54 protein-coding genes, 1 other RNA gene and 1 pseudogene (1 of these 56 cut by a window edge) are annotated in these 55,507 nt (G+C 66.4%); 27 read left to right on the forward strand and 29 right to left on the reverse strand.

The genetic code is table 11. The features are described 5' to 3' along the window. Positions 1-252: 252 nt before the first annotated feature. Together M2299_RS09610 and upp are read right to left on the reverse strand one after the other, a co-directional pair. Positions 253-546 carry a PsiF family protein gene (locus M2299_RS09610; RefSeq protein WP_025878831.1) on the reverse strand — a complete coding sequence of 98 codons (294 nt, stop codon included), beginning with the start codon at positions 544-546 and terminating at the stop codon, positions 253-255. Positions 547-663: 117 nt separating this feature from the next. After that, positions 664-1,296 (reverse strand): uracil phosphoribosyltransferase, encoded by a 633-nt coding sequence (upp, locus tag M2299_RS09615; RefSeq protein ID WP_025878832.1) that lies wholly within the window; start codon positions 1,294-1,296, stop codon positions 664-666. A gap of 153 nt (positions 1,297-1,449) precedes the next feature. Here upp and M2299_RS09620 point away from each other — a divergent pair, with 153 nt between their 5' ends. The 4 genes and pseudogenes from M2299_RS09620 to M2299_RS09635 form a co-directional block, all read left to right on the forward strand. Continuing rightward, on the forward strand, positions 1,450-4,008 hold the full coding sequence (locus M2299_RS09620) for a TonB-dependent receptor (protein ID WP_099842283.1): 2,559 nt from the start codon (positions 1,450-1,452) through the stop codon (positions 4,006-4,008). Beyond that, positions 4,008-5,126 carry a phytase gene (locus tag M2299_RS09625; RefSeq protein ID WP_280884259.1) on the forward strand — a complete coding sequence of 373 codons (1,119 nt, stop codon included), beginning with the start codon at positions 4,008-4,010 and terminating at the stop codon, positions 5,124-5,126. Before M2299_RS09620 ends, M2299_RS09625 begins: the two co-directional genes overlap by 1 nt. Before the next feature lie 53 nt (positions 5,127-5,179). Next, positions 5,180-6,487, forward strand: coding sequence for a metallophosphoesterase family protein (locus tag M2299_RS09630; RefSeq protein WP_100436598.1), 1,308 nt, complete (start codon positions 5,180-5,182; stop codon positions 6,485-6,487). A 10-nt stretch (positions 6,488-6,497) separates the two neighbouring features. Next, a pseudogene (locus M2299_RS09635) lies at positions 6,498-6,632 on the forward strand (inorganic diphosphatase); the annotation flags it as partial. Positions 6,633-6,737: 105 nt separating this feature from the next. Here the strand turns inward: M2299_RS09635 and M2299_RS09640 are convergent. Beyond that, on the reverse strand, positions 6,738-7,319 hold the full coding sequence (locus M2299_RS09640) for a hypothetical protein (protein ID WP_080149124.1): 582 nt from the start codon (positions 7,317-7,319) through the stop codon (positions 6,738-6,740). Between the two features lie 112 nt (positions 7,320-7,431). Here M2299_RS09640 and M2299_RS09645 point away from each other — a divergent pair, with 112 nt between their 5' ends. Continuing rightward, positions 7,432-8,847, forward strand: coding sequence for a deoxyribodipyrimidine photo-lyase (locus tag M2299_RS09645; RefSeq protein WP_280884260.1), 1,416 nt, complete (start codon positions 7,432-7,434; stop codon positions 8,845-8,847). A gap of 141 nt (positions 8,848-8,988) precedes the next feature. After that, complete coding sequence (locus M2299_RS09650) at positions 8,989-9,684, forward strand: OmpA family protein (RefSeq protein WP_025878838.1); 696 nt, start codon at positions 8,989-8,991, stop codon at positions 9,682-9,684. A 181-nt stretch (positions 9,685-9,865) separates the two neighbouring features. On the opposite strand, the gene M2299_RS09655 is transcribed toward M2299_RS09650, so the two are convergent. Then, complete coding sequence (locus M2299_RS09655) at positions 9,866-10,897, reverse strand: LysR family transcriptional regulator (protein WP_025878839.1); 1,032 nt, start codon at positions 10,895-10,897, stop codon at positions 9,866-9,868. 147 nt (positions 10,898-11,044) lie between these two features. Here M2299_RS09655 and M2299_RS09660 point away from each other — a divergent pair, with 147 nt between their 5' ends. The 6 genes from M2299_RS09660 to M2299_RS09685 all read left to right on the forward strand — a co-directional run bounded on the left by M2299_RS09660 (position 11,045) and on the right by M2299_RS09685 (position 18,853). Then, positions 11,045-11,272 (forward strand): hypothetical protein, encoded by a 228-nt coding sequence (locus M2299_RS09660; RefSeq protein ID WP_025878840.1) that lies wholly within the window; start codon positions 11,045-11,047, stop codon positions 11,270-11,272. Continuing rightward, complete coding sequence (locus tag M2299_RS09665) at positions 11,269-12,039, forward strand: SDR family NAD(P)-dependent oxidoreductase (protein ID WP_025878841.1); 771 nt, start codon at positions 11,269-11,271, stop codon at positions 12,037-12,039. The genes M2299_RS09660 and M2299_RS09665 overlap by 4 nt, the downstream gene beginning before the upstream one ends. A gap of 91 nt (positions 12,040-12,130) precedes the next feature. Next, the gene (locus M2299_RS09670; RefSeq protein ID WP_025878842.1) at positions 12,131-13,354 is read left to right on the forward strand and encodes an efflux RND transporter periplasmic adaptor subunit; all 1,224 of its coding nucleotides are present in this window, start codon (positions 12,131-12,133) and stop codon (positions 13,352-13,354) included. Positions 13,355-13,466: 112 nt separating this feature from the next. Further along, complete coding sequence (locus tag M2299_RS09675; RefSeq protein ID WP_025878843.1) at positions 13,467-16,637, forward strand: multidrug efflux RND transporter permease subunit; 3,171 nt, start codon at positions 13,467-13,469, stop codon at positions 16,635-16,637. A gap of 63 nt (positions 16,638-16,700) precedes the next feature. Beyond that, entirely contained in the window at positions 16,701-17,438 is a 738-nt protein-coding gene (locus M2299_RS09680) for an SDR family oxidoreductase (protein WP_100436105.1), read from the forward strand. After that, positions 17,432-18,853 carry an efflux transporter outer membrane subunit gene (locus M2299_RS09685; protein WP_025878845.1) on the forward strand — a complete coding sequence of 474 codons (1,422 nt, stop codon included), beginning with the start codon at positions 17,432-17,434 and terminating at the stop codon, positions 18,851-18,853. The genes M2299_RS09680 and M2299_RS09685 overlap by 7 nt, the downstream gene beginning before the upstream one ends. A 41-nt stretch (positions 18,854-18,894) precedes the next feature. Here the strand turns inward: M2299_RS09685 and M2299_RS09690 are convergent, their stop codons facing one another. Then, positions 18,895-19,272, reverse strand: a complete 378-nt coding sequence (locus M2299_RS09690; RefSeq protein WP_033830848.1) for a VOC family protein — start codon at positions 19,270-19,272, stop codon at positions 18,895-18,897. A gap of 141 nt (positions 19,273-19,413) precedes the next feature. Between M2299_RS09690 and M2299_RS09695 the strand changes: the two genes are divergently transcribed. Next, complete coding sequence (locus M2299_RS09695) at positions 19,414-19,677, forward strand: hypothetical protein (protein WP_025878847.1); 264 nt, start codon at positions 19,414-19,416, stop codon at positions 19,675-19,677. Positions 19,678-19,695: 18 nt separating this feature from the next. Here the strand turns inward: M2299_RS09695 and M2299_RS09700 are convergent, their stop codons facing one another. The 11 genes from M2299_RS09700 to ssrA all read right to left on the reverse strand — a co-directional run bounded on the left by M2299_RS09700 (position 19,696) and on the right by ssrA (position 27,895). Beyond that, complete coding sequence (locus M2299_RS09700) at positions 19,696-20,550, reverse strand: endonuclease/exonuclease/phosphatase family protein (protein WP_280884261.1); 855 nt, start codon at positions 20,548-20,550, stop codon at positions 19,696-19,698. A gap of 135 nt (positions 20,551-20,685) precedes the next feature. Further along, positions 20,686-20,928 carry a hypothetical protein gene (locus M2299_RS09705; RefSeq protein ID WP_025878849.1) on the reverse strand — a complete coding sequence of 81 codons (243 nt, stop codon included), beginning with the start codon at positions 20,926-20,928 and terminating at the stop codon, positions 20,686-20,688. Between the two features lie 41 nt (positions 20,929-20,969). Then, a complete protein-coding gene (locus M2299_RS09710) occupies positions 20,970-21,206 on the reverse strand; it encodes a hypothetical protein (protein WP_100436600.1) in 237 nt (78 codons plus the stop codon). An 88-nt stretch (positions 21,207-21,294) separates the two neighbouring features. Next, positions 21,295-21,999, reverse strand: coding sequence for a PA1136 family autoinducer-binding transcriptional regulator (locus tag M2299_RS09715; RefSeq protein ID WP_280884262.1), 705 nt, complete (start codon positions 21,997-21,999; stop codon positions 21,295-21,297). A gap of 5 nt (positions 22,000-22,004) precedes the next feature. Then, positions 22,005-22,877, reverse strand: a complete 873-nt coding sequence (gene hchA / locus M2299_RS09720; RefSeq protein WP_100436107.1) for a glyoxalase III HchA — start codon at positions 22,875-22,877, stop codon at positions 22,005-22,007. 78 nt (positions 22,878-22,955) lie between these two features. Then, positions 22,956-23,936 (reverse strand): hypothetical protein, encoded by a 981-nt coding sequence (locus M2299_RS09725; RefSeq protein ID WP_280884263.1) that lies wholly within the window; start codon positions 23,934-23,936, stop codon positions 22,956-22,958. Between the two features lie 65 nt (positions 23,937-24,001). After that, positions 24,002-26,005 carry an alpha/beta hydrolase gene (locus M2299_RS09730; protein WP_280884264.1) on the reverse strand — a complete coding sequence of 668 codons (2,004 nt, stop codon included), beginning with the start codon at positions 26,003-26,005 and terminating at the stop codon, positions 24,002-24,004. Positions 26,006-26,121: 116 nt separating this feature from the next. After that, entirely contained in the window at positions 26,122-26,589 is a 468-nt protein-coding gene (locus M2299_RS09735) for a hypothetical protein (RefSeq protein WP_280884265.1), read from the reverse strand. 92 nt (positions 26,590-26,681) lie between these two features. Beyond that, positions 26,682-27,005 carry a hypothetical protein gene (locus tag M2299_RS09740; protein ID WP_099842293.1) on the reverse strand — a complete coding sequence of 108 codons (324 nt, stop codon included), beginning with the start codon at positions 27,003-27,005 and terminating at the stop codon, positions 26,682-26,684. Positions 27,006-27,029: 24 nt separating this feature from the next. Next, entirely contained in the window at positions 27,030-27,383 is a 354-nt protein-coding gene (locus M2299_RS09745) for a TM2 domain-containing protein (protein ID WP_100436110.1), read from the reverse strand. Between the two features lie 119 nt (positions 27,384-27,502). Next, positions 27,503-27,895, reverse strand: a transfer-messenger RNA (tmRNA) gene (gene ssrA / locus M2299_RS09750). A gap of 163 nt (positions 27,896-28,058) precedes the next feature. Between ssrA and M2299_RS09755 the strand changes: the two genes are divergently transcribed. After that, complete coding sequence (locus M2299_RS09755) at positions 28,059-28,490, forward strand: GNAT family N-acetyltransferase (protein WP_080149515.1); 432 nt, start codon at positions 28,059-28,061, stop codon at positions 28,488-28,490. A gap of 131 nt (positions 28,491-28,621) precedes the next feature. Then, positions 28,622-29,194, forward strand: coding sequence for a hypothetical protein (locus M2299_RS09760; RefSeq protein WP_025878859.1), 573 nt, complete (start codon positions 28,622-28,624; stop codon positions 29,192-29,194). Between the two features lie 82 nt (positions 29,195-29,276). Here the strand turns inward: M2299_RS09760 and M2299_RS09765 are convergent, their stop codons facing one another. Continuing rightward, entirely contained in the window at positions 29,277-29,705 is a 429-nt protein-coding gene (locus M2299_RS09765; RefSeq protein WP_280884266.1) for a GNAT family N-acetyltransferase, read from the reverse strand. After that, the gene (gene smpB / locus M2299_RS09770; protein ID WP_025878861.1) at positions 29,705-30,208 is read right to left on the reverse strand and encodes an SsrA-binding protein SmpB; all 504 of its coding nucleotides are present in this window, start codon (positions 30,206-30,208) and stop codon (positions 29,705-29,707) included. The genes M2299_RS09765 and smpB overlap by 1 nt, the downstream gene beginning before the upstream one ends. Positions 30,209-30,265: 57 nt before the next feature. Here smpB and M2299_RS09775 point away from each other — a divergent pair, with 57 nt between their 5' ends. Beyond that, positions 30,266-30,691, forward strand: coding sequence for a type II toxin-antitoxin system RatA family toxin (locus M2299_RS09775; protein WP_025878862.1), 426 nt, complete (start codon positions 30,266-30,268; stop codon positions 30,689-30,691). Positions 30,692-30,694: 3 nt separating this feature from the next. Next, on the forward strand, positions 30,695-30,952 hold the full coding sequence (locus M2299_RS09780; protein ID WP_032977653.1) for an RnfH family protein: 258 nt from the start codon (positions 30,695-30,697) through the stop codon (positions 30,950-30,952). A 35-nt stretch (positions 30,953-30,987) separates the two neighbouring features. On the opposite strand, the gene bamE is transcribed toward M2299_RS09780, so the two are convergent. After that, positions 30,988-31,383, reverse strand: a complete 396-nt coding sequence (gene bamE, locus M2299_RS09785; RefSeq protein ID WP_280884267.1) for an outer membrane protein assembly factor BamE — start codon at positions 31,381-31,383, stop codon at positions 30,988-30,990. A 103-nt stretch (positions 31,384-31,486) separates the two neighbouring features. Between bamE and fur the strand changes: the two genes are divergently transcribed. After that, positions 31,487-31,894: a ferric iron uptake transcriptional regulator gene (gene fur / locus M2299_RS09790; protein WP_025878865.1), complete on the forward strand. Its 408-nt coding sequence runs from the start codon at positions 31,487-31,489 to the stop codon at positions 31,892-31,894. A gap of 63 nt (positions 31,895-31,957) precedes the next feature. Here fur and M2299_RS09795 read toward each other — a convergent pair whose 3' ends face one another. Continuing rightward, positions 31,958-33,208 (reverse strand): SGNH/GDSL hydrolase family protein, encoded by a 1,251-nt coding sequence (locus M2299_RS09795; RefSeq protein WP_280884268.1) that lies wholly within the window; start codon positions 33,206-33,208, stop codon positions 31,958-31,960. Positions 33,209-33,305: 97 nt separating this feature from the next. On the opposite strand from M2299_RS09795, the gene M2299_RS09800 reads away from it, so the two are divergent. Next, complete coding sequence (locus M2299_RS09800; RefSeq protein WP_025878867.1) at positions 33,306-34,223, forward strand: LysR family transcriptional regulator; 918 nt, start codon at positions 33,306-33,308, stop codon at positions 34,221-34,223. A 154-nt stretch (positions 34,224-34,377) separates the two neighbouring features. Here the strand turns inward: M2299_RS09800 and recN are convergent, their stop codons facing one another. Next, positions 34,378-36,039, reverse strand: a complete 1,662-nt coding sequence (gene recN / locus M2299_RS09805; protein WP_280884269.1) for a DNA repair protein RecN — start codon at positions 36,037-36,039, stop codon at positions 34,378-34,380. Between the two features lie 115 nt (positions 36,040-36,154). Between recN and hrcA the strand changes: the two genes are divergently transcribed. The 4 genes from hrcA (at position 36,155) to dnaJ (ending at position 41,215) form a co-directional block, all read left to right on the forward strand. Continuing rightward, on the forward strand, positions 36,155-37,219 hold the full coding sequence (gene hrcA, locus M2299_RS09810) for a heat-inducible transcriptional repressor HrcA (protein ID WP_164280653.1): 1,065 nt from the start codon (positions 36,155-36,157) through the stop codon (positions 37,217-37,219). A 63-nt stretch (positions 37,220-37,282) separates the two neighbouring features. After that, positions 37,283-37,798 (forward strand): nucleotide exchange factor GrpE, encoded by a 516-nt coding sequence (grpE, locus tag M2299_RS09815; RefSeq protein WP_025878870.1) that lies wholly within the window; start codon positions 37,283-37,285, stop codon positions 37,796-37,798. A gap of 203 nt (positions 37,799-38,001) precedes the next feature. Next, positions 38,002-39,927: a molecular chaperone DnaK gene (dnaK, locus tag M2299_RS09820; protein WP_025878871.1), complete on the forward strand. Its 1,926-nt coding sequence runs from the start codon at positions 38,002-38,004 to the stop codon at positions 39,925-39,927. Positions 39,928-40,081: 154 nt separating this feature from the next. Next, positions 40,082-41,215 (forward strand): molecular chaperone DnaJ, encoded by a 1,134-nt coding sequence (gene dnaJ / locus M2299_RS09825; RefSeq protein ID WP_025878872.1) that lies wholly within the window; start codon positions 40,082-40,084, stop codon positions 41,213-41,215. Between the two features lie 99 nt (positions 41,216-41,314). Here dnaJ and M2299_RS09830 read toward each other — a convergent pair whose 3' ends face one another. Next, on the reverse strand, positions 41,315-42,112 hold the full coding sequence (locus M2299_RS09830) for a helix-turn-helix transcriptional regulator (RefSeq protein WP_280884270.1): 798 nt from the start codon (positions 42,110-42,112) through the stop codon (positions 41,315-41,317). A gap of 73 nt (positions 42,113-42,185) precedes the next feature. On the opposite strand from M2299_RS09830, the gene M2299_RS09835 reads away from it, so the two are divergent. The 3 genes from M2299_RS09835 (at position 42,186) to M2299_RS09845 (ending at position 46,001) form a co-directional block, all read left to right on the forward strand. After that, entirely contained in the window at positions 42,186-43,385 is a 1,200-nt protein-coding gene (locus M2299_RS09835; protein WP_218789118.1) for an MFS transporter, read from the forward strand. A gap of 586 nt (positions 43,386-43,971) precedes the next feature. Beyond that, on the forward strand, positions 43,972-44,880 hold the full coding sequence (gene pdxY / locus M2299_RS09840; protein ID WP_059063846.1) for a pyridoxal kinase: 909 nt from the start codon (positions 43,972-43,974) through the stop codon (positions 44,878-44,880). Continuing rightward, a complete protein-coding gene (locus M2299_RS09845; protein WP_280884271.1) occupies positions 44,877-46,001 on the forward strand; it encodes a prephenate dehydrogenase in 1,125 nt (374 codons plus the stop codon). Before pdxY ends, M2299_RS09845 begins: the two co-directional genes overlap by 4 nt. Positions 46,002-46,169: 168 nt before the next feature. Here the strand turns inward: M2299_RS09845 and M2299_RS09850 are convergent, their stop codons facing one another. From M2299_RS09850 to M2299_RS09870, 5 genes are all read right to left on the reverse strand, one after another. Beyond that, on the reverse strand, positions 46,170-46,364 hold the full coding sequence (locus M2299_RS09850) for a hypothetical protein (RefSeq protein WP_025875144.1): 195 nt from the start codon (positions 46,362-46,364) through the stop codon (positions 46,170-46,172). Between the two features lie 68 nt (positions 46,365-46,432). Next, positions 46,433-48,211 carry an ABC transporter transmembrane domain-containing protein gene (locus M2299_RS09855; RefSeq protein ID WP_099783653.1) on the reverse strand — a complete coding sequence of 593 codons (1,779 nt, stop codon included), beginning with the start codon at positions 48,209-48,211 and terminating at the stop codon, positions 46,433-46,435. Then, the gene (locus M2299_RS09860; protein WP_223485143.1) at positions 48,204-48,800 is read right to left on the reverse strand and encodes a YigZ family protein; all 597 of its coding nucleotides are present in this window, start codon (positions 48,798-48,800) and stop codon (positions 48,204-48,206) included. The genes M2299_RS09855 and M2299_RS09860 overlap by 8 nt, the downstream gene beginning before the upstream one ends. A gap of 34 nt (positions 48,801-48,834) precedes the next feature. Continuing rightward, positions 48,835-49,818 (reverse strand): hypothetical protein, encoded by a 984-nt coding sequence (locus tag M2299_RS09865; protein ID WP_280884272.1) that lies wholly within the window; start codon positions 49,816-49,818, stop codon positions 48,835-48,837. Next, positions 49,815-50,333, reverse strand: coding sequence for an RNA polymerase sigma factor (locus M2299_RS09870; protein ID WP_229291374.1), 519 nt, complete (start codon positions 50,331-50,333; stop codon positions 49,815-49,817). The genes M2299_RS09865 and M2299_RS09870 overlap by 4 nt, the downstream gene beginning before the upstream one ends. A gap of 247 nt (positions 50,334-50,580) precedes the next feature. Here M2299_RS09870 and M2299_RS09875 point away from each other — a divergent pair, with 247 nt between their 5' ends. Continuing rightward, positions 50,581-53,427 carry an EAL domain-containing protein gene (locus M2299_RS09875; protein ID WP_099783659.1) on the forward strand — a complete coding sequence of 949 codons (2,847 nt, stop codon included), beginning with the start codon at positions 50,581-50,583 and terminating at the stop codon, positions 53,425-53,427. Between the two features lie 19 nt (positions 53,428-53,446). On the opposite strand, the gene M2299_RS09880 is transcribed toward M2299_RS09875, so the two are convergent. Together M2299_RS09880 and M2299_RS09885 are read right to left on the reverse strand one after the other, a co-directional pair. Continuing rightward, a complete protein-coding gene (locus M2299_RS09880) occupies positions 53,447-54,040 on the reverse strand; it encodes a TIGR00730 family Rossman fold protein (RefSeq protein ID WP_025875132.1) in 594 nt (197 codons plus the stop codon). A 194-nt stretch (positions 54,041-54,234) separates the two neighbouring features. Next, positions 54,235-55,507, reverse strand: the 3' portion of a protein-coding gene (locus M2299_RS09885) for an aminotransferase class III-fold pyridoxal phosphate-dependent enzyme (protein ID WP_263929354.1). 224 nt of this gene lie beyond the right edge of the window; 1,273 of the gene's 1,497 nt are visible here — the last part of the coding sequence; the start codon falls outside the window, past its right edge; its stop codon occupies positions 54,235-54,237.

The following is a 55,507-nucleotide window of genomic DNA, read 5'->3' on the forward strand; positions in this document are numbered from 1 at the left end:
CGGTGTCGGATTGCGGGGACGCCGCAAGTACGTCCTTGTAGGCTTGGCAGCCGCATCCATGCGGCTGACACCCCGCAATCCGACACCGCCCCGCCTTCGACAGTTTTCCGGTGACGGATGGGACGCCCGTTGGATCTTTCGGGGTCCGATCCCGTTGCTGCGCAATGGGCTCTGCCCCCATTCGACGGACAGGTTCCAAGTGACGGTCAGTAGATCCACGCCATGCGTGGATGGGGCCTTTCTTCGCTGTTTTTACGATGCCTTGAGGCAGCTGCTCATGAAGGTCTTGCGGGCGTCGCCGGCGAGCTTTTGGGTGGCGGCGTCTGCGTTGCACTTCTTCATGCGCTCCTGCGGCGTGGCAGGGGTTGCCGGTGCGGCTGCGTGCGAGCTCAGGCATGCGCTCTGCGCGGACTTGTAGGCGTCGCCTTTCAGCCCTTTGTTCTTTGCCGAACAGTCGGCCATGCGCTGCTGCTGTGGGGTGGCTGCGTTGGCGGCAATCGGGAGGCCGACCAGCAGGGCGGCGGCGAGCAGCAAAGAGGCTTTCATGGTGGCTCCAGGGCGGGGCGGGTGCGCGGAGCATTCGCCCGTTGCCGCAAAGCCGGCGTGAAGGTGCCTGGAGCAGGTGGAGCACTTCCTTTCGAAAGCGCTCCGACCCGGTCGATCTCAGCCCACGCGGGTACCGAAGATGCGGTCGCCGGCATCACCCAGGCCCGGCAGGATGTAGCCCTTGTCGTTGAGCTGCGCATCGATCGCGGCGGTGTAGATCTCTACGTCCGGGTGCACGGCCTTCACCGCTTCGATGCCCTCCGGCGCGGCAACCAGGAAGATGCCCTTGATCCGGCGTGCGCCGGCGCGCTTGAGCATGTCGATGGTGGCGATCAGGGTGCCGCCGGTGGCCAGCATCGGGTCGAGGATCAGCGCGTCGCGCTCTTCCAGGCGGCCGGTCAGGCGCTCGAAGTAGGGCACCGGCTGCAGGGTTTCCTCATCGCGCTGCAGGCCGACCACGCTGACACGGGCGGCCGGAATCAGCGACAGCACGCCGCTGAGCATGCCCAGGCCGGCGCGCAGGATCGGCACCACGGTGATCTTGGCGCCGGCGATGCGCTGCACGGTGACCGGGCCGGACCAGCCCGGCAGGGTGTGCGGCTCGGTTTCCAGGTCGGCGGTGGCCTCGTAGGCCAGCAGCGTGCCCAGTTCGTTGGCCAGTTCGCGGAAATCCTTGGTGCTGAGCGCGGCGTTGCGCATCAGGCCGATCTTGTGCTGCACCAGCGGGTGGCGCACTTCGACGATCTTCATGGGAGGGTCTGGCAGAAGGGGAGGCCCCCATTTTAAGCGGAATGCGCGGTGGTGCCGAGCCGGGTCCGGCAGGCCAGGCTCCACCGGTGTCATGCCCATGCAATTTGCCGGACATACCGTGCTGACCCAATCTTTACACCGTTGGGGATAGCTGTGCAGAAGAAGAACACGTTGGGCCTGGCAATCAGCCTCTCGCTGCTGGTGACGGCCAGCCCGTCGGTGCTGGCGGCCGAAAACGCCGCCGCTGCCGTGGCAGGGGGTGCCGCCGCAGCGACCGATCTGGACCGCATAGAAGTGCGTGCGCAGCTGGAATCGCAGGTACGCGCCGTCGACCTGAAGCGCAGCAGCGATGCCATCGAAGACGCCGTGTCTTCAGACGCACTGGGCCAGTACCCGGACAAGAACGTGGCCGAGTCGCTGCAGCGCCTGCCGGGCATCAGCGTGACCCGAGACCAGGGTGAAGGCCGTTTCGTGGTGGTGCGTGGCCTGGATGCCAACCTCAACAGCGTCAGCGTCGACGGCATCGCCATCGGCACCCCGGAAGATTCCAGCCGCGCGGCGCCGCTGGATGTGATTCCGTCCGATTCGACCGAGCGCCTGCGCGTGGTCAAGTCGCCCACCCCGGACATGCCGGGCGACGCCATCGGCGGCGCGATCCTGGTTGAATCGGCCTCGGCCTTCGATCGTGACGGCCGCAGCCTGCGTGGCAAGATCGAAGCCAGCCACCAGCAGCTGTCCGGCGAAACCAGCCCGAAGGCGGCCTTCAACTACAGCGAAGTGTTCAACGACACCTTCGGCGTCGCGCTGGGCGTGAACTACCAGAAGCGCACGTTCGAATCGGACAACACCGAAGTGGAGTACGACGGCGAAGACGATGCCGCACCGGGCGACGTCACCGCGATCAACCTGCAGCACCGCAAATACGAAATCGAGCGCAAGCGCATCGGCGCCAACCTCAACCTGGACTGGCGCCCGAACGAGGACAGCAAGTACTACCTGCGTGCGCTGTACAGCCAGTTCGATGATGCCGAAACCCGCCAGCGGGTGATCTTCAACTTCGATGACGCCAAGATGGTGAAGACCGGTACCGACCAGTACCGGTTGGACGGCATGCCGAAGGATTCCATCGACAAGCGCATGCGCTACCGCACCAAGGAAGAGAACACCTTCGCGGCCAGCCTGGGCGGCGAGAACACGCTGACCAACGCCGTGGTCGATTACAAGGTTGGTTTCACCCGCACCGAAGAGCGGGTGAACGATGAAATGGAGGCGCGCTTCAAGCTCAACGGCAAGGCCTTCAACGGTACGCTGGACCAGAGCAGTCGAATGCCCAGCTACAGCTTCGACAATCCGCAGTGGCTGGACAACGCGAACTACGCGTTCGACCGCTTCGTGATTTCACCCAAGCAGGTGAACGACAAGGAGCACAGCGCACAGGTCAACGTCCGCTTCGACGGCGACAGCAGCAGCATCAAGTTCGGCCTGCTGGGGCGCTGGCGCGACCGCGACGTCAACGTCGACGAAAGCGAACTGCGCGTCGGCCCGAAGGTTGCCCTGTCCAGCTGGACCACCGGCTCCCCGGATCACCGCCACGGCACCCTGGGTGACGGCATGGATTCGGACGCGATGCGCGCGTACTGGGCGGCCAACCGTGGCCAGTTCAGTGCCCGTCCGCAGGATGTCGGCGCCAACGCGATGACCTCGCTGGAAGAGGACTACACCGCCAGTGAAGACATCTTCGCCAGCTACGCCATGGGGACCTGGGATGTCGGTGCGCTGCGCATCATCGGTGGCGTGCGTGTGGAGAACACGCGCTTCAGGGCCGAAGGCAACCAGGTCGATGTGGCGGCCAACGGCCGCAGCTACACCGTAACCCCGCGCGTGGCCAACAGCAGCTATACCAACGTACTGCCGGGCCTGCACCTGCGCTATGACGCGGCCGATGACTGGGTGCTGCGCGCCTCGGCCAACAAGACCGTTTCGCGCCCGTCCTTCGGTGATATCTCGCCGCGCGTCGGCTACAGCCGCGGCGACGAGGAAGTGCGGCTGGGCAATCCTGAGCTGGACCCGTACGAGTCGAAGAACATCGACCTGTCGGTGGAGAAGTACCTCGGCAGCACCGGCATCGTTTCGCTCGGTCTGTTCCACAAGTCCATCGACGGCTATATCGTCGAGACGGTGCGCACCAATGATCCGGCCTACGGTGGTTTCGACGTGACCCAGCCGATCAATGGCCGCAAAGCCACCGTGCGTGGTGCGGAGCTGAACTGGCAGCAGCAGCTGGCCTTCCTGCCCGCCGGCCTGGACGGTCTGCTGGTGGGCGCCAGCGGCACCTGGCTGGATACCGGATTCGACGCTGGCATCGAGGATCGCGCCGGTGAGGATTTCACCCTGCCGCGTGCCTCCAAGCACGTTTACAGCGCCCACATCGGCTATGAAAAGTACGGCCTGAGCACCCGTCTGGCGGCGGTGTACCGCAGCGAGTACCTGGACAGCATCGGCAAGGGCCGTGCGTTCGACATCTACGTCGCGCCCAACACCCAGCTCGACTTCTCGCTGGACTACAAGTTCAACGCGAACGTGAGCATGTATTTTGAAGCGCAGAACCTGCTGGACAAGCCGTTGGAGCTCTACCAGGGCACGCGCTCGCGCACCCTGCAGATGGAAGAGTACGGCCGCACCTACGCCGTGGGCCTGAAGGTGGCGCTGTGATGACGCGTTGCATGACCCTGATGGCGGCCTCGCTGGCAGCCGTTCTTGCCGCCGGCTGCACGCCGGCCGCGGACAAGGCGCCGGCAGCGGCTGCAGCGACCGGCGCTGTGGCACCGGTCGAGCGCAACGTGGCGACCATCGCCGAGGCCTTCCTGACCCCGATGACTCCGGCCGACAACATCGATTCGCCCGCGTCGTGGCAGGCGCCGGATGGCAAGACCTGGCTGATCGCCACGGCCAAGGCCACCGACAAGCTGGTGGTCTACGACGGCAGCAACGGCCAGCACCTGCGCGACGTCGGCAGCACCGGCACCGGCCTGGGCCAGTTCGATCGCCCCAACGGCATCGCGGTGATCGATGACCTGCTGTGGATCGTCGAGCGCGACAACCACCGTGTGCAGGTGCTTTCGCTGCCGGACTTCACTCCGTTGGCCACCTTCGGTGCCGACGATCTGCGCAAGCCCTACGGCCTGTGGGTGGACCGCCGTGCCGATGGCTACAGCGTCTACGTCACCGACTCCTGGGACAACGGCGAGGACGCACAGGGCAAGGACATCCTGCCGCCGCTGGCTGAGCTGGACAAGCGCGTGCGCCAGTACCACGTGTCCCGCGATGGCACGAAGGTGCAGGCAACACTGTCGGCCAGCATCGGTGATACCAGCGAAGCCGGCGCGCTGCGTGTGGTCGAATCGATCTGGGGAGATCCGGCCAATGATCGCCTGCTGATCGCCGAAGAGGACGAAAGCTACGCCAGCGAACTCAAGGTCTACACCCTGGCGGGGCGCTTCACCGGCACCACCTTCGGCCGCGACGTGTTCAAGGCGCAGGCCGAAGGCGTGATGCTGCGCACCTGTGGCAAGGACGGCTGGTGGATCACCACCGAGCAGGGCAAGCAGCGCAGCGTGTTCCATCTGTTCGACCGCCATACGCTGAAGCCGGTGGGTGCGTTCCAGGGCAATACCGTGGCCAACACCGATGGCATCTGGATGATGCAGCAGCCGACGCCACGGTTCCCGCACGGTGCCCTGTATGCGGTGCACGATGACCAGGGTGTGGTGGCCTTCGACTGGGAGAGCATCGCCAAGCAGTTGGCCCTGCCGCTGGAGTGTGGCTCGTGAGCGCGCGCTTGGTGCGCCTGCTTGCGATCGGGCTGCTGCTGGCATTGCCATCGATGGCGATGGCTGCGGCCGAGCCCAATACGCAGGTGCCGTCGGGCAGCCGCTACTACGCGGCCACACCGGTGCCGGACCGCATCGTTGCCTCTCCATCGGTCGACCCCAGCCACGGCTTTGCAGTGGCCTGGCGCACCGATGGCAGCGTGCAGTCGCCGCTGCTGGAAATCGCACGGGCCGACGATTCGCCGGCCATCGAGGGCATCGTCCAGGTGCGCGCGAAGACCCAGGTGCTGCAGACCGAGAACGGCCTGTCGCATCATCATCGCGCCGACATCGATGGTTTGCAGCCGGACACCCTGTATGTCTACCGCGTACAGGGCAATGGCAGCTGGAGCGCGTGGAACCAGCTGCGTACGCTTGCCGCTGCCGACCAGCCGCTGACCCTGCTGTATTTCGGCGATACCCAGAACAAGAACGTCAGCCATGTAAGCCGCGTGGTGCGGGCTGCACAGAAGGCCGCGCCGGATGCGCGGATCAGTCTGTTTGCCGGCGACCTGGTCAGCGGTGGCGACAACATGGACGACAGCGAATGGGGCGAATGGTTTGCCGCCACCAGCTGGCTGGCACAGGAGACGCTGGTGGCGCCGGCGATCGGCAACCACGAGTACTTCGAGGAATTCGAGGACACGCCACAGGAGCGCCGTGTGCTGGGCCGCCATTGGCCGGTGACCTTCGCCCTGCCGGGCAACGGTGCCAGCGCGGCGGCGGGTACCAGCTACTGGTTCGACGCACAGGGCGTGCGCGTGGCCGTGGTCGATGGCACCTCGGCGCTGGATCTCGGTACCGCCAAGGCGCAGGCACAGTGGTTGGACAAGGTGCTGTCCGGCAACCGGCAGCCGTGGATGATCGTGCTGCTGCACCAGCCGTTCTATTCGCCGCGCGAGGGCCGCGAGAATGCTGCCCTGCGCAAGGTGCTGCTGCCGGTGGTGCGCCGTCACAAGGTGGATCTGGTACTGCAGGGGCATGACCATACCTACGGCCGTCGCGGCGAAGGGCAGGCGGCAACACCGCAATACGTGGTGACGGTGGCGGGACCGAAACAGTACCGCCTGTCGGACGAAGCACGCAGGACGATGGACCCTGTGGGCGAAGACACCCAGCTGTTCCAGGTGTTGCGCATCGATCCGCAGCGCCTTCGCTACGAGGCCCGCACGGTGACCGGGCGCCTGTACGACGCCTTCGAGCTGAAGCGCGATGACAATGGCGGCAAGCAACGGGTGGAGCAGCAGGAGGGACGGATCACGCCGCGTGACTGCGCGCGTGCCCAGACCGCCAAGGGCCGCACCGACCGGTGCTGGGAGTGAGGAACGACCGATGAGCACGCGCCCGCGCCTCGTTCCGATGGCCGCCATTGCCGTTGCCCTGCTGCTGGTGGTGGGCGCGGTGGCTGCTGCCGATACCGTACTGCACCCGTTCCTGGCCGCTCAGCCGGAGCAGGTGCCGCAGGAAAGAACGACGGACGGGTGATCAGCGAAGCGATGCAGCAGTCCAGAAGTGGATCCATGCCACGCGTGGATTGAACCTTTCCGTGCACCATCCGCGCATGGCGTGGCTCTACTGCATTGCGTCCAGGAACAGCTCTGCTTCATCCGTGCCGCCCATCACTGCGGCGACAGCGCGCAGCGCCGCTTCGCGATGAACCGGACGGATCCCGCCATCATCGTCATCGCTGTACAGATCCTCATCGGCATCGAGGTAAACGCTGCCGGCCGCAGCCAACGCGGCCATCAGGGTCGGCACGTCGGCGGCGAACCCGCCGGCGTCCCAGTGGCCCGCACCATGACGGGCGAACAGTACGCGGCCGTCGTCGATGTCGAGGATGAGGGGATCGGCGCCACGGTCGGCGATCACCAGCCACTGCGCCGGCCAGTCGCTGATCGGTTCGCCATCGTTGCCGTTCCAGCGATAGCCTGCCTGGTAGGCCCACAGGCGCTGCAAGGGCGGTATCCACACCTCAAGGCCTGGAATGGTGATGCCGCAGGGGCCTTTTGCAGGATTGAATACCTCGCCGAACGGGCCGACGTGTGCGTAGAATCCGGCCAGCACGTCCGGCAGCGGGAACGGCCCCTGCCACGCGTCGGCGGATTGCGGTTGCAGGGCGCCGAAGCGGGCAAACGTGGCGCGAAGGTCATCCATGACGTGGGCCGGGCGCAAGCGGAAGAGCGCGCAGCCTAGCAGAGCCGGTCGCACGCATCGCCTTCACCGTCACTGGCTATCATGGCCGCCCAGCAACTGAGAGGCAGTGCACGTGTCGGTAGCGTTGGTATGGTTCCGTCGGGACCTGCGGTTGCAGGACAATCCGGCGCTGCAGGCGGCGCTGGAAGCTGGCCACGATGTGGTGCCGGTGTACATCCACGCGCCGCACGAAGAGGGCGAGTGGGCGCCGGGCGCGGCCTCCAATGCATGGCGCCATCGTTCGCTGGCAGCGCTGGACGCCGACCTGCGTGCACGGGGTTCATCGCTGGTGCTGCGTGCCGGTGACAGCCTGCCGGCCCTGCAGGCGTTGATCGAGCAGACCGGCGCTGAAGCGGTGTACTGGAACCGCAAGTACGAACCGGCGACGCAACCGCGCGATGCCGCCATCAAACGCACGCTGCGCGAGCAGGGCATCGATGCGCAGAGCTGCAACGGCAGCCTGCTGTTCGAGCCCTGGGACATCGCCACCCAGCAGGGGCAGCCCTACAAGGTATTCACTCCGTACTGGCGCAACGTACTCAGCCACTGGCGTTTGCCCGCCTTGCAGGCCGCACCGGAGACGCTGCCGGCGCATACGGTCGACAGCCTCGCGCTGGATACGCTGCAGCTGGCGCCCACGCTTCACTGGGATACCGGGTTCTGGGAACACTGGCAGCCGGGCGAGACCGGTGCGCTCGAGGCGTTGTCCGTGTTCGAGGATGGTGCGCTGCGCGGCTATCGCGAGCAGCGCGACCTGCCGGATCGGGTCGGTACCTCGCGGCTGTCGCCGCACCTGCATTTCGGCGAAATCGCGCCGTGGCGCATCGCCCACGCGCTGGAAGGCCTGCGCAGTGCCGGTACCGATGCCGACATCGATGGCTACCTGCGCCAGCTTGGCTGGCGTGACTTTGCCCATCACCTGCTGCACCACTTCCCGAAGACGCCCACCGACAACCTCAATCCACGCTTCGATCGCTTCCCGTGGGCCAGCCCCAGTGCCGCCCAGCTGCACGACTGGCAGCGCGGCAATACCGGCGTCCCCATCGTCGATGCTGGCCTGCGCGAGCTCTGGCATACCGGCTACATGCACAACCGGGTGCGGATGATCGTTGCCAGCTACCTGTGCAAGCACCTGCGCGCGCATTGGCTGCACGGTGCGCGCTGGTTCTGGGACACGCTGGTGGATGCCGACCTGGCCAACAACACGATGGGCTGGCAGTGGGTGGCCGGCACCGGTGCCGACGCGGCTCCGTATTTCCGCGTGTTCAATCCCGTCACACAGGCCGAGAAGTTCGATCCGCAGGCGCGCTACATCAGCCGCTGGGTGCCTGAGCTGGCGGCGCTGCCGGTGAAAGCGCGGTTCGCTCCATGGCAGCATCCGCACCTGCTGGCCGAACGCGCGCCGGGCTACCCACGCACGCCGCTGGTGGACCTGGCGGCTGGCCGGGATGCCGCTCTGGCCGCCTACCGTCAGTCGGCGGCGGGGTAAAGCGCTGGCTGAGCGGTCCAGACAGCTAGCTGAACACGTCCCTGTCGACCGGTGTGATCATCATCCCGACATCGCGTCCGGCTGTTTATCCTCGTTGCCGCCCGCAAGCCGCCGGCCCGACCGGAAACCAAGGAGAACACCATGATCCGCAACACCACCCGCAACGTCGCACTGGCCCTGATGAGTGCGGCCGTCCTGTCGGCCTGCGCCACCGGCGGCTCCTATGTGCAGAGTGATCCGTACGGCAACCCGACCGAGCAGCAGAACCGCACCGGCCGCAATGCCCTGATCGGTACCGCCATCGGCGTGGCCGCGGGCCTGCTGTCCGGCGACAGCGCGACCGAGCGTCGCCAGCATGCGCTGATCGGCGCGGGCATCGGTGCACTGAGTGGCGCCGCGGTGGGTCAGTACCAGGATCGCCAGGAGCGCGCGCTGCGCGAGCGCACCGCCAACACCGGCATCGACGTCGAGCGCCAGGGCGACAACATCATGCTGAACCTGCCGGACGGCATCACCTTCGACTTCGGCAAGTCGGCACTGAAGCCGCAGTTCTACGGCTCGCTCAATGGCGTTGCCGGCACCCTGCGCGACTACAACCAGACAATGATCGAAGTGGTCGGCCACACCGACAGCATCGGCAGCGACGCGGTCAACAACCGCCTGTCCAAGGAGCGTGCTGATTCGGTGGCGCAGTACCTGATCGGCCAGGGCGTGCAGAGCGTGCGCATCGAGACCCTGGGCGCTGGCAAGGCCTACCCGATCGCTGACAACAGCACCGATGCCGGCCGTGCCAAGAACCGCCGCGTCGAGATCCGCGTGATTCCTCTCAAGCAATAACGCGCAGCGTTATCGCTGTTCCGGCGCAGCCGGAACGAAAATGCCGCCCTAGCAGGCGGCATTTTCTGTAGGTGCCGAGTGTGCTCGGCACGCCGATAGCCCATGTGGAGAGCCGTGCCGACCAAGGTCGGCATCTACCGGAGGCGATCCAGGAGCAGGGTACAGGCGGCATCGCTGCAGCTTACGCCGCCGAAGCAGCCACCTTCTCCAGGATGCGCTTGCCGCTGCTCGCCAGCGCCGCTTCTTCCTGTTCCTGCTGCTGCCGCGCCAGCTTCGCACCGGGGCACTGCGCCAGCATGTAGTTGGCGTCGAAGTTGAGCTTCTCCACCAGGAAATCGACGAACGCGCGTACCTTCGGCGAGACCAGCCGGCCACCGGCGAACACCGCGTTGAAATCCACTTCCGGACCGGTCCAGCCGGCCAGAACGCGGCGCACCATGCCCGACTCGACGAACGGCTTGGCCATCACGTCGCCGGTCAGCAGCAGACCTTCGCCACACACCAGCGCGCCATTCAGCGCAGACATGTCGTTGGCCGTCATCAGCGGCGTCACCGGGAAGTCGCGCAGCTCGCCACCGTTCTCGCCCAGCTGCCAGGTGAAGCGTGGCGAATTGCCGGTGTGGTACGGCTTGCGCATGGCCAGGATGCGGTGGAACTGCAGCTCTTCCGGATGCAGCGGTTCGCCGTAGCGCTCGATGTAGGCCGGGCTGGCGAACACCTGCGTGCGCAGGCTGCCGAGCTTGCGCGCCACCAGGTTGGAATCGGGCAGGGCACCCACGCGCAGGGCAAGATCGGCCTCACCGGCGATCAGGTCCAGCTTCTCGTTGCCCATGTGCATGTCCAGGCGGATTTCCGGGTACTGCGCATGGAACTGGCCCAGCAGCGGCGCGATCCAGGTGATGCCGATCGAATAGGGCACGGTGAAGCGCAACCATCCGCGTGGACCAGACTGCAGCTGGCTGACCGCGCTTTCGGCTTCTTCAAGTTCGCGCGCGATGCGCTGGCAATGCTCGTGATAGATCGAGCCGGCTTCGGTGAGGCCGAGGCGGCGCGTGGTCCGGTGCAGCAGGCGCGCACCGAGACGCGTTTCCAGTTCCTGCACTTTGCGGCTGACCGTGGTCTTGGGCAGGCCGAGCGATTTGGCAGCCGCGATGAAGCTGCCTTGCTCGACCACTTTGACGAAGATCAGCGTCTCGTTGAGATCGTGGGACATGGTCAGGGATCCTGGACGTCGGGGATGGGGCAATCGTGACAGAACGATTGGACCGGGGACGGGATGATTATTCCCCTTAATCAGGACTAATCAAGTAGGGGTTTGAGGTCTATCGTGGCGCCATTCGCTAATTGGAGCCCGTCCGCCATGAGCCTGCGCAACATTCTTGCCCGCTTCCGGATTGCCGGCCAGAACGCCCTGGACCTGGCAATGACCGTTGAATCCCGTCCCAGCTCCTTGGTTAACAAGGATTTTCGGGAGTTTACCGCACCCATGCGTCAGCAGCGTGGCGGTGCCTTGCACCTTGCTTCACACAAGGGTGACCGACTGCGCCGAATCGGGACTATCCCGGATTTGGGAGGAAATGTCCCGTGAATGGGATTCTGACGCCCGAGGTCCTGGTTCTCGGCGGCACCGGTGCCGTGGGCCAGGGTGTGGTCGGCGCATTGCTGGAGGCCGGCAGCCCCGTGCTGGTGGTCGGCCGCGATCCCGGCCGCCTGGCGGCGTTGCACGAGCAGTTCGCCGATGAGCCGGGCCTGCAGACGATGCTGGGCTCGCTCAGCGACGACAGTTCGGCACGTGCGCTGGCCGAACGCGTGGCGCAGCGGCCGCGCCCGCTGGCAGCGGTGGTTGCCGCGATGGGCGGCCCGTACAACCGTGGCCGCGTGGTCGAGCGTGGCGGTGACGCCCTGTCGGCGGCATTGCAGGCGGACCTGATGCCGCATGTGCACGCAGTGCACCACCTGCTGCCGCTGCTGCAGGACAACGTGCACGCCCGCCGCTACGTGATGATCGGCAGCCCGGCCGGGCTCAAGCCCTGGGCAGGCTATGGCGAGACCTCGATCACCACCGCCGCGCTGCGCATGTACGCGCAGGTGGTGCACCAGGAAGCGCAGGCCGTGGGCGTACGCGCGCAGATGCTGGAAGTGTGCAGTCCGGTCTGCACGCCGGCCAACGCTGCCAACGCCTGTATTGAATGGCCGAGTTCACTGCTGGTCGGTCGCCGCGTGGTGTCCCTGCTCGACGGGTGCCGCGACAACCGCGCAATCGTCCGTTGCGACAGCAGTGATGCCGAACTGCCACGCGGCCTGCTGCACCTGGAAATACCGCCGCTGTGGCGCGACACCGCAGGCGTTGCTTGACCTCGACTTTGGTTGAGGTCGCAGGATACGCCGCCGAAAGTTGATAGCAATTCTCAAATAGCTGTACCACCCCTCCGTACGGATGCATGCCATGACTTCCCCCAATACCACTCCACATCGTTTCGGTCATCGCATCGCGATGGCTGGCGTGTCGATCCTCGCTGCCGCCGTCCTGGCGGCCTGCAGCGGTGGCCATGCCGAAGAAGCCGGCGCGCCGCCCCCGCCGCAGGTCTCAGCTGCCCCCGTGCTGCTCAAGCAGGTCAGCCAGTGGGACGAGTTCAGCGGTCGCGTCGAGGCCGTGCAGAGCGTCGAGCTGCGCCCGCGCGTGTCCGGCTACATTGACAAGGTCAACTACGTTGAAGGCGAAGAAGTGAAGAAGGGCGCCGTCCTGTTCACCATCGATGCCCGCAGCTACCAGGCCGAGTACGACCGCGCCAACGCCGAACTGGCCCGTGCGCGTACCCAGGCGGTGCTGGCCCGCAGCGAATCCGAGCGTGCCAAGCGCCTGGCCGAACAGCAGGCGATTTCCACCGAGACCGCCGAACAGCGTCGTGCGGCCGCCGACCAGTCCGGTGCGGCGGTGCAGGCTGCGCAGGCCGCGGTGGATGCCGCCCGCCTCAACCTGGAGTTCACCAAGGTGCGTGCGCCGATCGACGGCCGGGCCGGCCGGGCGATGGTCACCGCCGGCAACCTGGTCACCGCCGGTGACAGCGCCAGCGTGCTGACCACGCTGGTCTCGCTGGATACGGTGTTCGTGTACTTCGATGCCGACGAAAGCACCTTCCTGCGCTACGCGCAGATGGCACGCAAGGGCGAGCGCCCGAGCGAGCGCGACAGCGAGCTGCCGGTGAAGATCGGCCTGTCCGGTGAAGAAGGCTACCCGCACTCGGGCAAGGTCGACTTCCTCGACAACCAGGTGACCCGCAGCACCGGCACCATCCGCGTCCGCGCACTGCTGGACAACGCCGATCGCCAGTTCACCCCGGGCCTGTTCGCCCGCGTGCAGCTGCTCGGCAGCGGCCAGTTCCAGGCCATGCTGATCGACGACAAGGCCGTGCTGACCGACCAGGACCGCAAGTACGTGTACGTGGTCGACAAGGATGGCAAGGCCCAGCGCCGTGACATCCGCCTCGGCCGCACCGCCGAAGGCCTGCGCATCGTCGAGCAGGGCCTGGCCGCCGGTGACAAGGTGATCATCGATGGCGTGCAGAAGGTCTTCATGCCCGGTATGCCGGTGCAGGCGAAGGCGGTGGCGATGCAGCCCACCGCTGCGCCGGCGCCGGGTCGCGATGCAACTGCCGCACTGAACCACTGATCCGCGTCCCCGCTTAGCTGCCGGTGCCAGCGGCAGCCGTCACTGCCTTCGCCAGATTGGCGAGGGGCAGGGCGGCTGTTGCCCGCCGACGGCCTTTTCCAGGAATTCTTCCATGGACTTTTCCCGTTTCTTCATCGACAGGCCGATCTTCGCGGCGGTGCTGTCGATCGTGATCTTCGCCGCAGGCCTGATCTCGATTCCGATGCTGCCCATCGGTGAGTACCCCGAAGTGGTGCCGCCGTCGGTGGTCGTACGCACGGTCTACCCGGGCGCCAACCCGAAGGTGATCGCCGAAACCGTGGCCACCCCGCTGGAGGAGGCCATCAACGGCGTTGAGGGCATGATCTACCTCAAGTCGGTGGCCGGTTCCGACGGCGTGCTGCAGATGACCATCACCTTCCGCCCGGGCACCGACCCGGACGAAGCGGCGGTGAAGGTACAGAACCGTGTTGCCCAGGCCCAGGCGCGACTGCCCGAGGACGTGCGCCGGCAAGGCGTGACCACCCAGAAGCAGTCACCCACCTTCCTGATGGTGGTGCACCTGACCTCGCCCAACGGCAAGTACGACACCCTGTACCTGCGCAACTACGCCCGCCTGCACGTCAAGGATGCGCTGGCACGTATCCAGGGCGTCGGCGACGCACAGATCTTCGGCGGTGGTGACTATGCCATGCGCGCCTGGCTGGACCCGGACAAGGTTGCCGCGCGCGGCCTGACCGCCAGCGATGTGGTGCGCGCCATGCGCGAGCAGAACGTGCAGGTCTCGGCCGGCCAGCTCGGCGCCGAGCCGATGCCCAACAGCCAGTTCCTGACCCTGATCAATGCCCAGGGCCGCCTGCGCAGCGAGCAGGAGTTCGGCGACATCGTGCTCAAGAGCGGCACCGACGGTGAAGTGGTGCGGCTGGCGGACGTGGCCCGGGTCGAACTGGGTGCCGGTGACTACACGCTGCGCTCCCAGCTGGACGGCAAGAACGCGGTGGGTATCGGTATCTTCCAGGCCCCCGGCGCCAATGCGCTGGAGATCCGCGATGCGGTGATGGCCAGCATGGACGAGATGCAGAAGACCATGCCGGCCGACGTGAAGTACGAAGCGGTGTATGACACCACCATCTTCGTGCGCGACTCGATCAAGGCCGTGGTCTCCACCCTGCTGGAAGCCATCGCGCTGGTGGTGCTGGTGGTGATCCTGTTCCTGCAGACCTGGCGTGCGTCGATCATCCCGCTCATCGCGGTGCCGGTGTCGATCGTCGGTACGTTCGGCGCGCTGTACCTGCTGGGCTTCTCGATCAACACGCTGAGCCTGTTCGGCCTGGTGCTGGCGATCGGCATCGTGGTCGATGACGCGATCGTGGTGGTGGAAAACGTTGAGCGCAACATCGAAGAAGGCCTGACCCCGCTGGCCGCTGCGCATCAGGCGATGCGCGAAGTGTCCGGGCCGATCATCGCCATCGCGCTGGTGCTGTGTGCGGTGTTCGTGCCGATGGCGTTCCTGTCGGGCGTCACCGGTCAGTTCTACAAGCAGTTCGCGGTCACCATCGCCATCTCCACGGTGATCTCGGCGATCAACTCGCTGACCCTGTCGCCGGCCCTGGCGGCCCGCCTGCTCAAGCCGCATGGCGCGCCGAAGGATGCCCCGACCCGCATCATCGACCGTCTGTTCGGCTGGGTGTTCCGTCCGTTCAACCGCTTCTTCAAGTCCAGCTCGGAAAAGTACGAGCGTGGCGTGTCGAAGATCCTCGGTCGCCGTGGTGCGGTGTTCGTGGTGTATGCGGTGCTGCTGGTGGGTACCGGCTTCATCTTCAAGCTGGTGCCGCCGGGCTTCATTCCGACCCAGGACAAGCTGTACCTGATCGCCGGCGTGAAGCTGCCGGAGGGTTCGTCGATCGCGCGTACCGATGAAATGCTGCGCAAGGTCGCCAAGATCGCCCAGGAAACCGACGGTGTGGCTCACACCATTTCGTTCCCGGGCCTGAATGCCCTGCAGTTCACCAACACGCCCAACACCGGTGTTGCGTTCATTCCGCTCAAGCCGTTCAGCGAGCGCCATGGCCGCACCGCGGCGCAGATCAATGCGGAGATCAACCAGAAGATCGCAGGCCTGCAGGAAGGGTTCGCCTTCGCCATGATGCCGCCGCCGATCCTCGGCCTCGGTAACGGCAACGGCTACCAGATGTTCATCCAGGACCGTGGCAACCTCGGCTATGGCGCGTTGCAGAACGCGGTGCAGTCGATGCAGGGTGCGGTTGCGCAGACCCCGGGCATGGCCTTCCCGATCACCAGCTACCAGGCCAACGTGCCGCAGCTGGATGCCGAGGTGGACCGTGTCAAGGCGAAGGCCCAGGGCGTACAGCTGACCGAGTTGTTCGACACGCTGCAGACCTACCTGGGTTCGGCCTACGTCAACGACTTCAACCAGTTCGGACGTACCTGGCAGGTGATCGCACAGGCCGATGGCCAGTTCCGTGACAGCGTCGAGGACATCGGCAAGCTGCGGACCCGCAACGACCGTGGCGAGATGGTGCCGATCGGCTCGATGGTCACCGTCAAGGAAACCTACGGTCCGGACCCGGTGCTGCGCTTCAACGGCTACCCGGCCGCTGACCTGGCCGGTGAAGCCGACCCGCGTGTGCTGTCCTCGGCCGAAGCGATGAACAACCTCACCGCCATCGCCGCCAAGGTGCTGCCGGTGGGCATGGCTACCGAATGGACCGACCTGAGCTACCAGCAGGCGACCCAGGGCAAGGCGGCCTTCATCGTGTTCCCGGTGGCGATCATGCTGGCCTTCCTGGTGCTGGCCGCGCTGTACGAAAGCTGGTCGCTGCCGCTGGCGGTGATCCTGATCGTGCCGATGACCCTGCTGTCCGCGCTGTTCGGCGTGTGGATGACCGGCGGCGACAACAACGTGTTCGTGCAGGTCGGCCTGGTGGTGCTGATGGGCCTGGCGTGCAAGAACGCGATCCTGATCGTCGAGTTCGCCAGAGAGCTGGAAATGGGCGGCAAGGGCATCGTCGAAGCGGCACTGGAAGCCTGCCGCCTGCGTCTGCGCCCGATCGTGATGACCTCCATCGCCTTCATCGCCGGCACCGTGCCGCTGGTGCTGTCGCATGGCGCTGGCGCCGAAGTGCGCTCGGTGACCGGCATCACGGTGTTCGCCGGCATGCTGGGCGTGACCCTGTTCGGCCTGTTCCTGACCCCGGTGTTCTACGTGGCACTGCGCAAGTTCGTCACCCGCAACGGTGGTGGCCAGCTGGTGCAGCACGGCGAGCCGACCATCCACCACTGACATGGAAAACAGCGGCGCCGGCAATCACCGGCGCCCGCTTCCCCCTACCAAGGCAACGAATCCATGAACACCCATCAGAACAAGATCGCGCTGGTCACCGGCGCAACCCGCGGCATCGGCCTGGAAACCGTGCGCCAGTTGGCACAGGCCGGCGTGCACACGCTGCTGGCCGGGCGCAAGCGCGAAACCGCAGTGGATCTGGCATTGAAGCTGCAGGCCGAGGGCCTGCCGGTGGAAGCGCTGCAGCTGGACGTCAATGATGGCGCCAGCATCGCCGAGGCGGTCGAGCAGGTGCGTCAGCGCCATGGTCGTCTGGACATCCTCGTCAACAACGCCGGCATCATGATCGAGAACCCAGCGCAACTGCCGTCGGAGCAGTCGCTGGACACCTGGCGTCGCACGTTCGAGACCAACGTGTATGCGCTGGTGGCGGTGACCCAGGCGTTCCTGCCGCTGATCAAGCAGGCCAAGTCCGGCCGCATCGTCAACGTCTCCAGCATGCTCGGCTCGCAGACCCTGCATGCCGATCCGACCTCGGGCATCTACGACTTCAAGATCCCGGCCTACAACGCGTCCAAGGCCGCGGTGAACAGCTGGACCCTGGCCCTGGCCCATGAACTGCGCAGTACCCCGATCAAGGTCAACACCGTGCACCCCGGTTACGTGAAAACCGATATGAACGGTGGCAACGGCGAGATCGAAATCGCCGAGGGCGCGCGTTCCAGCGTGCAGATGGCGCTGATCGGCGAGTCCGGCGCCAGCGGCAGCTTCACCTACCTGGGCGAGGTGCTGCCATGGTGATCCGCACCCTGGCGATGGCCGTCTCCAGCCTGGTGCTGGCGGGCTGTGTCAGCGTCGGCCCCAACTACAAGGCACCGGTGCAGGAGCCCGTCGTCCTGCAGGGTGCACAGCAGCCGGTCTTCAGCACCACTTCGCCGGTGGCCAGCTGGTGGGCGCAGTTCGATGACCCGGTGCTTGAAGAACTGGTGCACGGCGCGCTGTCGGACAACCTGGACCTGCGCGTGGCTGTCGCCCGTGTCAGCCAGGCCCGTGCCGTGTTTGTCGAGAGCCGCTTCGACCAGGCGCCACACGTTACCGCTGGCGGCAGCTACGACCGCCGCAAGCAACCCGATCCGCAGCTGGGTGGGCAGCGGGTGTTCAGTGAAAGCTACCAGCTCGGCTTCGATGCGGGCTGGGAGCTGGATCTGTTCGGCCGCAAGCGCCGAGCTGCAGAGGCTGCGCGTGCCGACCTGGACGCCGAGCAGGCCAACCTTGCCGACGCGCAGGTGCTGATCGCTGCCGAAGTGGCACGCAACTACTTCGAACTGCGTGGCACCCAGAAGCGCATCGCGGTGGCCCAGCGCACCCTGGTCAACCTGCGCGATACGCAGCGGCTGACCGAGGCGCGCTGGGAACTGGGTGCCGGCAGCGAGCTGGACGTGCAGAGCAGCCGGGCACGGTTGAAAGCCATCGAGGCCGACATCCCCCTGTTGGAAGTGGCCGAGACGCAGTCGCGCAACCGGTTGGCTGTCCTGCTTGGCCAGCGCCCGGAAGTGCTGACCGCCATGCTGGCGCCGCACGAAGTGCCGGCGTTTGCCAAGGCACTGCCGCTGGGTGATACCCGCGAACTGCTGCGCCAGCGTGCCGACGTGCGCGTGGCCGAGCGTCGCCTGGCTGCCGCCACCGCGCGTGTCGGCGTGGCCACGGCCGATCTGTTCCCGCGGTTGTCGCTGTCCGGCTTCGTCGGCTTCCTTGGCGGCGATGCCAGTGGCCTGGTCAACGGCAACAACAAGGCCTGGTCGCTGACCCCGTCGTTGAGCTGGGCGGCATTCGACTTCGGTACGGTCAAGGCACGCCTGCGTGCCAGCAAGGCCGAGGCCGAGGGCGTGGCCGCGCAGTACGAACAGGCGGTGCTGCTGGCGCTGGAGGACACTGAAAACGCGTTGACCCGCTACTCCAAGCAGCAGGCACGGTTGGCCATCGTGGTCGAGCAGGCGCAGGCGGCGCGGCGTGCCGAATCGCTGGCGCAGATCCGCTACCGCGAAGGGTCGGAGGACTTCCTGACCCTGCTGGACGCGCAGCGCACGCAGCTGGTGGCCGATGATGCACTGGCGGCCGCCGAATCAGAGGTCAATGTCAGTGTGGTGGGTGTGTACAAGGCACTCGGTGGCTGGGGCCAGTCACCGCAGGCGCCGAGCGTGGCGCAGGCGCGCTGATCGACAGGGGACGGAAGCATCTGCTTCCGTCCCTTTTTTCATCATGGCCAGTGGTTGGCCGGAGCATCGTGATCACGCATGCGCACGATGCAGAATCGATGACCGGTGGGCGCTTCCATCACCCACCAGCGTTTGACGAAACCGACCCGGCGGGCACCGAGTTTTTCCAGCCTTTCGGCTTCGGCGTCGATGTCGTCGCTTTCGATATCCAGATGCACCCGCGACGGGTGATCGACCCGCTGCACCTCCACGTTCAATCCCGCCGGCGCGCCTGTCAGATCGGCATACTCTGCGTCGCCTTCAGCACGGGCGGGCTCGGCCTGCAGGCCCAGCGCTGCGGCCCAGAAGCGCGCGCTGTCTGCGGCGGGCGTGTCCTGGCAATCGATGATGAACCCGGCCAGTCGGCTGCGATGGGTCATGCGTTGTCTCCGCTCAACGAGGATGCTGGCAGGGTAGCGCGTGGGCCGCCGTGGACGTTCTCGCCGCTGTGACGTTTCTGACTCTGCCGGAAGTGCCGCCCGCCGTGTAACTAGTGGGGAAAAACCACGGGAGCACAGGACATGGGCGAACAGAAGCAATCGGCGCAACGGACGCTGCTCGGTGATCCCGGCCTGCCGGGGGCCGGGCTGTCGGTCGGCGTGGTGGTGTTGCTGGTACTGGCAGCGATGGCCGCGGTGATCGGCTTCGTGCGCCTGCCCGATTCAATGCTGGGTGTTGGCCTTGTCGGCATTGCGGTGTTCCTTGCCGTCGGCGCACGCATCTGCCAGGCGCGCGACCAGCACCAGGCGCTGTACCGCCTGCTGGGCAAGCGACCGTCGCCGTAGCGACGGTCGCCGCATTGCTCAGGGCTTCGGCCACTCCAGCTCAACCACCAGCGGGAAGTGGTCGGAGGGCAGTACGCCGTCGATGCGGCGGTCATCGGTCAGGAAGCTGCGCGCGTGGAAGCCACGTACCAGCACCCAGTCCAGCTCGGCGGTCGCCGTTCCTGTGAAGTTGTGGAAGGTCAGGCGCGGACCTTGCGGCGACTTGACCTGGCGACGGGTGTCCTGAAGCACCCGGGTGAAGGCCTGGTAGGTGCCGCCGCCGGGCTCGCTGTTGAAATCACCGGTCAGTACCACCGGCAGGTCGGAAGGCAGCGCGGCCACGCGCGTGGCAATCAGTTCGGCTCCCTTGATCCGGCGCGGCTCGTCCTCGTCGCGGTAGGGCAGGTGGGTGTTCATGAAGTAGAAGCGGCGGCCATCATCCAGGCGGCGGAACACGGCCCAGGTGACCATGCGCGGGAACAGGTTGCCCCAGCTGATGCTGCCTGCGACCTCGGGCGTATCGGACAGCCAGAAGTTGCCTGACTCTTCCACCGCCAGCACCTTGCTGTCGTAGAACACGCCCATGTGTTCGTCGCCACTGCCACCGCGGCGGCCTTCGCCGAACCAGCGATAGTCGGGCAGGTGTTCGGCCAGGTAATTGGCCTGCTCCAGCACCAGCTCCTGGGTGCCGATCACCGCCGGATGCGCCTGCAGGATCACCTTGACCATGGCATCGCGGCGGTCTTCCCAGCGCTTGCCAGGGTCGGTGTCGGCAGGGGTGCGCACGTTGAAGGACATCACCTTCAACGGCGCGGGCGATGCTGCCCAGGTGGCGGCGGGCAGTGCAAAAGCCAGGAGTGCGCAGAGCGCGGACGTGCGGAAGCGATACAACATCGTGGAATCCCTCCATTCCATGAAAGCGGTTTCATGGAGGATGCCATGGAAGGCAAGGGCAGCGGTATGCCGGGATGGGCGGCTGCAAGGGCCGGGCGGACGGCGTGCGACCGCCCGGCTGATGCCGCTGGGCGATCAGGGGTCGTACATCATCCCGTTCTCGTCGCGGTTGTAGTGGTCGCTGGCCACGCGGGTGCCATCGTCATAGACCACGTACAGCGTGCAACGCTGGTGGATGCCGAAGCCGGCCCGGAAGGGCACGCACTCTTCCTGCAGCCCGACTTCTTCGGCGGCATTTGCCGGCGCTGAAGGCACCAGCGCGGCAAGCGCCAGCACGGCACCGAATGAACACGCGAACAGTTTCTTGTGCAGCATCATCGATCACACTCCTTGTAGTCGTAGTCGGTGTTCAATCCAGATCAGTCCGCCGGGAGGTACCACTGGCCGTTCTGGTCGATCCAGTACACCGACGTGAAAACGGTGCCATCTGCCAGCGTGCGGGTAACTGTGCAGCGTTGATGCACAAGGTTTGGCCCCAGTCTTACGGGCACGCAATCGGTCGTCGATCCGGGAGACCCGGCCGCGTGGCTGCTCGCCGGTACCACACTGCCCACTGCCAACATCAATGCGGCCATCGAGGCCAGTTGCAGTTTCATAAGCATCATCCTTGCTTTCTGCAATCGCGCACATGCGCCTGGCCTGTTTAACATGCGACCGCAGTAGCCGGAAGTGCCGCGCCTGCGCTCAGTCTCCGATCTCACCGCGCCGGCTTGCCGCGCGCACTGCCTGCGCCGTGGTCGCCACGCCCAGCCGCTGGCGTGCCCTGCGCAGGTGGTTTTCCACCGTGCGTGTGGACAGCCCCAAAGTCGCAGCGATATCGGCCTGGCGACGACCAGCGGCAACCCAGCGCAGGACCTCACGCTCGCGGGCGCTGAGGGTGCCGGCAGGCACAACCGCCGGGACGACAGACAGCCGATGCGCCATACGGAAGGCGGCGGTGCCAATCAGCTCCAGCAGCAACCGTGCCGATGGAGATGCGTCGATCGTGCGTCCTCCCCAGCTGACTGCCCCTTCCAGGCCGGTCGCACCGAACACCGGCACCTGCAGGCCGTGCAGTCCTTCGCCGCGCGGTTGCCGCACGACCTGGTAGCGCTCGCCGCGCACGCCCTGCTGCTTGCTCCAGAAGAACGGCGCATCGCTGTCCAGCACATGGCGATTGACCGGGCACGCATGCAGGTAGTGCGCCACGCCACTGCTGGCGCCCTCGCCGAACCAATCGCCATCGATCCAGTACAGGCGCTGCGCGCCTCGGTCCAGATCGGTGCCGGTAGCGAACATCAGCGTGCGGTCATAACCCAGCGGCGCGCCGACGCCGCGCAGTACGGTACCGATGGCTGCCAGCGAACGTGCACGTTCCAGCACCAGCAATGACTGCACGACGGTATCCATGCCGGTCAGCGTGCGGCCAACGCATCCAGCAGGGTGCGCGCAGCCAGCTTGCCCAACGCATTGCCCGCCAGCGGGCTGTCGCCGGTCAGCAGCAGGCGGTCCTGCATCACGCTGCCATCGATGCCCTCGTTGACGATCTGCACGCCCTGCTGGGCCAGGCGCTCACCGAAGAACCACGGCAGTTGACCAGGCATGTAGCCGATATCCGGGGTCTGCCGGTCCATCGCATCGGGGAAGGCGCAGATCCGATGACCGCGGAACAATGAACCGCCACCGGCTTCATCCACGCCAGCCGCCAGCAGCGCGGCAGGGCCGTGACAGAGGGTGATGATGTGGCGTTGATTGTCCACCGCCCACTGCAGGGTGGCCTTCACCGCGCGGCTTTCCGGCAGGCCGATCAACGCACCGTGACCGCCGGGAATGAACACCGCGGCATAGTCCGAACCGGCATCGAGGGCGGCCGCCACGTCGTCCAGGTGCAGAGGCTGGCGGAAGCGGGGTTCGTAGTGTTCGTGCAGGCCGCCGATCTCGCGGTCTTCGCGTGGGAACGCCCACCATTCAAACTTCACCGGGTTGCCCGACAGCGTCGCCACGTCGATCCCGAAACCGGCCTTGTGCAGGTGATACATCGGCAGCAGCGTCTCCACCGGATGGTTGCCGGTCGAGAACAGGTGGCCGTTGGCGGTCGGCAGATAGCGTTCGTCGGCGGCGATCATCAGCACTTTCCAGCGTCCGTCACGGCGGGCATCGGGATAGTCCGCGCCGGACAGATCGGTGGTTGCCGAAGTGAACTGGGACAGCGAGTACGGCGACGGGAAAAACGCATCCCGCTCGGCCGGATCGGGGCTGGGCTGACGGCTGGGTTCTGACGTGTTCATGCGGACCTCCTGCGGAAGAGAGTGGTCACCTTAGCCAGAGCGATGCGTACGCACGATGAGGGATTTCCCCCAATGCGATCAGGCAGGGTGCGCTTGCTGAACCCGCTGGTAGGCGTCGTCCAGCATTGCCAGAAACGCCTGTCGCTGCGCGGCATCAAGCACCACCGCGCGTTCGAACGCATCCACGCTCGCACTCCAGTCCGCCAGTGTGTCGTCGTTGTAGAGGGCCTGATGCCGTTCCCATGCTCCGCCTGCCTTCAGGTACAGCCACTTGTCGAACAGGTGCAGCGGGCTGCCGTTGTCCAGTTGCAGGGGGCGGGTGGTCCTGGTGTGGGCCAGCACGCTGCGCAGCGCAGGTGAATCGTGAAGCTGGCCTGCCCAGACGTGGTTGCCAAGATGTTGCTCGGCAAAGCGCAGGATCGCCTGGTGATCATCCTCCAGCCCGGCCTCGTAGAGTGCCTGCGGCACCCGCAGGTGCCGGCGATCGAACAGCCACTTCAGTACCAGCGTTGCCGCCTGCGGGGTGGTGTTGTGTTCATTGCCAGGGTCGAAATCATGATGGCCGATGAACTCGCGGTCCTCATGCAGATTGAGCTGGATGGTGTCCACGCGCTGCCTGCGCTTGCAGAACCAGAGCTTGATGTCGACGTCCCCGGTAAGCGGCTTTTCAAAGTAGGCGGTGTTGCCGAATTCTTCCAACCGGCCGTTGAAGTACGCCAGGCAGTCCTGGAGTGTGGCTGATGGCTGCACGTATCCGTCCCAGAAGCCTTCGGGCTTTGGCGGATTGCCCTTGGGCCGGCGACTGAACAGGGTGGCGGACTTGAAGTGGCTCAGCAGGCTGCCACGCGCTCCGACGGTGGGCGGATAGAAGCGATCATTGATGATGTCGAAGGCAAAGTAGAACTCCATGTCGTGGAGCTTGTCCTTGACCGATTTCTGCCCCTGGTTCGCGCTGATCGTGGTCGGGGGCTTGCCGATACCATGCTGTGCGAGCCATGCCTGCAGATGAGCATCCGAGCCCTTGCTGCCGAGCAGTTCGACCAGTGTTGAGATATGCATTCCATTGCCTCGTTGTCGGTGGCCCGGACGGGAAAGCGCGGGCCATGGTTGCTGTAAGTCGTGCGCTACTTCGCCGGCAGAGGATGAGCCTCCATGTCCTCATGCAGGATGCGGCGGAGTTCGACGATGGCCGGCGTGGCTTCCTGCACGCTGTGACCGGACACGATCACTTTTTCCGAGACGGCCTTCGGCAGGTGCGCGCTCCAGTAGGGAACCAGTCCATCGTCGGTCTTTTCCAGCGGACCTTCGGCCTGGGTCCGCGCGATGATCGAGTGGTAACGCACCTTCGGCGATATCGGCAGATCGGCCACGGCCTTGACGAAGGCATCGTCCTTGTCCAGGTTCTGGATGCTGTTCATCTGGTAGCCGTGCTTGTCGTCGTTGCGCTCGACCTTGCCGTCGTTTGCCAATGTCGCGACATCCTCCAGCACCGTCAGCGGCAGGCGCACGAAGCGGCCGAGCCAGCGCCCCAGGCGCGTGCCGGCAACATCGGTGCCGCGATGGGGGGTAGCGATGAACACCACCCGTGAGATTTCCGGTTCCGGCTGGAATGTCAGCACCGGCGCGCCCTTCGTACGCAGCAGTTCGCGCTGCGCCGGGGTCATCTGCGCAGTCGCCAGCAGGGTGTCGACCAGATGATCGCCAGAGGAGGACACCATCAGCCGCGAAATCACCCCGCCCATGCTGTGCGCGACCACCACCATGTCGCGCGATGCGAGCGCCTTGCCGGTTGGGTCGAAGTGCTGCAGTGCCTCGTGCAGGATCCGCCGGATCTCATCGTGGCTGAGGGCGATCGGCATGTTGGTCGGGTAGTAGAACTGCCAGATCTGGAAGTCGCCGCGGATCTCATCGTCACGCATCAGTTCGTTGGCCACGTTGACCCACGCCTCCGGGCTGCTGGCCAGGCCATGGATCATCAGCAGCACGCGACGGTCCGGATCGTACGGCTGCATCATGAACAGATGCGGCTTGTCGATACCGCCCTTGCCGCCGAACAGCGTACGCAGCGATTGCCGGCTGAAGTTGGAGCGGGCCAGCCACAGCGCGTAACCGGCGGTGAAGTTCGCCGCCAGTGGCACCTGCTCGCCGTGCAGTTCCACCACCGCTACCTGGTAGGGGTCGTGGATCTCCAGTTCCGGCTCGTCGTCGTGCAGCACTTCCCATAGGTTGTTGCCGGAAAAACGCAGCAGCACGGTCATCGACGGCGACGGCATCTCGCTCCAGTCGCGCTCGGCCTTCGTTGCGTTACCAGCGGCGGCGGCCGCCAGGCCGGTGCTGGCCGGGTCTGCCATCACCGCCACCAGTTCGGCGCCGAAGCCGTCGCGGCGATGCACGCTGCGCAGGGTGCCGGTGAAGGACATCGATGCGGCCGGTACCAGTTCCAGCGGCTCGCGCGTGTCCGCTGCCGGGCCATCGTCGGCAGGCGCGAGCACGAAGGTCCAGCGTCCCAGCTGGAACCGCCCGTTGTCGTTGCGCACCTGCTTGCTCGAGTAGGCTTCGAACAGCAGCACGGCTGATTCCTGCACGGCCAGATTGTAGTAGTCGCGCACCTGGGTCTGGCGGTCTTCGAAACCACGCTGGTTGGCGGTGCGTTCGGTGAAGAACAGATACGCGTAGGACTGCCGCGCGATCTGCATCCACGCATCCAGCCGCGGCTGGAAGGTCGGATCAGGCGGTGCGGTCGCGGCCTTGCTGCGGGCCACCGACGCCGACTCGCGCTTCGGCGCCGGCATCGTCATCGCGTACTGCACCCACAGTTCGGCCAGCGCCGAGCGCTTGTCTTCCTCGCGGACGACGATGCTGCCCTCCATCGCCTCGATGCAGGGCAGGCCGGGCTTGGCACAGACGCCCTCGTCCAGGCCGGCCACGCGCAGGGTCTCCATGGTGGCCGCGCTTAGCTTGCCGCTGGTGAGGATGTCGCCGCGCTTGAGCGCGATGTACTGCCCTGGCGTGACCGTGCCCACCTGCACCGATGGGCCGAACTGGCGCAGCGTCGCGCACCCGCTCAGGGCGAGCAGGGCAACGAGGACGAAGGTGGTGCGGATGACGCCGATGCCTGTTCTTTCCATGTGAACTCCCTGCGCTGGCGCCACTCTAGCGGCAGGCGTGTCAACGCGGAAGCAGGCCTGCGGCAGCGCCGGACCGTGCCCGGCGAACCCCGCCTGTCAGCCGGTCTCCCCGCAGATCATCCCTCGATCAGGCAGGTCACCGCAGCCGAATAACCATCGTAGTCGTCACCGGCACCCACATGCAGCGTGTGCGTGGCATCAATCTTCTTGAGGTAGGAAGGCGCTTCGGTTTCGGCCGCGTCGTTGACCGTCGTCACTCCCCAGGATCGGGCCAAACGCTGGTGATCAACGCCCTGCAGATACACGTGCAGGCTCTTGTAGGGCTTGGAAATGCTCACATCCGCGCTGGCTACGGTGCCTCCGAACAGCGCCACCGGCTTGCCCTTGGGCTCGAACACGCTGCCGGGGTCGCGGCTCAGGCCGGCGGCATGGAATGCCTGCTCCACCTGCGCTTCAGTGAAATCGGAACCCGCCTTGCAGGCCAGCAGGGCTTCCAGTGCGGTGGTGCTGGTTGCCGGAGGTGCGGCAACAGCAGCGGTTGTCAAGGCCAGGCCCAGCATCAGGGCGATAAGCGGCTTGTTCATTGCAGATCCTTCTGTATGTCGCGGAGCAGCGGAGGCGCCGGCACCAAGTCCGGGAAGACAGGCTGAAGTGTGGGGCAGGGTAGTGTTGTCGGCTAGGCCCCCTCGCTGGGTTGCCAAGCGATTCCCCGATCAAGGGCATCCAAGGCCAGTTGCGCCCATTGGCGTACCTCTTCCAACGGATGCTGCAGCTCAGCCCGCAGGGTCGGACCGACCGTGCTGTCGCCTGATTCGCCGAGCAGTTCCAGCAGCTTTCCGCGCGAGTAACCATCATCCACCGCCGGCAGCCGGGCAAGCAGGTGCGGCACCGCAATGGCCGCGGCCGGGCGAGGCCCCCAGTAGGCGTCTTCATAGGTTGCCGGATCCTGATCAAGGATCTGGTCGAGCCAAGAGACAACGTCGATTCTGTCGAGATCCATGGCGGCCCCTCCCGTAGCCAGGGATTACACCATCTGCACGCCAGAGGCGTCGGTTTCCACTGTGATCATTTCCACCAGTGCCCATAGGCCCGTGAACAGCACGCCGATCAAGAGCCAGCCCAACAACAGCGTGATCAGTAGTTGGCAGACCGCGCGTCCGTGGTAACCGGCATAGAAGTTGTGGACGCCGAAAATGCCCAGGAACAAGGCGAGCAGGATGTAGATGGCACGGTTCCTGGCGGTAGGCGGGGATTGCGATACCGGTGCCGCATAGACAGCGTCGCTTGGCTGCTGAGAGGCCGGTGGGGCAGCTGCATCGCAGGTCGGGCAGATCGCCGTATCGCTGCGTGCCTTGCAGTTGCATTCGGAGCTGTTCATCAACGCCACGGTGCTTCTCCTTGTCGAGGCAGCGGTTCTGGACCTGATGCGGCCAACAAAAAAGCCAGACCCCAATCGACGGGAGATCTGGCTTTTCGTGCCCCGAAGGGCGGTACAAATGGTGGAGGTGGGCGGAATTGAACCGCCGTCCGAAGGCACTCCATCCCCAGCACTACATGCTTAGCTCACCGTTGAATCTCATCCCCGAGCAGCACGGTGTGCAAAGCGCACCCGGGAACCAGCCTGTTGTGTTCTTGTGCCGGACTGACAGGCAGCCGCCCAGCGCGATTCCATGATAATGACTCTACGCTGCGAGCATGGACACAAGCAGTTTCGAGGCTCCGCCTAAGTCGGCAGAAGGTCACGCACCGCAGTTTTTAGGCTGCGAGAGCGACCGGAGCGTAGTTGTCGTCGTTGGCAACTAGAGTTTTGCAGCTGGATTTACGAGGAAAGCTACCCCCTCGGCATGCGCCAGGCGACTTCACAACCCCCGTCGAAACCAATGCACCCCCGGTTTCTTCAAGTTCTGCAAGGTACGAGGCCTGTTCCGTGTCGCCACGGTCAGTACCTGCCCAACGCTGCGCATGCTACGCCAAAAAACCTGAACAGTCACCCGCTTCCGCAGGTCGCTTGCTAGCATCGGCGGTTCCGATAGTCGCCCAGGGAATGGAACGCATGCAGCTCGAAATCGCCGTGACCGACGCCCCCAGCCCGCAAGCACTGGAGTTGATTGCCGATGGCCTGGATCAGTTCAATCTGCAGGCGGCCGGCCATGCCGATCGACGCACCTTGGCCGTGCTGGCCACCGATCCGGCCAGCGGCGAAGTGGTGGGTGGCTTGAGCGGGCGCACCTCGCTGGGCCTGTTGTTCATCGACCTGTTCTACATGCCGCCCGCACACCGGGGCAATGGCATGGGGTCGCAGATGCTTGCCGCTGCCGAAGAGGAAGCACGCCGGCGCGGCTGCCGTTCCGCCGTGCTCTACACCATCAGCTTCCAGGCGCCGGACTTCTATGTGAAGCATGGCTGGACCGTATTCGGCCAGGTCCCGTGCGATCCGCCGGGGACCAGTCGCGTGTTCCTCAGCAAGGATCTCCGCGCGGCGTGAATGGCAGGCGTCGGCCTCAATCCTCAACATGTTGCAGAGCGTCCGTCATAGCGGATTGCTAACGTCGTGGGCACGAATTTGCGACACACTGGCTACGACCATTCCAGCCAGGACAGATACGGAGACGGCCGGTGACCGAAGCAATGCAACAGCGCAGCCTGCGTCAGCTGGTTGGCCCGGTAGGGGCCGATTACCAGCGGCGGGCACTGCCGCCCGGCTGGGTCTGGGCGGTGCTGGCGGTGTTGTTGGCTGCAACCTGGGCAACCGAGTTGCCGGCCACGGCTGCAGCTGCGCTGATCGCCAGTGCGGTGGTGGTGCATTGGCCTCGGCGTGGCCGCTTCCATTGGCTGGGCTGGCGGCTGCCGGCCCTGGCGGTACTGGCCGCACTCCTGTGGGGTCCGGATGTGCTGTCACAGTGGTTCGAGCATGGCCTGGCCCTGACCCTCATGTCGCTGGCCAGCCTCAGCATTGGCGTGCACGTGTGGCAGTCGCGGCAACTGGCGCGGCAGCTGCAGGCCTCCGCCGACGCGCTGGACGACGCCCAGTTGCTGGCCCTGCTGCCCGTCGATGCGGCGCGGCTGGCACAGCAGTGGCGTGCCGGTGATGATCGCCATGCTCCGGAGCTGTCGGTGGTGATGCACCTGGCAGTGATGCACGCGGCGCTGTCACCGCGTCTGCGCGGGCAGGGCATGCTGGCGGGTTGAGTCGTTGCCCGAAACGGTGGGCGACGCCCCGCGCTGGGGCAGTCTGGCGCAGTCCTTCGAAAGCCGACGGAGGTGCCGTGGGCTAAAGGACTGGCAGCACCTTGCGCAGATAGATCCGCTCGTGGCCCGGCGGGCAGTCGGGGAGCCGTCCGAACACTTCATAGCCCTGTCTCAGGTAGAAGTGTTCGGCCTGCCAGTCGAAGGTGTCGAGCATCACCCCGCACGCACCAGCGTCACGGGCCTGGGTCTCGGCATCCGCCAACAGGCGCTGGCCGATGCCACGCCCGCGACGTTCCGGGTCGACCCACAGGACATGCACCTGCAGCCAACCTGCGCAGACATCGGCAAGCAGTCCGCCGCGCAGTTCACCTTGTTCATCGCGCCAGGCCAGCCGGACCGGCACGTCTTCGAAGTCGAAACCGCTGCTGGCGCGGTTGAACGCAGACAACCGCGCGCACAGCTCGCGCGCGTCTTCAGCATTGGCCGCCGCAGGAGCGTCGGCGCGCTCCATCAGGCGTCGCGGTTGCCGCGACGCATTACCCGCTGCTTCTCGATCGCCCAGTCACGATCCTTGGCGGCATCGCGCTTGTCGTGGGTCTGCTTGCCCTTGGCCAGCGCCACTTCCAGCTTGATCTTGTTCTTGCTCCAGTACATGGCGGTGGGCACGATCGTGTAGCCATCACGCTCGACCTTGCCAACCAGCTTGTCGATCTCGCTCCGGTGCAGCAGCAGCTTGCGCTCGCGCCGGTCGTTGGCCACCACGTGGGTGGAGGCCTGGATCAGCGGGGTGATCTGCGCGCCGATCAGGAAGATCTCGCCGTCCTTCACATAGGCGTAGGCGTCGACGATGTTGCCGCGGCCAGCGCGGATCGACTTCACTTCCCAGCCCTGCAGGGCCAGGCCGGCTTCGAAGCGGTCTTCGATGTGGTACTCGTGACGGGCACGCTTGTTCAACGCGATGGTCTTGTTGGCCGTCGCGCTCTTTGCTTTATCCTTGCCGGTGTTCTTGCTCATTTCCGTATTGTCTCCGATTCGGGCCCGCCCGGTCGATTGCCGAAGCGTCCTGTATTCATGCCTACTATCCGCCGCAGTGCCCTGGTCGAACATTCGGCCGCGCGCATGTTCGATCTGGTCAACGACGTCCAGGCCTATCCGCGCCGCTTCCGCTGGTGCTCGGACGCCCGCATCCTCGAGCAGGGCGAAGACCGGCTGGTCGCTCGCCTGGACCTGGGCCTGGGTTCGTTCAGCACCTGGTTCCAGACCGAAAACACCCTGCAACGCCCGCACAGCATCGACATGCAGCTGCGCGAGGGGCCGTTCAAGCAACTGCACGGCCGCTGGGAATTCCACGCCCTGGCGGAAGATGCCTGCAAGGTCACCCTCACCCTGGACTTCGAGCCGAGTTCACGCCTGCTGGGTCCGGCGCTGGCCATCGGCTTCCAGGGATTGGCCGATCGCATGGTCAACGATTTCGTCCGCGTCGCCGACGAGGGCTGAACGATGATCGAGGTCGAGGTCGTGCTGGCCTGGCCACACCAGGTGCTGTCGCGCCGGCTGCAGCTGGAGGAGGGGGCGACCGTGGCTGATGCCGTGGCAGCGGCCCGGCTCGAAGGCAGTGCCGACTGTCCTGCCGCCGCCGTGCATGGCGTACTGGCGCAGCCGCATCAGGTGCTGCTGGATGGTGATCGTGTGGAGCTGCTGCGTGGCCTGCAGGCCGACCCGAAGGACAACCGCCGGCGACGCGCGCGCGGCGGTTGATCCCCAAGGCCCGTCCGGAGGACGGGCAGGGTGGCTCAGCGGCCGCCCTTCTTCTTCTTGTCCTTCGGCAGATTGCGGCCGAACTGGCGCACGGTCTGCTGGGCAAGGGCCTTGTCGTTGGCCGGGAAGTAATCGCCTTCCCAACGGGTGACCACATCATTTTCGAAGTACACGACGAAATTCTTCACGTCGCTACGGCCCAGGCGGTTCACGCGCTCGGTCGAGGTGTAGTCCCAACGCTGGGCGTGGAACGGATCCGGCACCGACGGGGTGCCCAGCAGGGCAGTGACCTGCTGCTTGCTCTGCCCGACCTGCAGTTTGGCAACGGCATCTTCCCGGATCAGGTTGCCCTGGTAGATGGGTTGCTTGTAGATGATGCCGCACCCGGTGGTGGACAAGGCGACGGCGGCGACCAACAGGAGATTGCGCATCGGGACTGGCGGTTGGGGAAATCAATCCGATGATACACTCCCGGCGTGCCACCGCGACCCAATCCGAGGCAGCTGGCGCTAAATCGCCAATGAACGGAGACCTATGGAAACCCACGACCTGCGTAAAGTCGGCCTGAAGGTGACCCATCCGCGGATGCGGATCCTGGCGCTGCTCGAGCAGCGCAATGCCCAGCACCACATGACCGCCGAAGACATCTACCGCCAGCTGCTGGAGCATGGCGACGAGATCGGCCTGGCCACGGTGTACCGGGTGCTGACCCAGTTCGAGGCCGCCGGCCTCGTGCTCAAGCACAATTTCGAAGGCGGCCAGGCCGTCTACGAACTCGACCGCGGCGGCCACCACGACCACATGGTCGATGTGGACAGCGGCAAGATCATCGAGTTCGAAAGCACCGAGATCGAAGACCTGCAGCGCAAGATCGCGGCCGATCACGGCTACGAGCTGGAAGAGCACTCGCTGGTGCTGTACGTGCGCAAGAAGCGCAAGTAGGCCTCGCAGCCAGCTGATTGCGACGAAACCCCGGGCATGCCCGGGGTTTTTGTTTGTCTGGCCTCAGCGTCGCGGTAGATCCACGCCATGCGTGGATGGCCCCATCAGGACGTCCAGATCCACCGCCTCGGCCATCGCCCGGTTCCCCGCATCGCCCGGGTGCAGGTGGTCGCCGGAGTCGTAGGCAGCCGCCATCCGTGAGGGATCGGCCGGATCGCGCAGGGCCGCGTCGAGGTCGATCACCGCGTCGAACGGGCTGTCCGTGCGCAGCCAGGCGTTGAGCTGCTGGCGCAGGGCGTCCTTGTCCGCGGCGTAGTAGTCGTCCAGCGGGGTGCCGGGCAGGGCGCCGGCAAACGGGGTCAGGGTCGCGCCGAGGATGCGCAGGCCGCGCGCATGGGCGCGCTGGGCCAGATCGCGGTAGCCGGCCTGCAGCTCGGCCAGGCTGGGCCGGGCCTGCGCGCGGGCAAAGGCCGTGCCCGGCCAGCTGATGTCGTTGATGCCGATCAGCACGATCACGCTGGCGACACCGGGCTGGTCGAGCACGTCACGCTGGAAACGCTTGCGGGCCGATTCGCCCATGCCATCGCGCAGCAGGCGACCGCCGGATATGCCGGCATTGACCACCGCTACACCTTCTGGTGCCAGCCGCGCGGCGAGGTGATCGGTCCAGCGCTGGTCCTGGTCGAGGCTGGCGGTGGCGCCATCGGTGATTGAATCGCCGATCACCACCACGCTGCGCGCGATGGCCGGGGCCTCGACTTCGATAGCCGACAGGAGCAGGCGGGCCGTGGTGCTGCTGGCGTCCCGCAGCGCGGGTCGTTGATGCTGGTCGCCCGGCGCAATCCAACTGGTTTGCCGCCCGTCCCAATGGAAGGTCTGCAGCGGCGTGCGGTCGGGCAGGTAAACGCTGACCTGCACCGCCTGCCGATCAGCGGTGAGAAGGGGGAGCGGATCGCTCAGGCGGTCCTGCCCGGGCGCAATCACGACCCCGGGCTGGCCGTCGAAGCGCAGCGGCTGCGGCGTGTCCCCCGTATGGGCGGCGATGCTGGCAGCGCCGATCCGCAAAGGTTGGGTGCCGTAGATATTGCTCAGCCGGACCCGCAGGCGCGACCCGCCCAGGCTGACGCGAGCGCTCTGGCGAAAGGTCTGGTCCTGCAGTTGGCCGGGAATGAGGGTAGGAAACAGGAAATCGCTGCCCCACACCGGCTGCGGGCTGGCTTGCCAGCTGGCCACCCAGTGCGGGGCAGGTGACGCGGCGGCGGCGCCGGACAGGACAAGCAGGGCGGTGGCGGTCAGTTGGCTCAGGCGATTCATCGGGATGACCTGGTGGGAGGGACGGTCATGGTGCGTCCAGGGTTATCTGTGAACTAGACTGCGCATGGACAATCATCTGTGAATCGAATTCATTGGCATGGCACGCACCGACATCAACCGATCCGGCGAACTGGAAGTGTTCGTACGGGTGATCGAAACCGGCGGCTTTTCCGCCGCCGCCCGCAGCCTGGAGATGACACCGTCGGCGGTCAGCAAGCTGGTTGCGCGGCTGGAACAACGGCTGGGCACGCGCCTGCTGCAGCGCTCCACCCGCCAGTTGCAGCTGACCCCGGAGGGCTGCGCGTTCTATGAGCGCGGCCTGCGGGTGCTGGCCGATCTGGAAGAGGCCGAACGCTGCGCCAGCGCCCACGCCGAGCCGCGCGGGCGGCTGCGGGTCAATGCCAACGTGCCGTTCGGCCAGCATTTCCTGCTGCCGCTGCTACCGGAATTCCTGCAGCGTCATCCGCAGGTCGGTGTGGACCTGACGCTGACCGACGAGGTGATCGATCTGCTGGAGCAGCGCACGGACGTGGCGGTGCGGGCCGGTCCGTTGAAGAGTTCCAGCCTGGTCGCGCGCCGGCTGGGGGCGACGCGGATGATGATCGTGGCGGCACCGGCCTATGCGGCACGACACGGACTGCCGGCCAATGCCGATGCGCTGCTGGCGCACAACCGGTTGGATATCGGCCATGCACGGTCGGTGCAGGGCTGGCCGCTGCTGCAGGATGGCCAGCAGCAGCGGGTACTGCCGAGCGGAAATGCGCGCGCCAGCAATGGCGACGCGCTGCGTCAGCTGGTGCTGGGTGGGCTGGGCCTGGCCCGGCTGGCGGCGTTCCAGGTGCAGGCCGATATTGCGGCAGGCCGGTTGCTGCCGGTGCTGGAGGACGCCAACCCGGGCGACCTGGAAGAGGTGCACGCGGTGTTCCTGGGGCAGGGGGGCTACCTGCCGCTGCGGGTGCGCGCGTTCCTTGATTTCCTGGTGGAGAACGTCGATCTGACGCAGCCGCGGGGGTAGTGCCGGCCGCTGGCCGGCAGCGTCATGACCTTCGTCCACGTGCGCCGGGTTGCCGGCCAGCGGCCGGCACTACCAGGCGTCAGGCCTGCAGTAGATCCACGCCATGCGTGGATGAATGCCCGCGATTCACGCGCGCCAACAGGCGTGCAGGGGCCTACACCTGCAGCAGCTTGCGCGCGGCGGCGCGGGCTTCCTTGCTCACTTCCACGCCACCCAGCATGCGCGCCAGCTCTTCCTCGCGGGCCTTTGCGTCGAGCTTCTCCACCGCGCTCTGGGTCATGCCTTCCACCGGTGCCTTGCTGACCCGGTAATGGGCGTGGCCCTTGGAGGCGACCTGCGGCAGATGGGTCACGCACAATACTTGGCGCTTTTCGCCGAGGGCGCGCAGCTTCTGGCCGACGATATCGGCCACCGCGCCACCGATGCCGGAGTCGACTTCGTCGAACACCATGGTCGGCACTGCATCCAGGTCGAGCGCGGCCACTTCGATAGCCAGCGAAATACGTGACAGCTCGCCACCGGAAGCGACCTTGCGCAGCGCACGCGGTGGCTGGCCGGCATTGGCAGCTACCAGGAACTCGACGCGCTCGGCGCCCTGCGGGTCCGGCTTGCCGTTGTCCTGCGGCTCCAGCTCGATCAGGAACTGACCGCCGCCCATGCCCAGCTCGGCAATGATGCCGGTGGTGGTGGCCGACAGCTCGGCAGCAGCGGTGCGGCGGCTGGTGGTCAGTGCTGCGGCCTCGATACGCCAGGCCGCTGCGGCCTTCTCAATTTCGCCGGCCAGACGCTGCAGGCGCTCGTCGGCGCCGCGCAGCTGTTCCACTTCGGCGTGCATGCGCTCACGCTGCGCACCCAGCTCATCCATCGGCACGCGGTGCTTGCGGGCCAGGTCGTGCAGGCGGCCGAGGCGGCGCTCGTTCTCCTCGAACTGGTCCGGATCGGCGTCCAGGTCGTCATGCACCCGGTCGAGCAGGGCCAGCGCCTCGTGCAGCTGGATGGAGGCGCTGTCGATCAATGCATCGACATCGCCCAGGCGCGGGTCATGTTCGGCCACCCGGGCCAGTTCATGCCGCACCTGCTGCAGCTGATCCAGCGCCGAGTGGCCTTCGTCGCCGTTGAGCTGGTCCGAAGCTGCCTGGCAGGCGGCCAACAGGGCGCTGGCATGCGCCTGACGGCGATGGCTGGCGCCGAGCGCGGTGATCGACTCCGGCTCCAGATCCTCACGGTCCAGTTCGCGCAGCTGATGTTCGAGGAAGCCGATGCGGTCACTCACGTCGCCCTGTTGCGACAGTGCGAGGGATTCATCGACCAGCGCCTGCCAGGTGGCGGCAGCGCGGCGCACCTGGCGGCGTTCGCTTTCGTTGCGGGCATAGGCGTCCAGCAGGGCCAGCTGCGACGGGCGCGTCAGCAGGGCCTGCTGCTCATGCTGGCCATGGATTTCCACCAGCAGGCCGGCGAGGTCGGCCAGCTGCGCCAGGGTGACCGGGCGGCCGTTGATCCACGAGCGCGAGCCGCCGTCGGCGCGGATCACGCGGCGCAGCTGGCATTGGTCTTCATCGTCCAGCTCATTGCTGGCCAGCCACTGGCGGGCGGCCTGCAGCTGGTCCAGCGCGAATTCGGCCGACAGTTCGGCCCGGGCCGCGCCATGGCGGACCACGCCGCTGTCGGCGCGCAGGCCGGACAGGAAGCCCAGAGCGTCGACCATCAGCGACTTGCCCGCGCCGGTCTCGCCTGAAACCACGGTCATGCCCGGCCCGAACTCCAGTTCGGTGGCGCGGACGACGGCGAAATCCTTGATTGAAAGATGTCTGAGCATGGGTAAGGGGGTGTCTGCAGCCGCGCAACGCTAGCACGCGCGGCGGGGTCGTCCAATGACTTGCCAAGGGGATGCGTCGCCATTATCTAATGTCCCTGTCTCACAGGTTGATTCCATGCACGGTTCTCCCGACCAACTTGCCCCGCGCGCGCGGCACCTGCTGCGCACGCTGATCGCGCGCTACATCCAGGATGGCGAGCCCGTGGGTTCGCAGACGCTGGCGCGCGTGGCCGGCCTGGAGGTCAGTCCGGCCACCATCCGCAACATCCTCGGTGACCTGGAAGACCTGGGCCTGCTGGCCTCGCCGCATACGTCGGCGGGCCGGATTCCGACCGCGCATGGCTACCGGGTTTTCGTCGACAGCCTGTTGCAGATGCAGCCGCCGGGCGAAGGGGAGCTGGCCCGACTGCGTCAGGAGCTGGCCGGAGGCGGCAGTACCCAGGCGCTGCTCGGCAGTGCGTCGGAGCTGCTGTCGGCGATGAGCCACTTCGTTGGCGTGGTCAGCGCGCCGCGCCGCGAGCAGTTCGCCTTCCGCCAGATCGATTTCGTGGCGCTGGACGGGCGCCGGGTGCTGGCGATCCTGGTGTTTGCCGACAATGAAGTGCAGAACCGGGTGATCGAGACGCGCCAGGACTTCGCACCGGGGCAGCTGGAGCAGGTGGCCAACTACCTCAATGCCAACTTCGCCGGGCTGCCCCTGGCCGAGATCCGTACCCGCCTGCTGCTGGAGCTGCGCGACGCCCGTTCCGAGCTGGAACAGGTGCTGGCGCACAGCGTCGAGCTGGCCGAGCAGGCCCTGCAGCCGCCGGCCGACGACATGCTGGTGGCCGGCCAGACGCGTCTGATGGGGGTGCAGGACCTGTCCGACCTGGAGCGCCTGCGCGAGCTGTTCGAGCTGTTTTCCAGCAAGCGCGAGATCCTGCAGCTGCTGGAGCGGACCATCCAGGCCCCCGGCGTGCGCATCTTCATCGGCGAGGAAACCGGCGTGGTACCCCTGCAGGGCGTCTCGCTGGTCACCGCGCCGTACACCGCCAACGGCCAGGTACTGGGCGTGCTGGGCGTGATCGGGCCGAAGCGGATGGCGTACGACCGCATGATTCCGCTGGTCCAGGCCACCGCCGATGTGCTCGGCGCGGCCTTTTCGCCGGGCGGGCGAAGTCCGGGTGCATCGGACGCTTGAAACGCAGCATCCCGCCCACACTAGGGTGGGTGGAGGCGGAGAGTGACCGCCAGGGACCCAGACATGAATCAAGATCAGCCAGACATCGCCGCCCAGCAGGCCGCCGCCGACGCAGCTGCCGCCGAGGGCGTCAACGAACAGATCGAACAGCTCCGTGCCGAAGTGGAGCAGGTCAAGGCCGAAGCGCTGCGTGAGCGCGCCGACCTCGACAACCAGCGCAAGCGCGTGGCCCGCGACATCGAACAGGCGCGCAAGTTCGCCAACGAGAAGCTGCTGGGCGAACTGCTGCCGGTATTCGACAGCCTCGATGCCGGCCTCAAGGCCGCCGGCGACGATGCCCATCCGCTTCGCGAGGGCCTGGAGCTGACCTACAAGCAGCTGCTGAAGGTCGCTGGTGACAACGGCCTGGTGCTGCTGGACCCGACCGGGCAGCCGTTCAACCCGGAACACCACCAGGCGATCAGCCAGGTCGCTGCCCCCGGCGCCGCCCCGGGCAGCGTGGTGACCGTGTTCCAGAAGGGCTACCTGCTCAACGAGCGCCTGCTGCGGCCGGCGCTGGTGGTGGTTGCCGCCGATTGACCGCGGGCGCCGGGCCTGGCCTGGCGCGGGTTTTCCCGCCGCGACCGGGGCATCGGCATGACCGACGCTGAACGTGTTGGGCGAACGGAAACACAGCGTTCGGGGGATGGCTTGAATGTTCCACGAGCCTCCCCCACATCCCATTCATCCACCGGCCGAACGGCCGGACTGACAAAAACAACATCCTTCAAGGAGTCTCCCCCATGGGCAAGATCATTGGTATCGACCTCGGCACCACCAACTCGTGCGTGGCGATCATGGACGGCGGCAAGGCCCGCGTCATCGAAAATTCGGAAGGCGATCGCACCACCCCGTCGATCGTCGCCTACACCAAGGACGGCGAAGTCCTGGTCGGTGCCTCGGCCAAGCGCCAGGCCGTGACCAACCCGAAGAACACCTTCTACGCAGTGAAGCGCCTGATCGGCCGCAAGTTCACCGACGCCGAAGTGCAGAAGGACATCGCGCACGTCCCGTACAGCATCCTGGCCCATGACAATGGTGATGCCTGGGTGGCCACCAGCGATGCCAAGAAGATGGCACCGCAGGAAATCTCGGCCAAGGTGCTGGAGAAGATGAAGAAGACCGCCGAGGACTTCCTCGGTGAGAAGGTCACCGAAGCGGTCATCACCGTGCCGGCCTACTTCAACGACAGCCAGCGCCAGGCAACCAAGGACGCTGGCCGCATCGCCGGCCTGGACGTCAAGCGCATCATCAACGAGCCGACCGCGGCCGCGCTGGCCTATGGCCTGGACAAGGGCGACAACAAGGATCGCAAGATCGTTGTGTACGACCTGGGCGGCGGCACCTTCGACGTCTCGGTGATCGAGATCGCCAATGTCGACGGCGAGAAGCAGTTCGAAGTGCTTGCCACCAACGGCGACACCTTCCTGGGTGGCGAAGACTTCGACAACCGCGTCATCGAGTACCTGGTTGAAGAGTTCAACAAGGACCAGGGCATCGACCTGCGCAAGGATCCGCTGGCCCTGCAGCGCCTGAAGGATGCTGCCGAGCGCGCCAAGATCGAGCTGTCCAGCGCCCAGCAGACTGAAGTGAACCTGCCGTACGTCACCGCTGACGCGTCGGGTCCGAAGCACCTGAACATCAAGCTGACCCGCGCCAAGCTGGAATCGCTGGTGGAAGAGCTGATCAGGAAGTCGATCGAGCCGTGCCGCGTTGCGTTGAATGACGCCGGCCTGCGTTCGAGCGACATCAGCGAAGTGATCCTGGTCGGCGGCCAGACCCGCATGCCGAAGGTGCAGCAGGCTGTCACCGAGTTCTTCGGCAAGGAACCGCGCAAGGACGTCAACCCGGACGAAGCCGTGGCACTGGGTGCTGCGATCCAGGGCGGCGTGCTTGGCGGCGACGTCAAGGATGTGCTGCTGCTGGACGTGACCCCGCTGTCGCTGGGCATCGAAACCATGGGCGGTGTGTTCACCAAGATCATCGAAAAGAACACCACCATCCCGACCAAGGCCTCGCAGGTGTTCTCCACCGCCGAGGACAACCAGTCGGCCGTGACCGTGCACGTGCTGCAGGGTGAGCGCGAACAGGCCCGCTTCAACAAGTCGCTGGCCAAGTTCGACCTGTCCGGCATCGAGCCGGCCCCGCGCGGCCTGCCGCAGGTGGAAGTGTCCTTCGACATCGACGCCAACGGCATCCTGCACGTGTCGGCCAAGGACAAGAAGACCAACAAGGAACAGAAGGTCGAGATCAAGGCCGGTTCGGGTCTGTCCGAGGAAGAGATCGCACGCATGGTCGCCGACGCGGAAGCCAACCGCGAAGAAGACAAGAAGTTCCAGGAGCTGGTGCAGGCCCGCAACCAGGCCGATGCCCTGATCCACGGCACCCGCAGCGCGATCACCGAGCACGGCAGCAAGGTTGGTGGCGAAGTGATCGGCAAGGTGGAAGCGGCCCTGGCCGATCTGGAAACCGCGATGAAGGGTGACGACAAGGCGCAGATCGAAGCCAAGTCGAAGGTGCTGGAAGAAGCTGGCCAGTCGCTGTTCGCTGCGGCTTCGGCCGACCAGGGCGGTGCCGCCCCGGGTGCCGACGCCGGCAATGCGGGCAAGGCGCAGGATGACGTGGTGGACGCCGAGTTCACCGAAGTCAAGGACGACAAGAAGTCCTGATCCGGACCGACACGGGACGCTGGTTGCCAGCGTCCCGTTGTCGTACCAGGGTCCTGACCGCCCTCTGGCGTGTCGGGGCGCCCGACGCAAGAGCGGACCTGGTTCCGCTCTTCCGCTTTGACGAATCCCGACTTTCCGGAATGCGATCCACGATATGAGCAAGCGCGATTACTACGAAGTGCTGGGCGTTGCCCGCACCGCCACCGACGAAGAACTGAAGAAGTCCTACCGCCGTTGCGCGATGAAGTTCCACCCGGACCGCAACCCGGGCGATGCGGCGGCCGAAGCCTCCTTCAAGGAGTGCAAGGAAGCCTACGAAGTCCTGTCCGACGGCAACAAGCGCCGCATGTACGACAGCCATGGCCATGCCGCGTTCGAACACGGCATGGGCGGTGGTGGCGGTGGTCCGGGCGGCCCGGACATGAACGATATTTTCGGCGACATCTTCGGCAACATCTTTGGTGGTGCCGGCGGTGGTGGCCCGCGCCAGGCGCGTCGCGGCGCCGACATCGGTTACGTGATGGAGCTGGACCTGGAAGAAGCGGTGCGTGGCGTCGAGCGTCGCATCGAGATTCCGACCCTGGCCGAATGCGGCGACTGCGATGGCAGCGGCTCGGAGGACGGCAAGGTCGAGACCTGCAACGTCTGCCATGGTCGTGGCCAGGTGCGCATCCAGCGCGGCATCTTCGCCATGCAGCAGGCCTGCCACAACTGTGGTGGCCGTGGCCAGATCATCGCCAAGCCCTGCAAGACCTGCCACGGCAACGGCCGTGTCGAAGAAGACAAGGTGCTGTCGGTGAAGGTGCCGGCGGGCGTGGATACCGGCGACCGCATCCGCCTGGCGGGTGAGGGCGAGGCCGGCCCTGCGGGGACGCCACCGGGCGATCTGTACGTGGAAGTGCGCGTGCGCGAGCACCACATCTTCCAGCGCGACGGTGACGACCTGCACTGCGAAGTGCCGATCCGCATTTCGCAGGCCGCACTGGGCGATACCGTGCGCGTGGCCACCCTCGGTGGTGAAGCGGAAATCCGTATCCCGGCCGAGACCCAGACCGGCAAGCTGTTCCGCCTGCGCGGCAAGGGCGTGCGTTCGGTGCGCAGCCGCAGCGAGGGTGACCTGTACTGCCGCGTGGTAGTGGAGACGCCGGTCAACCTCACCAGCGACCAGCGCAAACTGCTGGAGCAGTTTGAAGCCACCTTCAACGGCGAGGATGCGCGCAAGCATTCGCCGAAGTCGGCGACCTTCATCGACGGCGTCAAGGGCTTCTGGGATCGGATGACGTCCTGATCCCTTGAGGGAAATGTTGAACGACAGCGCCGGGCCATGCCCGGCGTTCTCTTTTCCGGCGCAGCAGATCCGTGCCATGCGTGGACGCAGTGCGACGGATCAACGGAAGAATGCCGCCGGCGTCTGCCCCAGCTGCCGTTTGAACATGCTGGTGAAGGCACTGGGGCTCTCGTAGCCCATCGCCAGCGCCACATCGATCACCTTTTCGCCGCGGGCCAGCCGTTCCATCGCGGCCAGCAGGCGCGCCTGCTGCCGCCACTGGCCGAAGGTCATGCCCAGTTCGCTGGCGAAGTGGCGCTGGATGGTTTTCACGTCGATCGCCAACGCCTGCGCCCAGTCCTGCAGGGTCGCCTCGTCGCCGGGATGTTTCTGGATGTGTTGGCAGATCCTGTGCAGGCGCGGGTCGACGGGCTCGGGCAGGTGCAACGGCAGTACGTCCATGCGGTGCAGTTCGTCGAGCATCAGCCGCACCACGCGGCCATCGCGGCTGTCTTCTTCATGCGGCCCGTCGATCAGGATGGCTGCCTGCAGCAGTTCGCGCAGCAGGGGGGCAACCTGCACGGCGAAGGGCTCGGCGGGGAGCTGCGGGGCGAATGACGGTTCGATGTACAGGCTGCGCATGTGCACCTCGGCGATGCAGTCCACCGCATGCGCCATGCCCGCCGGCATCCAGATGGCGCGGGTGGAGGGCACCACCCAGCGGCCGACCTCCGAGCGCACCACCATCAGCCCGGACATGGAATAGACCAGCTGGTGCCGCCGGTGCTTGTGCGCCGCGATGTGGGTGCCGGCGCGGTAGTCGCGTGCGCGGCAGGTGACCGGGCGATGCACCGGCACCTCGTTCCACGGCGCGGTTTCGCGGATGGGGCAGGGGGTGTCCTTTTTGCGATAGGCCATGACCAGAACGCGGCAGAAGGGAGCGGATGCCCACCGTAGCATGCACGGCTCGCCCCCATCCTGACCGTGCGCAATGTCGACTCTGGCTTCTCCCGCCGTATCCGCCCGCCCCGTATCGCCCGGAGTGCTGGCGGCAATCTCCAGCTCGCACATGGTCAACGACATGATGCAGTCGCTGATCCTGGCCATCTATCCGGTGATCAAGGGCGGCTTCAATCTCAGCTTCACCCAGATCGGCCTGATCACGCTGACCTACCAGCTCACCGCCTCGATCTTCCAGCCGCTGGTCGGCCTTGCCACCGACCGCCGGCCGGCCCCGTACTCGCTGCCGATCGGCATGGCCTCGACCTTGTGCGGCATGCTGCTGCTCGGCTTTGCGCCCAACTACGCGATGGTGCTGCTGGCCGCCGCGCTGGTCGGTATCGGTTCGGCCATCTTCCATCCGGAAGCCTCGCGCATCGCACGCCTCGCCTCCGGCGGCCGTCATGGCCTGGCGCAGTCGGTATTCCAGGTGGGAGGCAACTTCGGCACGGCGCTGGGGCCGCTGATCGCCGCAGCGGTGATCGTGCCCTATGGCCAGCATGCCGCATCGTGGTTTGCCGGTGCAGCGTTGATCGGCATTGCCCTGCTGACCTATGTCGGTCGCTGGTACTCGCTGCATCTTGGCGCGCCCCGGCCAGCAGCACATGGTGTGACTGCCGCGCGCCATCCGCCGCGCACGATCGCCCGGGTGCTGGCCATCCTGCTGGTGCTGATCTTCAGCAAGTACTTCTACATGGCCAGCATCGGCAGCTACTTCACCTTCTACCTGATGCATCATTTCGGCATTCCGGTGGCGCAGGCGCAGCTGCATCTGTTCGCCTTCCTGGTGGCGTCCGCCGCGGGTGGATTCTTCGGCGGGCCGCTGGGCGATCGTATCGGTCGCAAGCCGATCATCTGGGCCTCGATCCTGGGCGTGGCACCGTTCGCGCTGATGCTGCCGCATGCCGACCTGTTGTGGACGACGGTGCTGGCGGTGCTGATCGGCTTCGTGCTGTCTTCGGCCTTCTCGGCGATCGTGGTCTATGCGCAGGAAATGATGCCGCACCGGATCGGCATGGTGTCCGGGTTGTTCTTTGGCTTTGCCTTCGGCATGGGCGGCCTCGGAGCAGCGGTGCTCGGTCTGCTGGCTGACAAGACCAGCATCGAATTCGTCTACCAGCTGACCGCGTTCCTGCCGTTGCTGGGCATCGTCGCGGCCTGGCTGCCGCCGTCCAGGCCTGCTGCGCACTGAGGGGTGTTCTTCGGCAGGGCTGCGCCCTGCACCTGCAGATGCCAGAGCAACGGCAACGGCAACGGCAAAAGCGTGCATTTCGTGGGATGGCGGGGTGGGTCCGGTTGCGGGGGACGCCGTGAATCCATCCCTGGAGGCTTGGCCGCGGCATCCATGCCGCGGACACCCCCGCAACCGGACCCACCCCGCCTTCGACAGATCTCCGCAATCTGTCGGGATGGCATGACTTGCTGTTGGTGAGTGTCGACCTTGGTCGACACGTCGTGGATGCTCTTCGATTCGAATTCGAAATATTCGATTCCGATGGAGATTCATCCACGCATGTCGTGGCTCCATCACCATCTGTCACCGGGAAACTGTCGAGGGCGGGGCGGTATGGGGCTGCAGGACCGTTGGCGCCATGGATGGCGCCATCGAGCCCCCATGGATGGGTTTACGGCGTGTCCTGCAGCCCCATGCCGCCCCGCCAAACCAGAGAAAAGCCAGAGCCGGCTGTTGCTGTTGCCTCGGCTTTGGCTGTGGCTGTTGCCTCTGCAGGTGCAGGGCGCAGCCCTGCCGAAAACCCCCTTGGGCGTAGAATGCGGGCATGAGCGAATCCCTCGACAACCACCTGGTCCACGGCCGCCGCCAGCGGCCCGACGGCCCTTCGCCGATCGATGTCATTTCGGTCCAATCACAACTGGTCTACGGCCATGCCGGCAACAGCGCCGCGCTGCCCCCGATGCGTGCGCTCGGTGTGCGCGTGGCCTCGATCCCGACCACGCTGCTGAGCAATGCGCCGTTCTACGAGACCACCCGTGGCCGTGTGCTGCCCAGCGACTGGTTTGCCGATCTGCTGCTCGGCACGCATGAACGGGGTCTTCCGCAGCGGGCGAAGATGCTGGTCTCCGGTTACTTCGGCAGCGCTGCCAACGGTGCGGCCTTTGCTGATTGGCTGGACGAGATCCTGCCGGCATGTCCGCAGCTGCGCTACTGCCTGGACCCGGTGATCGGCGATACCCACACTGGCCCCTACGTGGAGCCGGGACTGGAAGCAATCTTCGCTGAGCGCCTGCTGCCGCATGCATGGCTGGTTACCCCGAATGCCTTCGAACTCGGTCGCCTGACCGGCATGCCGGCGCTGGCCGAAGCCGATGCCATTGCTGCTTCGCGCGCGCTGCTGGCACGGGGGCCGCAGTGGGTGCTGGCACACAGCGTCGGCGGCAATCCGGGCGAACTGGTGACGCTGGCTGTGGGTCGCGAGGAAACCTGGCGCTGGACCTCGCCGCTGCTGCCGGTGGATGTGGCAGGCACCGGCGATGTGCTGATGTCGCTGATGGTGTCCTTCCTGCTGCGCGGTGAGCCTATGCAGATGGCCATCTCGCGGGCCATCGCCGGCACCCATGCGGCGCTGGAGGCGACCCTGGCCCACGGCTTCGAAGAGTTCGACGTGATCGCGGCCGCACCGGCGGCACTGGCCGACGGCATGCGCTTCCGCGCCGAACGGCTGGCATGAGCGATCTGCACGAACGCACGCCGCGCACGGTCGGCATCGTCGGCAATGCCGGCGCCTATGGACGCTGGCTGACCCGGTTCTTCGAACAGCACATGCAGGTGCGCGTGATCGGCCACGATCCAGCCGATCCGGGTTCGCATGCGCCGGAGCAGTTGCTGGAACAGGCCGACGTGCTGGTGTTCTCCGCACCGATCCGGCACACGTCCACGTTGATCGCCGAGTACGCGCGCCTGTCGGCGGGCCGCGAGCAGGACCGCTTGTGGCTGGACGTGACCTCGGTGAAGGAAGCGCCGGTGCAGGCGATGCTGGCCTCGTGCGCCGAGGTGGTGGGCCTGCATCCGATGACGGCGCCGCCAAAGGCGCCGACCCTGAAAGGCAGGGTAATGGTGGTCTGCGAGGCGCGACTGCAGCACTGGCGGCCCTGGGTGGACGCGTTGTGCCTGGCACTGCAGGCTGAGTGCGTGCGGGCCACGCCGCAGCACCACGACCAGATGATGGCGCTGGTGCAGGCGATGGTGCATGCGACGCACCTGGCCCAGGCAGGTGTGCTGCGCGAATACCAACCGCAGCTGGGCACGCTGGCGGCGATGCTGCCGTACCGATCGGCTTCGTTCGAACTGGATACCGCGATCATCTCGCGCATCCTGTCGTTGAATCCGGCGATCTACGAAGACATCCAGTTCGGCAATCCCTATGTGGCGCCGATGCTGCAACGTCTGATCGGCCAGCTGCAGACGCTGCAGGTACAGGTGGGGCAGGGCGACGATGATGCGCGGGGCGCGTTCCGCGATCACCTGCTGGAGGCCAACAGGAGTGCCTTCGGCGATCAGGCGCTGGCTGCGGGCAACTACACCTTCGAGCGCGTCGGCTATCTGCTGGCCGACCTGACCGAGCGCAATGCACTGTCGGTACATTTGCCTGAAGACCGCGCCGGTTCGTTGCGTGAGCTGCTGAACGTGTTCGAGCAGCATGGCATCAGCCTCGCCTCGATCCACTCCTCGCGCACGCCTGCCGGCGAAGTGCATTTCCGCATCGGTTTCGTGGCCGGGAGCGAGCCAAGGGCTATCGCGGCAGCCGCGGCCGAAGTGGATGCCAGCGGGATCGGCCGGGTGCTGGCGTAACGCCATTCATCCACAGGGCGTGTGGATGGCTTCTGCGCAAACATGTGGATAACCCGCGGCAGGCCTTGGCGTGCAAGGCTGTCAAGATGGTTGGTCAAAAAATGACCAACCTTTTTTCTGTCCCGAACAGCAGTAGAGCCGGGGCATGCCCGGCTCTGCGGTGGATCGCTAGATCGACAACCTGACCTCACCGCCGCTGGTGGTGAACTCGCGGCCGTTGCGCACCAGCTGGCGGCCGTCATCAAGCTCATAACGCGGCGTCGCTTCGGAGCCATGCCCACTGCCGCTGGCCTCGGGCTTGAACTCGATGATGATGTGGCTTTCGCCATTGCTGTCGACAGCAGGGAACTGACGGAACGACATGCCTGGCCTCCTTCAGTGGTTCTTCGCTACGCCGACAGAGTGATCCGGCCGGTGTTAGCCGGCCGTCATCAATCGATGAACTGCAGGCGTGCAAGCTCCGCATACAGGCCGCCTTCAGCCAGCAGCTCCGCATGCGTGCCCTCGGCCACGATACGGCCATGGTCCATCACCACGATGCGGTCGGCCTTCAGCACGGTCGCCAGCCGATGGGCGATGACCACCGTGGTGCGCCCGGCCATCAGGCGTTCCAGCGCCTGCTGCACGCCATGTTCGCTCTGTGCATCCAGCGCGCTGGTGGCTTCGTCGAGCAGCAGGATCGGTGCGTCCTTCAGCAAGGCGCGGGCGATCGCCACGCGCTGCTGCTGGCCACCGGACAGGCGGGCACCGCGCTCGCCCAGTTCGCTGTCGTAGCCCTCTGGCAGCGCACGCAGGAAGGCGTCGGCCTCGGCGGCACGGGCTGCGTCCTCCACCTCGGCGTCACTGGCCTCCAGCCGACCATAGCGGATGTTGTCGCGTGCACTGGCGGCGAACAATGTCGGCTGCTGCGGCACCAGCGCCAGCTGCGCGCGAAGCTCGGCCGGATCGACCTCGCGCACATCGATGCCGTCCACGCAGATGCGGCCGCTTGCCGGATCGTGGAAGCGCAGCAGCATCGACAGCACCGTGCTCTTGCCGGCGCCTGATGGGCCGACCAGGGCGACGGTTTCACCCGGCCGCACGTGCAGGTTGAAATGATCCAGCGCGGCCTGGTCCGGTCGCTGCGGGTAGTTGAACACCACGTCGTCGAAACGGATCTCGCCACGCAGCGGCTGCGGCAGCGCACGCGGCTTGGCCGGCGCACGGATCTCGATGTCTTCCTGCAACAGCTCGCCGATGCGGCCCATGCCGCCGGATGCGCGCTGCAGTTCGTTCCACACTTCGGCCAGCGCACCGACCGAACCACCACCGATCAGTGCGTACAGCACGAACTGGCCCAACGTACCGGCACTGAGCCGCCCGTCGATGACGTCGTGCGCGCCCAGCCACAACACCCCGACAATCGCACCGAACACCAGTAGGATGGCGCTGGCGGTCACCAGCGACTGCGCGCCGATGCGCCGGCGCGCGGCACGGATCGCATCGCCCAGCGCATGGTCGAAACGGCCGCGTTCATAGGGCTCGCGCGCATGCGCTTGCACGGTGCGCACCGCGCCCAGCGTTTCGCTGGCCAGGCTGTTGGCATCGGCAATGCGGTCCTGGCTGCTGCGCGCGATGGTACGCAGCTTGCGCGCGCCGATGATGATCGGCAGCACTGCCAGCGGGATGCCGAGCAGCGACCAGGCGGCCAGCCGCGGACTGGTGACGAACAGCATCGCCAGGCTGCCGACCACGGTGACACTGCTGCGCAGCGCCACGGACATGGTCGAGCCGACCACGCTGCGCAGCAGTTCGCTGTCGGCGGTCAGGCGCGAAACCAGCTCGCCGCTGCGGCTGCGGTCGTGGAAGCCGGCGCCGAGCTGGATCAGGTGCGCGTACAGCCGGCTGCGCAGATCCGCCACGACCTTCTCGCCGAGCAGCGAAACAAAGTAGAAGCGCGCCGCCGTCGCCAACGCCAGCACCACAGCGACCAGCATCAGCAGAGCAAAGGCACGGTTGATCTGGCCCCCGCTGCTGAAGCCGTGGTCGATCATCTGCTTCACCGCCGGCGGCAGGCTCAGGGTCGCTGCCGAAGAAACGGCCAGGGCCAGCAGCCAGGCGCTGAACAATCCGCTGTGCCGGCGCACGAACGGCCACAGTGTGCGCAGGCTGCCGAGGCGGCGCAGCGGCGGGGAGGCCGGGTCGGTCGCCGGTGCGTCCTTGTCAGTCATCGAGGGGGTCATCTTGGATACGGATACGATCACGGGTGGCGTCGCGCAGGCGGATTTTCAATGCGTCGACCTGCTCTGCGGGCAATTCCACCCGCAATCTCACGCCATTGGCATCGAACTGTTCATCGCGCTTTTCGGCCGCGTGGGCCGGCAGGGCCGCATGCAGCGCGCCCAGGTCCTCGAATCCAGCCACCAGCTGCAGCCGCGCCATCGCCACCAGTGGCAGGCGCGGCGCGGTGCGCAGGCATTCGGCAGCGGCGCCGCCGTAAGCACGGACCAGGCCACCGGCGCCCAGCTTGATGCCGCCGAACCAGCGGGTGACCACCACCATCACCCGGTCGAATCCCTGGCCATCGATGGCGGCCAGGATCGGGCGGCCCGCGGTGCCGGCGGGCTCGCCGTCGTCGCTGGAGCGATAGTCCTGGCCGTGCCGGTAGGCCCAGCAGTTGTGGGTCGCATCGGCTACCGACACCTCCTGTAGAAATGCCATCGCCGCAGACGCGCTCTCGATCGGCGCGGCATGCGCGATGAAGCGGCTGTGCTTGACGTCCAGGGTGTGGTTGACCGGTTGGGCGAGGGTATCGGGCATTCCCTCCATTCTACGGGCTTGCCGCCGACCTGCTTCAGTCGTCCAGCAACGGCCGCACATCCTTTGGCAGGCGTGCCTCTGGATAGGTCTGCAGATAACGCTCCAGGCTCGCCCGGGCCAGGTCGCGCTGGCCGGCGTCGCGGCGCTCGCGGATCTTCTGCAGCCATTGCCGGCGTGGCAGCCGGGCATCGGCCTGCACTTCGGCCTGAACCGCGTCCGCGCTGAGGTTCGCGTCGCTTGCGCGGCGCATGACGCCAGGCGCGGTTCTGCCGGCCGCGTCCTGCTTGGCCGCGGTGAGCGCGACGCGGTCTTCGGCCGTGGCCTGTTCGGAGGACATTGATTCGGCCGCCGCCGCAGTGGCCTTGCGCGCCCTCATCGTCGCGGCAGGGGCCGCAGGCGCAGGTGCCGAATAGGCTTCGGCCGCGGGGGGCGCTGCCGCTGGCATCGGAGGCGGCGCAAACGCTGTGTCGGCTGCAGGCGCAGGTGGCGGTGCCGGCGCCATCATCGGAGCAGGTGCCTGCCGGGGTGCGGCAGGCGCGGGTTTCACCGCCTCCGCGATGGTCGGTGCCGGTGCCGGTGCTGCCTTGGCCGCCGCAGGTGCCGGTGCTGCGGCCGGTGCGGGTAGCTGTACGGCTTCGGTAGCAGCGACATCGGCGGCCGCGCTGTCGTAGGCCATGCCTTCGGCGCTCGCATCGGCCGCCACTTCCTGTGCAGCCGGCGCGGTGGCAACTGCCTCGGCCGGGGCCGAGGGCGGCTCTGGACGCATCTGCCAGGCGATGCCAACGGCGAACACCGCCGATGCGGCCACGCCGAACACGGCCGGCCAGCGGCGGCGCGGGCGCAGCGTGCGCGGTGCCACCGGCGCTGGGGCCGCCTCGCGTGCTGGCGTCTCCACGGCCGCACGCGCAGCGGCGAGGATCGCCGCGTCCAGTGCCGGCGGAGGGCCCTGTTCGGTGCGGCGCCCAAGCAGGCGTGCCAGTTCGCGTTCTTCCGGCGTCAGTGCATCGTCTCGGTTCATGCGTTCAGTCCCGCACGCAGCTTGTCCATCGCATAGCGCAGCCGCGATTTCACGGTTTCCCGGCCAACGCCGGTGATCTGGCCGATCTCCTCCAGGCTCAGTTCCTGTTCCAGCCGCAGCTGCAGCACTTCGCGCTGTTCTGCGGGCAGTTCTTCCATCGCCAGCTGGATGCGGCGACGTTGCTCGAATTCGGACAATTCCGCTTCCGGTGTCTGCCCATCTTCCAGCGCGGCCAGGCGCAGATCGGCATCGGCCGGTGCAGGGGGGCGATGGCGGGCGGCGCGCCAGTGGTCGTTCAGGCGGTTGTGGGCGATGCGGAACAGCCAGGTGCTGAAGGCGGCATCGGCCTGCCAGCCTGCACGCGCGCTGATCACCCGCTGCCAGACGTCCTGGAACATCTCCTCGGCAAGCGCGGTGTCGCGCAGCTGCCGCAGCAGGAAGCCGAACAGGCGCTTGCGATGACGGGCATACAGGCTTTCGAACGCGTGTACTTCACCGGCGGCCCAGGCCAGCATCAAGGCTTCATCGGTTGGCAGGGCGCTGGCATCCACGCCGTACAGGGTAAGCCCTGCAGGCGGTGGCGCATAGACAGCGATGGGGTGGGACAGGGCGACAGTCACGGCAGGAACCGGGAGGGCATCAACAGGAAAAACGCCCGAGGGCACGTTTCGGGGTTGCCGGGCTTCCATTGCCCCCCGGGTGGCGCGTTATGCTCGGTAATTCAGGGGAGGCGGCGCTCAGGCGGCGCCAAGAGAACGTCATTTGTCCACCGAAGCCGACCGCGCGCTGGAAGCGTCAAACAACGAGCCTGTGCTGAGCGCAGCGCTGGTGCGCGCGCTGCATGCGCTGCTGCCGGAAACGGCGATCGTGCGCGTCGGCTGGGACGATCCGCAGCTCGGCAGCGGGCAGGGCGGTTGGCCGATCGGCGGTGGCGAGGAGGACATCTGGCAGCCGCTGGCCGACCACGCTGAAGGCCGCCACGGCTGGGAATACGACGGCGCCCGGCTGCTGCTGTCGGTACGCGGCGCGACGCCTTCCCCGGCTTGGTGGGGGCTGGCCCGGCAGGCCATGGAGCTGGCCCTGCAGCGGGGCCGCCAGGCGGGGCAGATCAAGGCGCTGGAAGAAGCTGAGCGGTTGCAGCAGGCCCTGTTCCAGATTGCCGACCTGGCCGGTGCGGACCTGGAAATGAGCGAGATGCTGCGCCACGTGCATGGCGTGCTGGGCACGCTGATGTACGCGCAGAACTGCTACATCGTCGAGTATGACGATGCCCGCCGGCAGATCCGCTTCCTGTACTTCGCCGACCAGGTCGATGACTTCGTCGCCGATCCGGCGCAGGGCTACGACATCGACCAGATGCCGCGCAGCCTGACAGTAGCGCTGCTGCGGCATGGCCGGCCGTTGAGCGGGCCTTCGCGCGAACTGCTGGCGCGGGTAGACCAGGAGCACGACCCGCAGCGCGGCCCGGAGAGCCTGGACTGGCTGGGCGTGCCGATGCTGCGCGATGGCCGCGTGTGTGGTGCGATCGTGGTGCAGAGCTACGAGCATGCCGACCGCTACGGCGAGGCCGAACGGGCCCTGCTGGGTTTTGTGGCCCAGCACGTGCAGACCGCCATGGACCGCCGCCAGGCGCAGGTGCGGCTGGAGCAGCAGGTGGAACGGCGCACGCAGGAACTGCAGCGCGCCAATCTCAGCCTGCAGGATGAAGTGGCCGAGCGCCGCCGCGCCGAGCAGTTGCAGACAGCGCTGTACAACATCGCCGAAATGGCGATGTCGGCCGACAGCCTGGCGCAGTTCTACGGGCAGGTACACGGCGTGGTCGGGCGCTTGCTGGATGCGCGCAACTTCTATATCGCGCTGGTCAATGCCGAGGGCGATGGGCTGGATTTCGTCTACTCGGTCGACGAGCACAACGCGAGTCGTGCACCGCGCGCGTTCAGTCGTGGCCTGACCGAGTACGTAGTCCGCCATCGTCGGCCCCTGCTGGCCTCGCGTGCGCAGATCGATGCGCTGCTGGAAACCGGCGAGGTGCGCGAATCCGGCGCACGTTCGCAGTGCTGGCTCGGCGTGCCGTTGCTGCGCGACGACGAAGTGGTCGGTGCGATCGTGGTGCAGAGTTACACCGAGCAGATCGCCTTCAGCGTGCATGACCAGCGCCTGCTGATCTTCGTTGCGCAGAACATCGGCACCGGTCTTGCGCGCCAGCGCGATCAGCAACGACTGCGCTCGGCGCATGCCGAGCTGGAAAAGCGGGTGGAGGAGCGCACCCGCGAGCTGGGCGAGGTGAACGAAAAGCTGCTGGGCCAGATCGGCGAGCGCCTGCGCGCCGAGCAGCGACTGACCCACCAGGCGATGCACGACGCGCTGACCGGACTGCCCAATCGCCTGCACCTGCTGGACAGGCTGCAGGATGCGCTGGCGCTGGCCCGGCGCGAAGGTGGCCCGGTGTTCGCGGTGCTGTTCCTGGACCTTGACCGCTTCAAGCTGGTCAACGACAGCATCGGTCACGCCGCCGGCGATCGCATGCTGGTGGAAGTAGCCAAGCGCATCGTGTCCATGGCCGGCGACAATGATGTGGTGGCGCGCCTGGGCGGTGATGAGTTCGCCGTGCTGCTGCACTGTCCGGAGGGCCTGGCGCAGGCGCTGGATTTCGGCCAGCGGCTGTTGCTGGCGCTGCAGGAATCGATGTGGATCGCCGGTCGCGAGCTGTTCCCCTCCGGCAGCCTGGGCATCGCCTTGTGGAACCAGCGCTATCGCACCGGCGAGGAACTGCTGCGCGACGCCGATGCGGCGATGTACCGGGCCAAGGCCCAGGGCCACGACCGCTGCTCGATCTTCGATGAGGAGATGCGCGAGCAGGCGCTGCGCAGCCTGGATCTCGAGGCCGACCTGCGGCGGGCGATCAACAACCGTGATTTCGTGCCGTTCTACCAGCCGATCGTGCGCCTCTCCGACGGCGAGGTGGTCGGCCACGAGGCCCTGCTGCGCTGGAAGCACGAGCGCCGTGGACTGCTGCTGCCAGGCGCGTTCCTGGAACTGGGCGAGGAAAGTGGCCTGATCGAACAGGTCGACTGGCTGATCTATGAGCAGGTCATTGCCGGCCTTGCCGACGGCGGGCGTGGCTATGTGTCGGTCAACGTGTCGCCACGGCATTTCCGCTCCGCCGAGTTCAGCGGGCGCCTGTATGGCCTGCTGGAGGCGAGCAACGCGGACCCGCGGCGGCTGCGCCTGGAAATCACCGAGGTGGCGCTGCTCGACGACGGTCCACACACGCTGCGCATCCTGAAGGGCCTGCGTGAACGTGGCATCCAGGTGCAGCTGGATGATTTCGGAACGGGTTTCTCGGCGCTGTCCTACCTGCACCGTTTCCCGATCAGCACGTTGAAGATCGACCAGAGCTTCATTGCCGGCCTGCACGGCCCGGAGGCACAGAGCACGCGCGCGCTGGTCGAAGGCGTGCTGTCACTGGCACGCACGCTGGGCATCGAGACGATCGGCGAAGGCATCGAGACCGAGGCGCAGCGTGACACGCTGTTCGAGCTCGGCTGCGACTACGGCCAGGGCTACCTGCTGGGCCGGCCGGCACCGTGGACGCGCGCGGCAGCCTGAGCCACCGCGCACGTAATCTTCAACGCAGCGCCGCGCGGCGCTTCTCGTCGATCCACTTCGAGGCCTGGGCCGGCTGGTAGTTCTTCATCCAGGCCAGCATCTCCTCGATGTCCGAGCCGTACCACAGGTCCTGGCGCTGCTCGGGGTGCAGGAAGCGCTCTTCCACCATGCGATCGATCATGCCGATCAACGGCGCATAGAAGCCGTCCACATCAAGGAACGCGCAGGGCTTGTTGCCGATGCCGAGCTGGCGCCAGGTCAGCATCTCGAAGATCTCTTCCATGGTGCCGAAGCCGCCGGGCAGGGCGACGAAGCCATCGGACAGATCGAACATGCGCGACTTGCGCTCATGCATCGAACCGACGATCTCCAGTTCGGTCAGGCCGCGATGGGCCACTTCCCAGTCGGCCAGCTGGCGCGGAATCACGCCGGTGACCTCACCGCCGGCGGCGAGCACGGCATTGGCCACGGTACCCATCAGGCCGACATTGCCGCCGCCGTACACCAGGCGCATGCCGTCGCGGGCGATGCGATCGCCCAGCGCGATGGCGCGTTCGGTGTAGACCGGCTTGCTGCCAGCGTTGGAACCGCAGTACACACAGATCGACTTCATGGATCTTCCTGTCTTGGCCGGAAACGAAAACGCCCCGCGGTCAACCAGTGAAGCCGGTCGCAGGGCGGGGTGTCCGGGCAATTATGAGGCTTTGCCGTTGTTCTCTGTAGCGCCGGGCTTTGCCCGGCGATATTTCGTTCAGATCAGGGCTAGCCCTTCAGCCGGGCAGCGCCCGGCTCTACGAGGGTCTGGGATTACGCAGCGGCCGCCTGTTCGCGGCGCGGCCCTTCACGCAGCGCACGGCCCACCATGCCTACCAGCAGGTCCAGCTCGCTGCTGTCCATGCCGAAGTGCGGGGTGAAGCGCAGCGAGTTCTCGCCACCATGGATCACGTTGATGCCGTGCTGGCGCAGCCATTCCTCGGTGGAATTGGCGCCATAGCACTTGAACTGCGGGGCCAGTTCGCAGGAGAACAGCAGGCCGGTGCCCTGCACCTTGGTGATCAGGCCGCCCAGTTCGTTCTTCAGCTGCTCCAGCTTGCGCACGGCCTCGGCACCGCGCTCGGCGATGTTGGCGCGGACCTGCGGGGTCAACTGGGCCAGGGTGGCGCAGGCCACGTCCAGCGCACGCGGGTTGCTGGTCATGGTGTTGCCGTAGATGCCCTTGCGGTACAGCTGCGCGGCGTGCTCGGTCACGGCCAGCACCGACAGCGGATACTGCGCGGCGTTCAGTGCCTTGGAGTAGGTTTCCATGTCCGGCGCGTCCAGGCCTTCGAAGCCCGGATAGTCGACCACCGACAGCACGCCATGGGCGCGCAGGCCGGCCTGGATCGAGTCCAGCAGCAGCAGGCTGCCGTGGGCGCGGGTCAGTTCGCGGGCCAGCGCATAGAACGCCGGCGGCACGGAGCGGCCCGGGTCACCTTCGCCCATCACCGGCTCCAGGAACACCGCTTCGATGAACCAGTTGTTGTGCGCGGCATCCTCGAACACCTTGCGCAGGCCGGCCTCGTCGTACGGGGCGACGGTGATCACCGACTCCTCGCCACGGTAGCTGGCCAGATGCTGCATGTAGGTCTTGCGGCTGGAATCGGAATACAGCGCCGGTCGGTCGGTGCGGCCGTGGAAGCTGCCCTTGATGACTACGCGCTTGATTGCCGCACCGGCATGGCGGGCACCCGGGTCGGTCTGCAGCTTGGCGTTGACATCGGCGATGCGCGCGGCCAGGCCAACCGCTTCAGAGCCGGAATTCAGGCACATGAAGCGCGTGAACGGGCAGCCGCCACGACGGTGGCCGATCTCGGCCCGCAGCGCGGTGATGAAGCGCTGCTGGGACAGGCTGGGGGTCATGATGTTGGCCATCACCTGCGGCCGTGACATCGCCTCCATGACGGCGTCCGGGGTGTGGCCGAAGCCCAGCATGCCGTAGCCGCCGGCGTCGTACAGCACCGCGCCTTTCAGGGTGACCACCCACGGACCACGCGCGGCCAGCGCCACGTACGGGGTCACCGCATCATCGGCGTAGAAATTG

The organism is Stenotrophomonas sp. 1278 (genome assembly GCF_029892765.1).
Taxonomy (GTDB): domain Bacteria; phylum Pseudomonadota; class Gammaproteobacteria; order Xanthomonadales; family Xanthomonadaceae; genus Stenotrophomonas; species Stenotrophomonas indicatrix.

Coding starts and splice junctions, on each gene's coding strand:
- M2299_RS09610 (WP_025878831.1), bottom strand. CDS start 546: ATGAAAGCCTCTTTGCTGCTCGCCGCCGCCCTGCTGGTCGGCCTCCCG.
- upp (WP_025878832.1), bottom strand. CDS start 1,296: ATGAAGATCGTCGAAGTGCGCCACCCGCTGGTGCAGCACAAGATCGGC.
- M2299_RS09625 (WP_280884259.1), top strand. CDS start 4,008: ATGACGCGTTGCATGACCCTGATGGCGGCCTCGCTGGCAGCCGTTCTT.
- M2299_RS09630 (WP_100436598.1), top strand. CDS start 5,180: ATGGCGATGGCTGCGGCCGAGCCCAATACGCAGGTGCCGTCGGGCAGC.
- M2299_RS09640 (WP_080149124.1), bottom strand. CDS start 7,319: ATGGATGACCTTCGCGCCACGTTTGCCCGCTTCGGCGCCCTGCAACCG.
- M2299_RS09650 (WP_025878838.1), top strand. CDS start 8,989: ATGATCCGCAACACCACCCGCAACGTCGCACTGGCCCTGATGAGTGCG.
- M2299_RS09655 (WP_025878839.1), bottom strand. CDS start 10,897: ATGTCCCACGATCTCAACGAGACGCTGATCTTCGTCAAAGTGGTCGAG.
- M2299_RS09660 (WP_025878840.1), top strand. CDS start 11,045: ATGAGCCTGCGCAACATTCTTGCCCGCTTCCGGATTGCCGGCCAGAAC.
- M2299_RS09670 (WP_025878842.1), top strand. CDS start 12,131: ATGACTTCCCCCAATACCACTCCACATCGTTTCGGTCATCGCATCGCG.
- M2299_RS09675 (WP_025878843.1), top strand. CDS start 13,467: ATGGACTTTTCCCGTTTCTTCATCGACAGGCCGATCTTCGCGGCGGTG.
- M2299_RS09680 (WP_100436105.1), top strand. CDS start 16,701: ATGAACACCCATCAGAACAAGATCGCGCTGGTCACCGGCGCAACCCGC.
- M2299_RS09685 (WP_025878845.1), top strand. CDS start 17,432: ATGGTGATCCGCACCCTGGCGATGGCCGTCTCCAGCCTGGTGCTGGCG.
- M2299_RS09690 (WP_033830848.1), bottom strand. CDS start 19,272: ATGACCCATCGCAGCCGACTGGCCGGGTTCATCATCGATTGCCAGGAC.
- M2299_RS09695 (WP_025878847.1), top strand. CDS start 19,414: ATGGGCGAACAGAAGCAATCGGCGCAACGGACGCTGCTCGGTGATCCC.
- M2299_RS09700 (WP_280884261.1), bottom strand. CDS start 20,550: ATGTTGTATCGCTTCCGCACGTCCGCGCTCTGCGCACTCCTGGCTTTT.
- M2299_RS09705 (WP_025878849.1), bottom strand. CDS start 20,928: ATGATGCTGCACAAGAAACTGTTCGCGTGTTCATTCGGTGCCGTGCTG.
- M2299_RS09710 (WP_100436600.1), bottom strand. CDS start 21,206: ATGAAACTGCAACTGGCCTCGATGGCCGCATTGATGTTGGCAGTGGGC.
- M2299_RS09715 (WP_280884262.1), bottom strand. CDS start 21,999: ATGGATACCGTCGTGCAGTCATTGCTGGTGCTGGAACGTGCACGTTCG.
- hchA (WP_100436107.1), bottom strand. CDS start 22,877: ATGAACACGTCAGAACCCAGCCGTCAGCCCAGCCCCGATCCGGCCGAG.
- M2299_RS09725 (WP_280884263.1), bottom strand. CDS start 23,936: ATGCATATCTCAACACTGGTCGAACTGCTCGGCAGCAAGGGCTCGGAT.
- M2299_RS09730 (WP_280884264.1), bottom strand. CDS start 26,005: ATGGAAAGAACAGGCATCGGCGTCATCCGCACCACCTTCGTCCTCGTT.
- M2299_RS09735 (WP_280884265.1), bottom strand. CDS start 26,589: ATGAACAAGCCGCTTATCGCCCTGATGCTGGGCCTGGCCTTGACAACC.
- M2299_RS09740 (WP_099842293.1), bottom strand. CDS start 27,005: ATGGATCTCGACAGAATCGACGTTGTCTCTTGGCTCGACCAGATCCTT.
- M2299_RS09745 (WP_100436110.1), bottom strand. CDS start 27,383: ATGAACAGCTCCGAATGCAACTGCAAGGCACGCAGCGATACGGCGATC.
- M2299_RS09755 (WP_080149515.1), top strand. CDS start 28,059: ATGCAGCTCGAAATCGCCGTGACCGACGCCCCCAGCCCGCAAGCACTG.
- M2299_RS09765 (WP_280884266.1), bottom strand. CDS start 29,705: ATGGAGCGCGCCGACGCTCCTGCGGCGGCCAATGCTGAAGACGCGCGC.
- smpB (WP_025878861.1), bottom strand. CDS start 30,208: ATGAGCAAGAACACCGGCAAGGATAAAGCAAAGAGCGCGACGGCCAAC.
- M2299_RS09775 (WP_025878862.1), top strand. CDS start 30,266: ATGCCTACTATCCGCCGCAGTGCCCTGGTCGAACATTCGGCCGCGCGC.
- M2299_RS09780 (WP_032977653.1), top strand. CDS start 30,695: ATGATCGAGGTCGAGGTCGTGCTGGCCTGGCCACACCAGGTGCTGTCG.
- bamE (WP_280884267.1), bottom strand. CDS start 31,383: ATGCGCAATCTCCTGTTGGTCGCCGCCGTCGCCTTGTCCACCACCGGG.
- fur (WP_025878865.1), top strand. CDS start 31,487: ATGGAAACCCACGACCTGCGTAAAGTCGGCCTGAAGGTGACCCATCCG.
- M2299_RS09795 (WP_280884268.1), bottom strand. CDS start 33,208: ATGAATCGCCTGAGCCAACTGACCGCCACCGCCCTGCTTGTCCTGTCC.
- M2299_RS09800 (WP_025878867.1), top strand. CDS start 33,306: ATGGCACGCACCGACATCAACCGATCCGGCGAACTGGAAGTGTTCGTA.
- recN (WP_280884269.1), bottom strand. CDS start 36,039: ATGCTCAGACATCTTTCAATCAAGGATTTCGCCGTCGTCCGCGCCACC.
- hrcA (WP_164280653.1), top strand. CDS start 36,155: ATGCACGGTTCTCCCGACCAACTTGCCCCGCGCGCGCGGCACCTGCTG.
- grpE (WP_025878870.1), top strand. CDS start 37,283: ATGAATCAAGATCAGCCAGACATCGCCGCCCAGCAGGCCGCCGCCGAC.
- dnaK (WP_025878871.1), top strand. CDS start 38,002: ATGGGCAAGATCATTGGTATCGACCTCGGCACCACCAACTCGTGCGTG.
- dnaJ (WP_025878872.1), top strand. CDS start 40,082: ATGAGCAAGCGCGATTACTACGAAGTGCTGGGCGTTGCCCGCACCGCC.
- M2299_RS09830 (WP_280884270.1), bottom strand. CDS start 42,112: ATGGCCTATCGCAAAAAGGACACCCCCTGCCCCATCCGCGAAACCGCG.
- M2299_RS09835 (WP_218789118.1), top strand. CDS start 42,186: ATGTCGACTCTGGCTTCTCCCGCCGTATCCGCCCGCCCCGTATCGCCC.
- pdxY (WP_059063846.1), top strand. CDS start 43,972: ATGAGCGAATCCCTCGACAACCACCTGGTCCACGGCCGCCGCCAGCGG.
- M2299_RS09845 (WP_280884271.1), top strand. CDS start 44,877: ATGAGCGATCTGCACGAACGCACGCCGCGCACGGTCGGCATCGTCGGC.
- M2299_RS09850 (WP_025875144.1), bottom strand. CDS start 46,364: ATGTCGTTCCGTCAGTTCCCTGCTGTCGACAGCAATGGCGAAAGCCAC.
- M2299_RS09855 (WP_099783653.1), bottom strand. CDS start 48,211: ATGACTGACAAGGACGCACCGGCGACCGACCCGGCCTCCCCGCCGCTG.
- M2299_RS09860 (WP_223485143.1), bottom strand. CDS start 48,800: ATGCCCGATACCCTCGCCCAACCGGTCAACCACACCCTGGACGTCAAG.
- M2299_RS09865 (WP_280884272.1), bottom strand. CDS start 49,818: ATGAACCGAGACGATGCACTGACGCCGGAAGAACGCGAACTGGCACGC.
- M2299_RS09870 (WP_229291374.1), bottom strand. CDS start 50,333: ATGCTGGCCTGGGCCGCCGGTGAAGTACACGCGTTCGAAAGCCTGTAT.
- M2299_RS09880 (WP_025875132.1), bottom strand. CDS start 54,040: ATGAAGTCGATCTGTGTGTACTGCGGTTCCAACGCTGGCAGCAAGCCG.